Annotated in this window: 52 protein-coding genes and 1 pseudogene (2 of these 53 cut by a window edge); 32 read left to right on the forward strand and 21 right to left on the reverse strand. The window is 39.6% G+C overall.

Annotated elements, in window-relative coordinates; translation table 11 throughout:
* The 15 genes from ACSHZO_RS02965 to argH all read left to right on the forward strand — a co-directional run.
* A protein-coding gene (locus ACSHZO_RS02965; RefSeq protein ID WP_295180317.1) for a bifunctional GNAT family N-acetyltransferase/carbon-nitrogen hydrolase family protein crosses the window boundary here: on the forward strand, window positions 1-1,522 show its 3' portion. 2 nt of this gene lie to the left of the window's left edge; 1,522 of the gene's 1,524 nt are visible here — the last part of the coding sequence; its start codon straddles the left edge of the window (only 1 of its three bases is visible, at window position 1); its stop codon occupies window positions 1,520-1,522.
* A 357-nt stretch (window positions 1,523-1,879) separates the two neighbouring features.
* The gene (ilvD, locus tag ACSHZO_RS02970) at window positions 1,880-3,553 is read left to right on the forward strand and encodes a dihydroxy-acid dehydratase (protein WP_298246577.1); all 1,674 of its coding nucleotides are present in this window, start codon (window positions 1,880-1,882) and stop codon (window positions 3,551-3,553) included.
* Window positions 3,554-3,564: 11 nt separating this feature from the next.
* Complete coding sequence (ilvB, locus tag ACSHZO_RS02975; RefSeq protein ID WP_298246578.1) at window positions 3,565-5,298, forward strand: biosynthetic-type acetolactate synthase large subunit; 1,734 nt, start codon at window positions 3,565-3,567, stop codon at window positions 5,296-5,298.
* A complete protein-coding gene (ilvN, locus tag ACSHZO_RS02980; RefSeq protein ID WP_295180320.1) occupies window positions 5,298-5,837 on the forward strand; it encodes an acetolactate synthase small subunit in 540 nt (179 codons plus the stop codon). The genes ilvB and ilvN overlap by 1 nt, the downstream gene beginning before the upstream one ends.
* Window positions 5,834-7,309 carry a ketol-acid reductoisomerase gene (gene ilvC / locus ACSHZO_RS02985; RefSeq protein WP_298246579.1) on the forward strand — a complete coding sequence of 492 codons (1,476 nt, stop codon included), beginning with the start codon at window positions 5,834-5,836 and terminating at the stop codon, window positions 7,307-7,309. The genes ilvN and ilvC overlap by 4 nt, the downstream gene beginning before the upstream one ends.
* Window positions 7,309-8,583 (forward strand): threonine ammonia-lyase IlvA, encoded by a 1,275-nt coding sequence (gene ilvA, locus ACSHZO_RS02990; RefSeq protein WP_298246580.1) that lies wholly within the window; start codon window positions 7,309-7,311, stop codon window positions 8,581-8,583. Before ilvC ends, ilvA begins: the two co-directional genes overlap by 1 nt.
* A gap of 335 nt (window positions 8,584-8,918) precedes the next feature.
* Window positions 8,919-9,551, forward strand: a complete 633-nt coding sequence (locus tag ACSHZO_RS02995) for a GNAT family N-acetyltransferase (RefSeq protein ID WP_298246581.1) — start codon at window positions 8,919-8,921, stop codon at window positions 9,549-9,551.
* A 63-nt stretch (window positions 9,552-9,614) separates the two neighbouring features.
* Window positions 9,615-10,802, forward strand: coding sequence for an argininosuccinate synthase (gene argG, locus ACSHZO_RS03000; protein ID WP_298246582.1), 1,188 nt, complete (start codon window positions 9,615-9,617; stop codon window positions 10,800-10,802).
* Window positions 10,799-11,764: an N-acetyl-gamma-glutamyl-phosphate reductase gene (gene argC / locus ACSHZO_RS03005; protein ID WP_298246583.1), complete on the forward strand. Its 966-nt coding sequence runs from the start codon at window positions 10,799-10,801 to the stop codon at window positions 11,762-11,764. The genes argG and argC overlap by 4 nt, the downstream gene beginning before the upstream one ends.
* A gap of 58 nt (window positions 11,765-11,822) precedes the next feature.
* Window positions 11,823-12,617, forward strand: a complete 795-nt coding sequence (proC, locus tag ACSHZO_RS03010; protein ID WP_298246584.1) for a pyrroline-5-carboxylate reductase — start codon at window positions 11,823-11,825, stop codon at window positions 12,615-12,617.
* Between the two features lie 2 nt (window positions 12,618-12,619).
* The gene (locus tag ACSHZO_RS03015; RefSeq protein ID WP_298246585.1) at window positions 12,620-13,774 is read left to right on the forward strand and encodes an aspartate aminotransferase family protein; all 1,155 of its coding nucleotides are present in this window, start codon (window positions 12,620-12,622) and stop codon (window positions 13,772-13,774) included.
* A 62-nt stretch (window positions 13,775-13,836) separates the two neighbouring features.
* Window positions 13,837-14,784 carry an N-acetylornithine carbamoyltransferase gene (locus ACSHZO_RS03020; RefSeq protein ID WP_298246586.1) on the forward strand — a complete coding sequence of 316 codons (948 nt, stop codon included), beginning with the start codon at window positions 13,837-13,839 and terminating at the stop codon, window positions 14,782-14,784.
* Window positions 14,772-15,572: an acetylglutamate kinase gene (argB, locus tag ACSHZO_RS03025; RefSeq protein ID WP_298246587.1), complete on the forward strand. Its 801-nt coding sequence runs from the start codon at window positions 14,772-14,774 to the stop codon at window positions 15,570-15,572. Before ACSHZO_RS03020 ends, argB begins: the two co-directional genes overlap by 13 nt.
* Entirely contained in the window at window positions 15,572-16,642 is a 1,071-nt protein-coding gene (locus ACSHZO_RS03030) for a M20 family metallo-hydrolase (RefSeq protein WP_298246588.1), read from the forward strand. The genes argB and ACSHZO_RS03030 overlap by 1 nt, the downstream gene beginning before the upstream one ends.
* Before the next feature lie 162 nt (window positions 16,643-16,804).
* On the forward strand, window positions 16,805-18,082 hold the full coding sequence (gene argH / locus ACSHZO_RS03035; protein ID WP_298246589.1) for an argininosuccinate lyase: 1,278 nt from the start codon (window positions 16,805-16,807) through the stop codon (window positions 18,080-18,082).
* A gap of 64 nt (window positions 18,083-18,146) precedes the next feature.
* Here the strand turns inward: argH and leuB are convergent, their stop codons facing one another.
* From leuB to ACSHZO_RS03055, 4 genes are read right to left on the reverse strand one after another with little or no spacing between them, the layout of a single operon-like run.
* Window positions 18,147-19,262, reverse strand: coding sequence for a 3-isopropylmalate dehydrogenase (gene leuB, locus ACSHZO_RS03040; RefSeq protein WP_298246590.1), 1,116 nt, complete (start codon window positions 19,260-19,262; stop codon window positions 18,147-18,149).
* Window positions 19,263-19,271: 9 nt separating this feature from the next.
* On the reverse strand, window positions 19,272-19,889 hold the full coding sequence (leuD, locus tag ACSHZO_RS03045) for a 3-isopropylmalate dehydratase small subunit (protein ID WP_298246591.1): 618 nt from the start codon (window positions 19,887-19,889) through the stop codon (window positions 19,272-19,274).
* Window positions 19,889-21,271 (reverse strand): 3-isopropylmalate dehydratase large subunit, encoded by a 1,383-nt coding sequence (leuC, locus tag ACSHZO_RS03050; RefSeq protein ID WP_298246592.1) that lies wholly within the window; start codon window positions 21,269-21,271, stop codon window positions 19,889-19,891. The genes leuD and leuC overlap by 1 nt, the downstream gene beginning before the upstream one ends.
* A 6-nt stretch (window positions 21,272-21,277) precedes the next feature.
* Window positions 21,278-22,450 carry a 2-isopropylmalate synthase gene (locus ACSHZO_RS03055; protein ID WP_298246593.1) on the reverse strand — a complete coding sequence of 391 codons (1,173 nt, stop codon included), beginning with the start codon at window positions 22,448-22,450 and terminating at the stop codon, window positions 21,278-21,280.
* Window positions 22,451-22,598: 148 nt separating this feature from the next.
* On the opposite strand from ACSHZO_RS03055, the gene ACSHZO_RS03060 reads away from it, so the two are divergent.
* Both ACSHZO_RS03060 and ACSHZO_RS03065 read left to right on the forward strand, forming a co-directional pair.
* Window positions 22,599-24,143: a hypothetical protein gene (locus tag ACSHZO_RS03060; protein ID WP_295180338.1), complete on the forward strand. Its 1,545-nt coding sequence runs from the start codon at window positions 22,599-22,601 to the stop codon at window positions 24,141-24,143.
* Window positions 24,144-24,151: 8 nt separating this feature from the next.
* Window positions 24,152-25,027 (forward strand): DMT family transporter, encoded by an 876-nt coding sequence (locus ACSHZO_RS03065; RefSeq protein WP_298246594.1) that lies wholly within the window; start codon window positions 24,152-24,154, stop codon window positions 25,025-25,027.
* 59 nt (window positions 25,028-25,086) lie between these two features.
* Here the strand turns inward: ACSHZO_RS03065 and ypfJ are convergent, their stop codons facing one another.
* From ypfJ to panB, 3 genes are all read right to left on the reverse strand, one after another.
* Entirely contained in the window at window positions 25,087-25,932 is an 846-nt protein-coding gene (ypfJ, locus tag ACSHZO_RS03070; RefSeq protein WP_298246595.1) for a KPN_02809 family neutral zinc metallopeptidase, read from the reverse strand.
* A gap of 50 nt (window positions 25,933-25,982) precedes the next feature.
* Window positions 25,983-26,687 carry an RluA family pseudouridine synthase gene (locus tag ACSHZO_RS03075; protein ID WP_298246596.1) on the reverse strand — a complete coding sequence of 235 codons (705 nt, stop codon included), beginning with the start codon at window positions 26,685-26,687 and terminating at the stop codon, window positions 25,983-25,985.
* 61 nt (window positions 26,688-26,748) lie between these two features.
* Window positions 26,749-27,567 (reverse strand): 3-methyl-2-oxobutanoate hydroxymethyltransferase, encoded by an 819-nt coding sequence (gene panB / locus ACSHZO_RS03080; protein WP_141877328.1) that lies wholly within the window; start codon window positions 27,565-27,567, stop codon window positions 26,749-26,751.
* A 65-nt stretch (window positions 27,568-27,632) separates the two neighbouring features.
* Here panB and ACSHZO_RS03085 point away from each other — a divergent pair, with 65 nt between their 5' ends.
* Entirely contained in the window at window positions 27,633-28,079 is a 447-nt protein-coding gene (locus tag ACSHZO_RS03085; protein WP_298246597.1) for a nuclear transport factor 2 family protein, read from the forward strand.
* Here ACSHZO_RS03085 and ACSHZO_RS03090 read toward each other — a convergent pair.
* Together ACSHZO_RS03090 and ACSHZO_RS03095 are read right to left on the reverse strand one after the other, a co-directional pair.
* A complete protein-coding gene (locus ACSHZO_RS03090) occupies window positions 28,076-29,101 on the reverse strand; it encodes a formylglycine-generating enzyme family protein (RefSeq protein WP_298246598.1) in 1,026 nt (341 codons plus the stop codon). The genes ACSHZO_RS03085 and ACSHZO_RS03090 overlap by 4 nt on opposite strands.
* A gap of 248 nt (window positions 29,102-29,349) precedes the next feature.
* A complete protein-coding gene (locus tag ACSHZO_RS03095; RefSeq protein WP_298246599.1) occupies window positions 29,350-30,036 on the reverse strand; it encodes a CPBP family glutamic-type intramembrane protease in 687 nt (228 codons plus the stop codon).
* A 168-nt stretch (window positions 30,037-30,204) separates the two neighbouring features.
* Here ACSHZO_RS03095 and ACSHZO_RS03100 point away from each other — a divergent pair, with 168 nt between their 5' ends.
* Window positions 30,205-31,827 carry a dihydroxyacetone kinase subunit DhaK gene (locus tag ACSHZO_RS03100; RefSeq protein ID WP_298246600.1) on the forward strand — a complete coding sequence of 541 codons (1,623 nt, stop codon included), beginning with the start codon at window positions 30,205-30,207 and terminating at the stop codon, window positions 31,825-31,827.
* 64 nt (window positions 31,828-31,891) lie between these two features.
* Here ACSHZO_RS03100 and ACSHZO_RS03105 read toward each other — a convergent pair whose 3' ends face one another.
* Complete coding sequence (locus ACSHZO_RS03105; RefSeq protein WP_298246601.1) at window positions 31,892-33,325, reverse strand: L-serine ammonia-lyase; 1,434 nt, start codon at window positions 33,323-33,325, stop codon at window positions 31,892-31,894.
* A gap of 217 nt (window positions 33,326-33,542) precedes the next feature.
* On the opposite strand from ACSHZO_RS03105, the gene dnaK reads away from it, so the two are divergent.
* The 3 genes from dnaK (at window position 33,543) to ACSHZO_RS03120 (ending at window position 39,243) form a co-directional block, all read left to right on the forward strand.
* Entirely contained in the window at window positions 33,543-35,474 is a 1,932-nt protein-coding gene (gene dnaK / locus ACSHZO_RS03110; protein ID WP_298246602.1) for a molecular chaperone DnaK, read from the forward strand.
* Window positions 35,475-35,789: 315 nt separating this feature from the next.
* Entirely contained in the window at window positions 35,790-37,349 is a 1,560-nt protein-coding gene (locus ACSHZO_RS03115; RefSeq protein WP_298246603.1) for an alkaline phosphatase PhoX, read from the forward strand.
* A 61-nt stretch (window positions 37,350-37,410) separates the two neighbouring features.
* A complete protein-coding gene (locus tag ACSHZO_RS03120) occupies window positions 37,411-39,243 on the forward strand; it encodes a cytochrome c peroxidase (RefSeq protein WP_298246604.1) in 1,833 nt (610 codons plus the stop codon).
* Here ACSHZO_RS03120 and ACSHZO_RS03125 read toward each other — a convergent pair.
* Both ACSHZO_RS03125 and ACSHZO_RS03130 read right to left on the reverse strand, forming a co-directional pair.
* Window positions 39,235-40,482, reverse strand: a complete 1,248-nt coding sequence (locus ACSHZO_RS03125) for an Nramp family divalent metal transporter (protein ID WP_298246605.1) — start codon at window positions 40,480-40,482, stop codon at window positions 39,235-39,237. The two genes, ACSHZO_RS03120 and ACSHZO_RS03125, sit on opposite strands and share 9 nt — an antisense overlap.
* Entirely contained in the window at window positions 40,482-41,123 is a 642-nt protein-coding gene (locus tag ACSHZO_RS03130; protein ID WP_298246606.1) for an alpha/beta hydrolase, read from the reverse strand. Before ACSHZO_RS03130 ends, ACSHZO_RS03125 begins: the two co-directional genes overlap by 1 nt.
* Window positions 41,124-41,171: 48 nt before the next feature.
* Here ACSHZO_RS03130 and ACSHZO_RS03135 point away from each other — a divergent pair, with 48 nt between their 5' ends.
* The 5 genes from ACSHZO_RS03135 (at window position 41,172) to ACSHZO_RS03155 (ending at window position 45,883) form a co-directional block, all read left to right on the forward strand.
* Window positions 41,172-41,594: a PaaI family thioesterase gene (locus ACSHZO_RS03135; protein ID WP_141877339.1), complete on the forward strand. Its 423-nt coding sequence runs from the start codon at window positions 41,172-41,174 to the stop codon at window positions 41,592-41,594.
* Window positions 41,591-42,736 (forward strand): chorismate-binding protein, encoded by a 1,146-nt coding sequence (locus tag ACSHZO_RS03140; protein WP_298246607.1) that lies wholly within the window; start codon window positions 41,591-41,593, stop codon window positions 42,734-42,736. The genes ACSHZO_RS03135 and ACSHZO_RS03140 overlap by 4 nt, the downstream gene beginning before the upstream one ends.
* A gap of 50 nt (window positions 42,737-42,786) precedes the next feature.
* On the forward strand, window positions 42,787-44,520 hold the full coding sequence (gene menD, locus ACSHZO_RS03145; protein ID WP_298246608.1) for a 2-succinyl-5-enolpyruvyl-6-hydroxy-3-cyclohexene-1-carboxylic-acid synthase: 1,734 nt from the start codon (window positions 42,787-42,789) through the stop codon (window positions 44,518-44,520).
* 68 nt (window positions 44,521-44,588) lie between these two features.
* Window positions 44,589-44,933: a DUF2853 family protein gene (locus ACSHZO_RS03150; RefSeq protein WP_295181677.1), complete on the forward strand. Its 345-nt coding sequence runs from the start codon at window positions 44,589-44,591 to the stop codon at window positions 44,931-44,933.
* A gap of 101 nt (window positions 44,934-45,034) precedes the next feature.
* A complete protein-coding gene (locus ACSHZO_RS03155) occupies window positions 45,035-45,883 on the forward strand; it encodes a CvfB family protein (protein ID WP_298246609.1) in 849 nt (282 codons plus the stop codon).
* On the opposite strand, the gene ACSHZO_RS03160 is transcribed toward ACSHZO_RS03155, so the two are convergent.
* Window positions 45,877-46,332, reverse strand: coding sequence for a hypothetical protein (locus ACSHZO_RS03160; protein ID WP_298246610.1), 456 nt, complete (start codon window positions 46,330-46,332; stop codon window positions 45,877-45,879). The genes ACSHZO_RS03155 and ACSHZO_RS03160 overlap by 7 nt on opposite strands.
* Before the next feature lie 132 nt (window positions 46,333-46,464).
* Between ACSHZO_RS03160 and ACSHZO_RS03165 the strand changes: the two genes are divergently transcribed.
* From ACSHZO_RS03165 to ACSHZO_RS03185, 5 genes are all read left to right on the forward strand, one after another.
* Complete coding sequence (locus tag ACSHZO_RS03165) at window positions 46,465-46,872, forward strand: DUF2059 domain-containing protein (RefSeq protein WP_298246611.1); 408 nt, start codon at window positions 46,465-46,467, stop codon at window positions 46,870-46,872.
* Window positions 46,873-46,972: 100 nt separating this feature from the next.
* Window positions 46,973-47,812, forward strand: coding sequence for a 1,4-dihydroxy-2-naphthoyl-CoA synthase (locus ACSHZO_RS03170; RefSeq protein ID WP_298246612.1), 840 nt, complete (start codon window positions 46,973-46,975; stop codon window positions 47,810-47,812).
* 63 nt (window positions 47,813-47,875) lie between these two features.
* On the forward strand, window positions 47,876-48,436 hold the full coding sequence (locus ACSHZO_RS03175) for a hypothetical protein (RefSeq protein ID WP_298246613.1): 561 nt from the start codon (window positions 47,876-47,878) through the stop codon (window positions 48,434-48,436).
* 53 nt (window positions 48,437-48,489) lie between these two features.
* Complete coding sequence (locus tag ACSHZO_RS03180) at window positions 48,490-48,615, forward strand: hypothetical protein (RefSeq protein WP_298246614.1); 126 nt, start codon at window positions 48,490-48,492, stop codon at window positions 48,613-48,615.
* Window positions 48,616-48,723: 108 nt separating this feature from the next.
* Window positions 48,724-49,068, forward strand: a complete 345-nt coding sequence (locus tag ACSHZO_RS03185) for a hypothetical protein (RefSeq protein ID WP_298246615.1) — start codon at window positions 48,724-48,726, stop codon at window positions 49,066-49,068.
* 145 nt (window positions 49,069-49,213) lie between these two features.
* On the opposite strand, the gene ACSHZO_RS03190 is transcribed toward ACSHZO_RS03185, so the two are convergent.
* From ACSHZO_RS03190 to uvrA, 8 genes and pseudogenes are all read right to left on the reverse strand, one after another.
* Window positions 49,214-49,393: a hypothetical protein gene (locus tag ACSHZO_RS03190; RefSeq protein WP_298246616.1), complete on the reverse strand. Its 180-nt coding sequence runs from the start codon at window positions 49,391-49,393 to the stop codon at window positions 49,214-49,216.
* A gap of 30 nt (window positions 49,394-49,423) precedes the next feature.
* Complete coding sequence (locus ACSHZO_RS03195) at window positions 49,424-49,612, reverse strand: hypothetical protein (RefSeq protein WP_298246617.1); 189 nt, start codon at window positions 49,610-49,612, stop codon at window positions 49,424-49,426.
* Window positions 49,613-49,645: 33 nt separating this feature from the next.
* Window positions 49,646-49,717 (reverse strand): annotated as a pseudogene (locus tag ACSHZO_RS03200) (hypothetical protein); the annotation flags it as partial.
* Between the two features lie 82 nt (window positions 49,718-49,799).
* Window positions 49,800-49,994, reverse strand: coding sequence for a hypothetical protein (locus ACSHZO_RS03205; RefSeq protein WP_298246618.1), 195 nt, complete (start codon window positions 49,992-49,994; stop codon window positions 49,800-49,802).
* A 153-nt stretch (window positions 49,995-50,147) separates the two neighbouring features.
* A complete protein-coding gene (locus ACSHZO_RS03210; RefSeq protein ID WP_298246619.1) occupies window positions 50,148-52,547 on the reverse strand; it encodes an alpha-ketoacid dehydrogenase subunit alpha/beta in 2,400 nt (799 codons plus the stop codon).
* 189 nt (window positions 52,548-52,736) lie between these two features.
* Window positions 52,737-55,550, reverse strand: a complete 2,814-nt coding sequence (locus tag ACSHZO_RS03215; RefSeq protein WP_298246620.1) for a metalloprotease — start codon at window positions 55,548-55,550, stop codon at window positions 52,737-52,739.
* Between the two features lie 76 nt (window positions 55,551-55,626).
* On the reverse strand, window positions 55,627-56,316 hold the full coding sequence (locus ACSHZO_RS03220; protein WP_026915679.1) for a TIGR00730 family Rossman fold protein: 690 nt from the start codon (window positions 56,314-56,316) through the stop codon (window positions 55,627-55,629).
* 9 nt (window positions 56,317-56,325) lie between these two features.
* Window positions 56,326-57,671, reverse strand: partial view of an excinuclease ABC subunit UvrA gene (gene uvrA, locus ACSHZO_RS03225; RefSeq protein WP_298246621.1) — the 3' end only. Its footprint extends 1,486 nt past the window's final position; 1,346 of the gene's 2,832 nt are visible here — the last part of the coding sequence; its start codon lies off the right edge, out of view — the gene reads right to left on this strand; the stop codon is at window positions 56,326-56,328.

Genomic DNA, 57,671 nt, shown 5'->3' on the forward strand with positions numbered 1-57,671 from the left:
GATAGATTCAGCAAAAATAGAACTTCGGAACTTACAGGTTAAGGATTACGAGGAATTGAAGATTTCCATGGTTAAAAGTTACCAGGCTATGCCCGATGAATACTGGAGCAAGGCTGAAATTAAAACCTTGATCACTAAGTTTCCGGAAGGCCAGTTGTGTATCATTATAGATAATCGAATTGCGGGTTGTGCGCTTTCAATTACCGTAAATTATGACAAGTTTGATGATAATCACACTTATGAGGAGATCATTGGGGGAGAAAACTTTTCCACGCATACCAAAAACGGGAATGTTCTCTACGGAATCGATGTATTTATTCACCCCGAATTCCGCGGAATGCGATTGGGTCGAAGACTTTATGAAGCTCGAAAAGAATTATGTGAACATTTGAATCTGAAAGCAATCGTTTTTGGAGGAAGAATTCCGAATTACGCAAAATATGCAGATGAGTTAACTCCAAAGCGTTATATCGAGAAAGTAAAATTGCAGGAAATTCACGATCCTGTACTATCCTTTCAGTTAAGTAATGACTTTCACGTAAAGAAAGTGATCAAGGGATATCTATCCGGAGATCATGAATCCAAGGAATTTGCGACTTTAATGGAATGGAATAATATCTATTATTCGAAACCTCAAAAACTGGTAAATACTACTAAAACGGTGGTTCGACTTGGGCTTGTGCAATGGCAGATGCGTTTGTTCAAAGATTATGAAGCGCTAGTTTCCCAAATCGAATTCTTTGTGGATGCAGTAAGTAATTATCAGAGTGATTTTATACTTTTTCCGGAGCTTTTTAATGCACCATTAATGGCCCAGTTCAATCATCTTTCTGAGCCGGAAGCTATTCGTGCGTTATCAGATTATACCGAAAAATTGCTGGAAACCTTCCGGGAGTTCGCGATCAACTACAACATTAATATCATTACCGGAAGTATGCCAATGCCAGAAGGTGAGCATATGTACAACGTAGGATATCTTTGCAGAAGGGATGGAAGCTACGAACGCTATGAAAAACTGCATATCACGCCAGCAGAGGAATCTGCCTGGGGAATGAAAGGCGGTAATAAACTGGAAACATTTGATACCGATTGTGGGAAAATTGGAGTCCTAATTTGTTATGATGTTGAATTTCCTGAAGTTTCAAGATTACTTGCCGAGGAAGGAATGAATATTTTATTTGTACCATTCATGACCGATACGCAGAATGGATATTCTCGCGTAAAGATCTGCGCTCAGGCACGCGCAGTGGAAAATGAATGTTATGTTGCCATCGCCGGGTCTGTTGGAAATTTGCCCAAGGTAGATAATATGGATATTCAGTACGCTCAAAGTGCTGTATTAACCCCTTCAGATTTTGCTTTTCCTGTAAACGGAATCAAAGCGGAAGCTACTCCAAATACTGAAAGTACTTTACTGGTAGATGTCGATCTGGATCTACTAAAAGAGTTACATAATTTCGGAAGTGTTCGAAATATGAAAGACAGAAGAAAGGATCTATATTCTTTACGAAGAAAAAAATAGAATATTCAGCTGAAATTGAGGAGGTTTTAGAACTTTTTATTAGTTTTAAACCATGATTAGTATTGTTGAAAAATTCGTTGTGGCGGTGTTGGAAATTTTGTTCTAAAAAATTCCGACATTCCATTTTATCATAAGCTCACGAAGCCACCATAACTGGTGGCTTTTTTTATTCTGGTAATATTAATTTCTACACAGGAATAGTTCTAGGGATCGTAAACAAATGCTATTTAAACAACTGTAATTCAACTATATAGGTGATTAGTTCTTCAATTAGCGTTCATTCAGTCATTTAATATCACGACCTAAGGTGTTCGATTCCCAGTATTTTTAATTCTTACAGAACAGAATTGAAATTTAATGAACACCAAATATAGCAGTACCATAACGCAAAGTGATTCTCAACCAGCTTCCCAGGCCATGCTTCACGCCATTGGATTGAGTAGGGAAGATCTTAAAAAACCATTCGTAGGGATAGGAAGTACCGGGTATGAAGGTAATCCTTGTAACATGCATCTTAATGACCTTGCAAAAGAGGTTAAAAAAGGAACGCAACAAGCAGGTATAAACGGACTAATTTTTAATACGATTGGTGTAAGTGATGGAATTTCAATGGGAACTCCAGGAATGCGTTTTTCTCTTCCTTCACGGGATCTAATTGCAGATTCCATGGAAACGGTGGTTAGCGGAATGTCTTATGACGGACTTGTAACTGTAGTTGGCTGCGACAAGAATATGCCGGGTGCACTCATGGCAATGCTAAGATTAAATCGACCTTCAGTATTAGTGTATGGAGGAACGATCTCTTCTGGATGTCATAATGGGAAGAAGCTGGACGTGGTTTCGGCTTTTGAAGCCTGGGGTTCCAAGGTTTCCGGAGAAATGCAGGAAGAGGAGTATCAACAGGTTATCGAAAAAGCCTGTCCTGGTGCCGGCGCTTGTGGTGGTATGTATACAGCAAATACGATGGCTTCAGCAATTGAAGCTCTGGGAATGAGTCTGCCATTTAATAGCTCTAATCCCGCAACCGGTCCTGAAAAGATTCAGGAAAGTGTAAAAGCTGGTGAAGCTATGCAACTGTTGCTCGAAAAAGATCTTAAACCTAAAGATATCGTATCTGCTAAATCTCTGGAAAATGCCATAAGATTATTGACCGTACTTGGTGGTTCTACCAATGCGGTACTTCACTTCCTAGCGATCGCTAAAGCTGCGGAAATCAATTTCGGATTAAAGGATTTTGAAAGAATTTGTGAAGAAACACCGTTTCTGGCTGATCTCAAGCCTAGTGGTAAATATCTTATGGAAGATATCCACAGGATTGGTGGAATCCCAGCCGTCATGAAATACATGCTGGAGAAAGGATTACTTCATGGGGATTGTATGACCGTAACCGGCAAAACTATAGCAGAAAATCTTGAAGAGGTAGAACCTATGCCTTTTGATCAGGATGTAATACACCCGGTGGAGAAACCTATCAAAGCAACCGGGCATATTAGAATACTTTACGGGAATCTCGCTCAGGAAGGTTCCGTAGCAAAAATAACAGGAAAAGAAGGTTTGAAATTCCACGGTAAAGCGAAAGTTTTCAATGGTGAATACGATGCCAATGAAGGTATTTCATCTGGAAAGGTGAAGAAAGGTGATGTAGTCGTTATTAGATATGAAGGTCCTAAAGGTGGTCCTGGAATGCCAGAAATGCTAAAGCCTACTTCAGCAATTATGGGAGCTGGTCTGGGTAAGGACGTGGCTTTGATCACCGATGGTAGATTTTCAGGAGGAACTCATGGATTCGTAGTGGGGCATATCACTCCGGAAGCACAACAGGGCGGACTAATTGGATTGCTGAAGGATGGCGATGAAATAAGTATCAATGCCGAAACAAATAAGATCGAAGCTCATTTGAGTGATGAAGAAATAAGTAAGAGAAGAACATTATGGAAAGCACCCGCTTTTAAAGCAAAAGGAGGTGTGCTTTATAAATACGCAAAAACAGTAGCATCAGCATCAGAAGGATGCGTGACAGATGAATTTTAATTAGGTGAAATATGGAGGTTAAAACAGCAAGTTTCGAAAAGCAAAGCAAGCAAAAAAGCCTGACCGTTTCAGGAGCAGAGGCGGTGATCAAATGTTTGCTCGAAGAAGGTGTGGATACTATTTACGGGTATCCTGGTGGGGCGATCATGCCTGTATATGATGAACTGTATAAATATCAGAAAGAAATTCACCATGTACTCACCAGGCACGAACAGGGAGCAACGCATGCTGCCCAGGGTTATGCCAGAGTTTCAGGAAAAGTAGGGGTCGCTGTGGCAACTTCCGGTCCGGGAGCTACCAATCTTGTAACCGGTATTGCAGATGCGCAAATCGATTCCACTCCAATGGTTTGTATCACTGGCCAGGTTGGGTCCCATCTTCTGGGTTCAGATGCTTTTCAGGAAACCGATATTGTAGGTATTTCTACACCGGTAACCAAATGGAACTACCAGATCACCAATGCTGAAGAAATTCCCGAAGTAATGGCGAAAGCTTTTTATATCGCAAGGTCGGGAAGACCAGGGCCGGTACTAATCGATATTACCAAGGATGCCCAGTTTGCCTCGTTGGAATTCAGTTATAAAAAATGTTCCGGAATAAGAAGTTACCAGCCGATCCCGGAATTAAATCTTCTGGAAGTACAACGCGCTGCAGAAGTGATCAATAATGCTAAAAAACCATTGATCGTTTGGGGACAGGGAGTGATCCTGGGAGGAGCTGAAGATCTATTCAAACAGGTTGTAGAAAAATCTGGAATTCCTGCTGCATGGACGATTCTCGGACTTTCGGCATTACCAACAGATCATCCATTGAACGTGGGAATGGTGGGAATGCATGGAAATTACGCACCAAATATGCTAACTAATGAATGCGATGTTTTAATTGCTATTGGGATGAGGTTTGATGACCGGGTTACCGGTAACCTGGAAAAATACGCGAAACAGGCAAAAATCATTCATTTCGAGATAGACCCGGCTGAAATTAGAAAAAATGTTCAAGCAGATTACCCGGTTCTGGGGGATGTAAAAGAAAGTCTGAAGGCATTGCTTGAATTACTGGAGCCATATTCTCACAAGGAATGGCACCAGAAGTTTAAGGATATGTACAAAACTGAATATGAGAAAGTGATTCAGGGAAATCTAGATGTAAACAAGAAAGATCTGGGAATGGCTGAGGTCATTCAGGAAGTAAATATTCAATCTAAAGGAGATGCGATCATTGTTTCAGATGTTGGTCAGCACCAGATGGCAGCCTGCCGTTATGCCAAATTCAATCAGTCAAGAAGTAATGTGACTTCCGGGGGATTGGGAACCATGGGATTTGCGTTACCAGCAGCCATAGGAGCGAAAATGGCAAAACCAGAAAGAGATGTTGTGGCGGTTATAGGTGATGGCGGTTACCAGATGACCATACAGGAATTAGGAACCATTTTCCAGACCAAAGTTCCAGTCAAGATCGTGCTTTTAAATAACGGATTCCTGGGAATGGTAAGACAATGGCAGCAAATGTTTTTTGATAGGCGTTATGCCTCCACAACCATGGTAAATCCAGATTTTATAACGATCGCCAAAGGTTATCACATTAAAGCAAACCAGGTGACCGAAAGAAGTCAGCTTGAGTCGGCAGTAAAAGAAATGATGCAAAGCGATGAAGCCTATTTCCTTGAAGTAAAAGTTGAACAGGAAGAAAATGTGTTCCCAATGATTCCAACCGGAGCATCAGTTTCAGAAATATTATTAGAGTAATGGAAAAACAGAACTATACAGTTTCGATTTATACCGAAAATAATCTTGGTTTACTTTCCAGGATTGCCGCAATCTTTTTGAAAAGGCATATCAACATTGAAAGTATAACGGCTTCCCCAAGCGAGGTGAACGAAGTGATGCGCTTTATTATTATCGTGAAGGTTTCCGAAGAACAGATCAAGAAGATCGTAGGACAGATTGAAAAGCAGATCGAAGTGATCAAAGCTTTTTATCATACCGATGCGGAAACGATCTACCAGGAAACAGCTTTGTATAAGATCAAATCTGAAGATTTTCTGGATGATCATAATATTCAGGATTTTATTAAAGAGACCAATGCGCGTATTGTGACCGTAACCAGGCAGTTTTTTGTAATAGAAAAGACCGGAAAACGTATAGAGGTCGATCAGCTTTATGAAAAACTAAAACCCTACGGACTCATGCAATTCGTAAGATCTGGTACCATCGCGGTCACCAAGAACGAAATGCCGATATCAGGAATACTAGAAAAATTTAATACCACAAACTCATTATCATGACCAACTATTTTAACAGCCTGTCCAAAGCTGAAAAACTCGATCAATTAGGTACCTGTAGATTCATGGAGCTGGATGAATTCAGTAACGAAGCAGATGCTTTAAAAGATAAGAAAATAGTCATTGTGGGCTGCGGTGCGCAGGGTCTCAACCAGGGACTTAATATGCGCGACAGCGGTCTGGATATTTCATATGCACTTAGAGAAAGCGCAATCAAGGAAAAACGTCAATCCTGGAAAAATGCTTCAGAAAATGATTTCACAGTTGGAACTTACGAAGAATTGATCCCGGATGCAGATCTTGTGATAAACCTTACCCCGGATAAGCAACATACAAACGTGATCAAAGCTATTCAACCTTATTTGAAAAAAGGAGCCGTACTTTCCTATTCTCACGGCTTTAATATCGTGGAAGAAGGAATGAAGATTCGGGAGGATATTACCGTGATCATGGTCGCTCCAAAATGTCCCGGGTCTGAAGTTAGAGAGGAATACAAACGTGGTTTTGGAGTACCTACATTGATCGCAGTTCATCCTGAAAATGATCCTAAAGGCGTGGGACTGGAATGGGCGAAAGCTTATGCTTATGCTACAGGAGGTCATCGCGCGGGAGTACTGGAATCTTCTTTTGTTGCGGAAGTAAAATCTGATCTTATGGGTGAACAAACCATCCTGTGTGGTGTTTTACAAACCGGATCCATTCTAACTTTTGACAAAATGGTTTCTGAAGGTCTGGATAAGAACTACGCAGCAAAACTAATTCAGTATGGTTGGGAAACGATTACGGAAGCTTTGAAGCACGGCGGAATCACCCAGATGATGGACAGACTTTCTGATCCTGCAAAGATAAGAGCTTATGAAATTTCAGAAGAACTAAAGGAAAAAATGCGTCCGTTGTTTCAGAAGCATATGGATGATATCATTTCAGGTGAGTTCAGTAGCCGAATGATGAAAGACTGGGCCAATGACGATACCGAGTTACATACCTGGAGAGCTGAAACTGAAAATACCGCTTTTGAGAAAACTGAAGCAACTTCAGAAGAGATCACAGAACAGGAGTATTTTGATAAGGGAGTTCTACTGGTTGCCTTTGTGAAATCTGGGGTGGAACTAGCCTTTGAAACTATGGTAGATGCTGGGATTATCGAGGAGTCTGCCTATTATGAATCCTTGCATGAAACTCCCCTTATCGCTAATACCATCGCCAGGAAAAAACTTTACGAGATGAACCGCGTAATTTCAGATACCGCGGAATATGGATGTTATTTATTCGATCACGCAGCCAAACCTTTGATTAAGGACTATGTGAATTCTCTGGGACCTGAAGTTGCTGGAAGAAAATTTTCTTCAGGAGACATTGGTGTGGATAATGAGAAAATATCAAAAGTGAATGAGCAGATCAAGGAACATCCCGTAGAGAAAGTAGGCGCAACTTTACGATCTGCGATGACTGCAATGAAGAAAATATACGCTTAATGGAAACTCTGCTGGAAAAAGATACGATTTACAAACCTAGTCTCGAAGCGGTTAAAGAGGCTTCGGAAAGAATCTCAAAGGTGGTGCTGAAAACTCCTTTAGCTGAATCTTTTACCTATAGCAAGCGCTTTGATGCGAAGGTGATGCTGAAGCGTGAGGATCTGCAACAAGTTAGATCTTACAAAATTCGAGGAGCCTATAATAAGATCTCTAGTTTACCACAGGAACAGCTCGAAAAAGGTGTGATCTGTGCCAGTGCGGGGAATCATGCTCAGGGTGTTGCCTTTGCCTGCAATAAGCTCAAAGTTAAAGGAGTGATCTATATGCCCGGCACCACGCCACAGCAAAAAGTGGAGCAAACTGAGATGTTTGGTGGTGAGTGGGTGGAAGTGATACTCAAGGGTGATACCTATGATGATTCCTATAAGAGTGCAATGGCACATATGGCGGAAAAAGGACTTATTTTCATTCATCCTTTCGACGATGAAAAAGTAATTGAAGGTCAGGCTACCATTGCCCTGGAGATCCTTGAGCAATCCAATGACCCTATAGATTATATTTTTGCCCCACTTGGAGGTGGCGGACTCCTGGCGGGAATTTCTTCCATGTTCAAGGAACTATCACCCAATACTATAATCATTGGCATCGAACCCGAAGGCGCTCCTTCTATGAAGACCTCTTTAAAAGAAGGTAAAGTAGTCGAGCTGGAAAATATAGAGCGATTTGTAGATGGCGCCTCTGTCCAGAAAGTTGGAACGCGAAATTTTGCTATTTGTAAGGAAAACCTGGATGAAATGATTACTGTGCCAGAAGGAAAGATCTGCCAGACCATCCTTGATCTTTATAACCAGGATGCCATGGTAGTGGAACCGGCCGGAGCCATGGCGATTTCAGCCCTGGATCTCTATGCTGAAAAGATCAAGGGGAAGAACGTTGTTTGTATCGTTAGTGGCAGTAACAACGATATCATCAGGATGGCCGAAATCAAGGAACGTGCATTGTTATATTCCGGATTAAAGCATTATTTCGTAATCGTTTTCCCTCAAAGGGCAGGGGCCTTAAAGGAATTTGTAGCAAAAGTCCTGGGACCAAATGATGATATTACTCATTTTGAATATTCTAAAAAGCATAACAGGTCGAACGGGCCAGCGGTTGTAGGTATTGAGCTGAAGGATCCAGCTGACTTTGAACCTCTTGTAGAAAGAATGAAAAAGAAGAATTTCTACGGGGAATATTTAAATAATAATCCAAATTTATTTCAATTTTTGATCTAGAACTGCCTGTACCTTAAAAATTTATATACATTTGTAATATGATTTCGATCAATAAGATAATATTAGTCCGTTTCCATTTCAGGCCCCGCCGCCGCTTCTAGGCAGCACCCCGAAACGACTTTTTATTAATATTATCTTACATCCCAATTTTGAACTACATAAACGGCATAGAATACAAATTAACTATCAGATCATTCTCTGATATTTCCGCTATGCGCCGCCGTTTTCCCCGTCGCACGTAAGTGCGTCTATATATCTATGGAACTTAGGTGAGTCCGGTTCCGCTCTCGAAAACCCAGATCAAAATATAATTTCCAACATAAATCTTTTAGCAGATGAAAATTCTCATTGCTAATAAATCTCACGCTTCCTATGCTGAGATCATTTGTAATACTATCGAAGAATCGGCAAAGGTTCGGGGTACCGGTATTGCGCGCAGAACTCCTGAATATATCATCAATAAGATGGAGAAGGGAAATGCTGTGATCGCTCTGGAAGAGGAAAAATTTGCCGGTTTCTGTTATATAGAAACCTGGAGCCACGACAAGTATGTGGCCAATTCCGGACTCATTGTCCATCCCGATTTTAGAAACCAGGGACTGGCGAAAGAGATTAAAAATGTCATCTTTGATCATTCCCGAAAGAAATATCCGGATGCTAAAATATTCGGGATCACCACAGGTTTAGCAGTCATGAAGATCAATTATGATCTAGGCTATCAACCGGTCACTTTTTCTGAGCTTACCGATGATGAGACATTCTGGAAAGGATGCCAGACCTGTAAGAATTACGATGTACTTACCCGAACCGACCATAAGATGTGTTTGTGTACAGGAATGATGTATGATCCCGAGAAAAAGAAAAGTCCTAAGAAGATCGAGAAGCCTAAAAGTAAATTCAACGAGAAGGCATTTCAGCGATTAAAACATATCAAGCAAACGCTATTCTATAAGAAAGAGAAGAAATAATATCAATAATGAATATACATCCTTCGGTTTTTACTTCTGAAGGACATTTGAATACCAGTAATTATGAAGAAAGTAGTTATAGCATATAGTGGAGGATTGGATACCTCATATTGTGCAAAATATTTATCTGAAGAAGAAGGTTTTGAAGTTCATGCCGTGAGTGTGAATACCGGAGGATTTTCAGAAGAAGAAATAATAAATATCGGTGAAAATGCTAAAAAAATAGGAGCGAGTAGCTACAAAAATATCGATGCGGTCAACTCCTTTTATGAAAAAGTGGTGAAGTATCTCATTTTTGGAAATGTACTTAAGAATGATACCTATCCTTTATCTGTAAGTGCTGAAAGGATCATCCAGGCTATCGAGATCGTTGAATATGCGAAAAAAGTTGGAGCTGAATATATTGCCCATGGTAGCACCGGTGCAGGTAACGACCAGGTTCGATTTGATATGATCTTCCAGATCATTGCTCCAGATATACAGATTATAACTCCTATAAGAGATAAACAACTAAGCAGAAAGGAAGAAATCGAATACCTTAAAAGTAAAGGGGTTGAGATGAACTGGGATAAAGCAAAATATTCAGTTAATAAAGGCCTTTGGGGAACCAGTGTTGGAGGAGCAGAAACTCTGACTTCAGAAAAAGCATTGCCGGAAGAAGCATTCCCTTCTCAATTAAAAGAAAAGGAACCAAAGCAAATTAAGTTATCATATACACATGGTGAGCTCACTGCTATTAATGGAACTGAAAATGAACCTGTGCAGAATATAGAAATCCTCGAAGGGATCGCCTCAAAATATGCAATTGGGAGAGATATTCATGTAGGTGATACGATCATAGGAATTAAAGGTAGAGTAGGTTTTGAAGCTGCTGCTGCCTTGATCACCATTAAAGCTCATCATTTACTGGAAAAACATACGCTAAGCAAATGGCAATTACAACATAAAGATTATACCTCCAACTGGTATGGGATGCATCTGCATGAAGGATTATACCTGGATCCCGTAATGCGTGATTTCGAAGCCCAGTTGCAGAGTTCTCAATCCAAGGTCACCGGCGACGTTTTTGTAAGCCTGAAACCTTACCATTTTACACTGGATGGGATAAATTCTCCAAACGATCTTATGAATAGCAGTTTCGGTAATTACGGAGAAGAAAACAAAGCCTGGACAGCCGAAGATGCCAAAGGATTTATTAAGATCCTTTCTAATTCAGGAAAGATCTACCAACACGTGAATCAGGGTTCATGATGGATGCAGGAATTATTGGAGGAGCGGGTTATACTGCGGGAGAATTGATCAGGATCTTATTATACCATCCTGAAGTAAACCTGAATTTTGTCTACAGTACTTCTCAACCCGGAAAACCTGTTCACAGTGTTCACCAGGATCTTATTGGAGATACTGAACTTAAGTTCACTAACCTGATCCATAAGGAAGCAGACGTGGTTTTTCTTTGTCTTGGACATGGAAATTCCAAAAAGTTTCTTTCAGAGAATGAGTTTTCAGAAAGAACGAAGATCGTAGATCTAAGTACAGATTTCAGAATGAAATCGATTGATCATGCTTTTGTTTATGGTCTGCCGGAAATAAATAAGGATAAAATACAGTCTGCCAGTTTCATTGCGAACCCGGGATGTTTTGCTACAGCGATTAGCCTGGCGATTCTTCCATTGGCACAGGCAGGTTTATTGCTGGAAGACGTCCATGTGAATGCCGTAACTGGTGCAACCGGTGCTGGTACTTCGCTTTCTAAAACAACACATTTTACCTGGAGAGACAATAATTTTTCAGCTTATAAAAGTTTTGAGCATCAGCATTTGCAGGAAATCGGGCAGAGTCTAAAGCAGCTGCAGGAAAATCATAGTGCCGCCATCAATTTTATTCCGAATAGAGGAAATTTTTCAAGAGGTATTCATGCAACGGCATACACAAAATTTGAAGGTAACCTGGAAGAGGCAAAATTGATGTATTCCGAATTCTATAAAAATGCCGCGTTTACTTTCATTACTGAAGAGGAATTGCACTTAAAACAAGTGGTGAATTCTAATAAGTGCCTGTTGAGGTTGCAAAAATTTGATGATAAATTATTGATCACAAGTGTGATCGATAATTTACTGAAAGGTGCTTCAGGACAGGCTGTTCAAAACATGAATCTAATGTTTGGTTTTGAAGAGAAAACAGGTTTAAATCTAAAGGCAAGTTATTTCTAAAAGTAAAGAGTTGGAGGATGTTATTTATTACACAAGAATGATTGATAATTAAAGCAATATGAAAATAGCAATTATAGGTGCAGGGAATCTGGGTGTTTCCATTGCAAAAGGCCTCATATTTAGTAATGCGTTTACCACGCTATATCTAAGTAAAAGAAAGATTGAAGATATCCAGGATTTTGAAGAATATGCAAAAGTTCATGTAACTTCAGATAATCTTGAAGCAGTAAGAAATTCTGACATTCTGATCTTTGCCGTTCAGCCTACGCAATTTGAACGCATTCTTGAGGAGATCAAAGATGAACTTACAGATAAGCATGTTTTGATCTCAACAGTTACCGGCTTTAAGATTCCCAGGATCGAAGAAATCATTGGTCAGGATCATTATATTATCAGGTCAATGCCTAATACCGCTATCGCTGTTGGTAAATCCATGACCTGTTTGTGTAGTAATGAAGCAGGTGAAAAAAGGATTAAGATCGCAGAAGCTATTTTTAACAGACTGGGAACAAGTATTATCATTCCTGAGAACAAAATGCAGGCAGCAACGGTAATTTGTGCCAGTGGTGTTGCTTTCTGGATGCGTTTAATACGTGCGACCACTCAGGGAGCTGTACAACTTGGTTTTGATGCGAAAGATGCGCAGGAGCTTTCTATGCAAACCTGCCTGGGAGCTGCCAGTCTTTTGATAGAATCCGGTAAACATCCGGAAGAAGAGATCGACAAGGTTACCACTCCAAGAGGCTGCACCATAGAAGGGCTTAACGAGATGGAGCATAACGGCCTGAGCTCTTCGCTCATTAAAGGAATACAAGCCTCTTTTAAAAAGATTAATACAATATCAGACCAGTAATTATGGAGTTATTTGATGTTTACCCGTTATACGATATCACCCCGGAAAAGGGTGATGGTTGCTATGTTTATGATGAAAATGGCAGGAAATACCTGGATCTTTATGGAGGTCACGCGGTCATCTCGATTGGTCATGCGCATCCAAACTATTTACAAGCCATACAAACTCAGGTGGCGAAACTTGGGTTTTATTCCAATTCCATCAAAAATCCCCTGCAAAATGAACTTGCTGGTAAACTGGAAGAAATTTCTGGAATCAGGGATTATGCGCTGTTCTTATGTAGCTCTGGAGCTGAAGCTAATGAAAATGCACTAAAAGTCGCTTCTTTCCATACGGGCAAGGACAGGATCATATACTTCGAGAATGCTTTTCACGGTAGAACTTCCGGCGTAGTGGCGATTACCGATAATGAAACCATCAAAGCACCATTTAATAAAGGTCATAAGGCTACCCGATTAGTATTTAATAATATAGCTGCATTAGAGACTGAATTCAAGAAAGGGGATGTTGCAGCGGTTATTTTTGAAGTGATCCAGGGTGTTGGCGGACTTAATGAAGCAGACTCCGGTTTCTATAAGGCCGCAGCCGATATTTGTAAGGAGTACAATGTCATGCTAATCGCAGATGAGGTACAGTCTGGTTACGGCAGAACCGGTGATTTCTTTGCTTATCAGAAGCATGGCATCAGGCCAGATATTATTAGCATGGCCAAAGGAATGGGGAATGGTTTTCCTGTTGGCGCAATTTTGATCGATAATAAAATTACTCCTCGCTACGGAATGCTGGGTACGACTTTCGGCGGAAATCATCTCGCCTGTGCTGCGGCGATTTCAGTTTTGGATACTATTAAAGAAGAAAACCTGATGCAGAATGCTGCTGAAGTTTCAGAATATATCCGGGAGGAAGCAGCTAAGATTTCAGAAATAAAAAAGATAAAAGGTCGTGGTTTGATGATAGGACTGGAGTTTGACTTTGAGATCGCTGCACTTCGGAAGGAGCTTCTATTTGACTTCCAGATTTTTACAGGGGCTTCATCTAACAAAAAACTACTGCGAATCCTACCACCATTAACTATTCAGAAAGAACATTTTCAGGTCTTTTTTGAAGCTTTACGGCAAGCATTGATAAATCAAAAAATAAGCTCTGAAACTTCCTAAGGAGCACTTCAGAAAAATAATTATATCGTCCATAAACTTCGGTTTTCAGAAAAAATATAAGAATGAAAAACTACATAAACCTATCAGATATTGAGGATCTTAAAGCTTTGATTCGCGACGCACGAGCCATGAAATCGAATCCTTCAGAAGACAAACCTGGAAAAGGTAAGACTCTGGGGATGTTATTCTTCAATCCAAGTCTTCGTACCCGTCTAAGCACTGAAAAAGCTGCCAGATTATTGGGTATGGATGTGATGGTCATGAATGCTGACAAAGATGGTTGGGCCTTGGAATTTGAGGATGGTGCGATTATGAATTCAAACAAGGCAGAACATATAAAAGAAGCAGCTGCGGTACTTTCACAATATTGCGATATCATCGCGGTAAGAGCATTTCCAGGCCTTAAAGACAGGGAAAAGGATGAAACTGAAGTGGTGATGAATAGTTTTAAACAGTACGCTTCAGTTCCCATAGTGAATCTGGAAAGCGCTACTGGCCACCCGTTGCAGGCTTTAACAGATGCGATCACCATTCAGGAATTAAGTGGGAAATCTCGACCAAAGGTGGTATTGACCTGGGCTCCACATCCAAAGGCCTTACCACAATCTGTAGCGAATTCTTTTACTGAAGTTATGCAGAAAATGGAAGTTGATCTTGTGATCGCTAATCCTGAAGGATATGATCTAGATCCAAAAATTCGAAAAGACGTTCGTGTTGAACATGACCAGCAAAAAGCATTTGAGGACGCCGACTTTGTGTATGTCAAAAACTGGAGTAGTTACGAAAAATACGGTCAGGTACTCGAGTTGGAAGAAAACTGGACCGTAGATCAGGCTAAATTAAAAAATACCAATAATGCAAAAGTGATGCATTGTCTTCCTGTTAGAAGAAACGTCGTGATCGCTGACGATATCCTGGATAGTGATAATTCCATTGTGATCCAGCAGGCGAATAACAGAACCTATGCAGCCCAGGCGGTGTTAAAAAAATTATTGGAATGCTCGAAATAGTTCACAATCCGGCGACAGATGTTCTTAATGTCATTAAGATAGGAGGGAAGCTCATCGAAAACCAAGAGCTGCTCGATTCTTTCCTGAAAGATTTTGTTCAGCTGAAAGGTCCTAAAATTCTTGTACACGGAGGTGGAAATAAAGCTACTGAAGTTGCTGGAAAACTAGGTTATAAAACTCAGATGGTAGATGGCAGAAGAATTACAGATAAGGATTCTATGGAAGTGATCACGATGGTTTATGGCGGACTTTTAAATAAAAATATCGTTGCAAAATTGCAGGGAAATAAACAAAACGCGATCGGACTTTGCGGAGCAGACGTTAACGTATTAATTTCCAGAAAACGTGAAGTTAAAGATATCGATTACGGCCTGGTTGGAGATGTGGTAAAAGTGAATACTGCATTTATCAAATCACTTTTAAAGCAGGAGATCGTGCCCGTATTTTCAGCGATCTCTTCTACGGAAGATGGAGTTTTGCTGAATACCAACGGAGATTCTGTAGCTTCAGAAATAGCGATTGCCATGAGCAATATCTATACAACCCAGCTTTTTTACTGTTTAGAAAAGAAAGGAGTTCTTAAGAATATGGATGATGATACTTCAGTAATTGCTGAATTGAATTCAGATAAGTATCAGCAATTGAAAGCTTCGAAAGTGATCACAGATGGGATGTTACCAAAACTTCATAATTGCTTTGAAGCCATCAATAGAGGAGTTGCAACCGTCTATTTAGGAGATGCTGAACTTTTGAAAAAGGGTGCAAAACATACAAAAATTGTAAACTAATGCAGGTCAAAGAACTTCAGAAGGAAGCATTGCAACTATTGCAGAACCTCATCAGGACCCAGTCTTTTTCAGGGGAAGAAGATAAAACTGCAGACTGCCTTGAACGATGGTTTACAGACCACAATATTCCGTATCAGCGAAGCCTCAATAATGTCTGGGCGACCAGTAAGCATTTCGACGATACAAAACCAAACCTGTTGCTCAATTCACATCATGACACGGTAAAACCAAATTCAGCTTACACCAGAGATCCTTTCGAGGCAAAGATTGAGAATGGTAAATTGTATGGTCTTGGAAGCAATGATGCGGGTGGATGCCTTGTTTCTCTACTGGCTACATTCACTTATTTATATTCCGAACTGAATTTAAATTATAATATCATTTTCGCCGGAACTGCGGAAGAGGAGACTAACGGAAAGAATGGTATTGCAGCACTATTATCAAAATTACCGAAGATAGATGTTGCGATTGTCGGGGAACCAACCTTGATGAATCTTGCAGTAGCTGAAAAAGGTCTTATCGTTTTCGATGCTGTAGTAAAAGGAACTCCTTCCCATGCGGCTCATCCAAATCCTGATAACTCGATCTATAAAACTGCGCGAGTTCTCAACTGGTTCGAAAATTTTAAATTAGAGAGAGTTTCTGAAAGTCTGGGAGAAGTGAAAGTAACAGTCACGCAAATTAAGGCTGGAAGTCAGCATAATGTAGTGCCCGCTAAGACGCATTTTGTGATCGATGTTCGGGTAAACGATAAATATAGCAATGCAGAGATCGAGCAGATTTTAAAAGAAAAAGCGCCAGTAGATGAGATTACTGCGAGAAGTTTAAGATTGAATTCGTCTTCGATCCCAATAGATCATGACCTAGTTAAGGCAGGAATTGAAATTGGGATGGAAACTTATGGCTCGCCAACACTTTCAGACCAGGCGATGTTAAGCTGTCCTTCCCTTAAATTAGGACCGGGAGATTCTACAAGATCACATTCGGCTGATGAATTTATTTATGTAAATGAGATCGAAGAAGGTATTGAAAAGTATATAGAATTGCTTGAAAAAGCACTTAGGAAATAATATCACTGAAATTGTTGCGCTGAGCCTGTCAAAGTGCGGCAAGCTCAGTGCAGCAATGGTAATAATGTTAGGCTGAAATTGTTCAACTTCTCATAAGATTTTGAATTCAGAAATTCAGCGAAGTCAAACAAGTTCAGGATAACGGATAATAAAATAAAAACTATGAAACTCTGGGATAAAGGCATTTCAATAGATAAGCAGATCGAGAAATTTACCGTGGGAAACGATCGTGAACTCGATATGCATCTAGCTAAATATGATATACAGGCGTCCACAGCACACGCTAAAATGCTTGGGAAAGTAGGGATTCTGGAAGTACAGGAAGTAGATTTATTAGTTTCAGAATTGGAGCTATTGAACCAGCAACTCGAAAACGGTGAATTTAAGATCGAGGAAGATTTTGAGGATGTGCATTCCAAAATCGAATACGAACTTACTTCCAAACTGGGAGATACTGGAAAAAAGATTCATACGGCCCGATCAAGGAACGACCAGGTTTTAGTGGCTCAGCAATTATATTTTAAAGAAAACCTGCTGGAGATTTCTGCAAAGACCAGGAATTTGATCGATGTTCTTTTAAACCTTGCAGAGGAACATAAAGAAAAACTACTTCCCGGGTATACCCATCTACAGGTGGCGATGCCTTCCTCGTTTGGTTTATGGTTTTCAGCATACGCAGAATTATTAATTGATGATCTATACTTACTCGATGCCGGGTTAAAGATCGTGGATCAAAATCCGCTGGGTTCTGCTGCCGGATATGGCTCTTCATTTCCTATAGACAGGGAATTTACCACCAGGGAACTCGGCTTTGCAACCCAGAAGTATAATGTCGTAGCGGCCCAGATGAGTAGGGGGAAATGTGAGCGAACGGTTACTTCCAATATCTCATCTCTTGCAAACACACTTTCCAGGTTCGCCATGGATATTTGCTTGTATATGAGTCAGAACTTTGATTTCATCACTTTTCCAGATGAATTGACAACCGGTTCCAGTATCATGCCGCACAAGAAAAATCCTGATGTTTTTGAACTGGTTAGAGGAAAATGCAATAAGCTGCAGGCCATCGCAAATGAAATGATCCTGATCACTAATAATCTCCCAAGTGGATATCACAGGGATTTTCAGCTTATTAAAGAGAATAGTATTTATGCGGTAGAAAATATCAAAGAAATTCTGGACGTTTTCACTTATTCTATCAGCAAGATCATTGTAAAAAATATCGATATCAAGGACGAGAAATATAAATATCTGTTTACCGTAGATAGTATCAACGAACTCGTGATAGGAGGTAAGTCATTTCGGGATGCATACCAGATCATTGGAGAACAGGTCCAAAATGACACTTATGAAGCTACCGAAGGCATGCAGCATACTCATTCCGGTAGTAAGGATAATCTTTCATTAAATATGATCAGGACAAAATTGCAACAGTTATAAAACGACACGCCTCCGGAAAAACTAAATTTCCAGGAGGCTATTGTCTACAAACATGAACTAAAATTTAAATAATGGTCGTTTGCCCTAAACTCAGATTTTCCTTATTTACAATATGATTTTCAGTGTCACTAATAACGCTTTCCAGAAAATCTCCAACCCTTTCGGTCGAATAATGGTTATCTTTATTAATATCTATAGTACAAACATTTAGTTTCAGGCTGAGATCTACCGCCATCCTCACCGTTTCAGCTTCGGTTTTAAGTCCTAAATGATCCAGTAGCATCGCAGCAGAAAGTACAGAAGCTACAGGATTTGCTATTCCCTGCCCGGCCGCCTGAGGATAAGATCCATGTATGGGTTCAAAAAGTGCATTTTCATTTCCTACGGAAGCAGATTCCAACAGGCCAATACTACCACCAATAACACTCGCTTCGTCTGAAATAATATCACCAAACATATTTTCGGTTAGGATTACATCGAATTGTCTGGGATTCAGGATCATTTGCATGGCCGCATTATCCACGAATAAGTAATCCACCTCCACTTCAGGGTACTCCTTCGCAATTTTAGTAACCGTTTTTCTCCATAAACGAGATGTTTCCAGCACATTAGCTTTATCTATGAGTGTTAATTTGTTCCTCCTTGTTTCCGCAGCTTTAAAAGCGAGATGAGCTACACGTTCAATTTCTTCTACTGAATAAGTGCAAAGATCTGAAGCGCTTTGACCATCTTCTGATGTGCTTTTCTCACCAAAATATATTCCGCCTGTAAGTTCTCTGAAAATGATCATATCTGCTCCTTCAATATTTTCTCTTTTAAGCGGAGATTGGTGTAAAAGGCTTTCGTGAGCTTTTACGGGTCTAATGTTAGCGAAAAGACCTAGTTCTTTTCTTAGTCGCAACAGGCCCTGTTCCGGCCTCACTTTCGCCGAAGGATCATTGTCATATTTAGGGTCACCAATCGCCCCAAAAAGCACAGCGTCAGATTTTTCACAAAGTTCCAGTGTTGTCTCAGGCAAAGGATCCCCCAACTTATCAATTGCTACCGCGCCAACTTCAGCTTCTTCAAAATTGAACTCATGATCAAATCTATCTGCAACAGCCTTCAGCACTTTCATTGACTGCTGTGTTATTTCAGGACCAATCCCGTCTCCGGGAAGTACAGCTATATTAAATTTCATACATTATTTTTATAGGGTTTCCTGTGGTACAGGTTTTATGTCTTTACGTTTCTGCTCAAATTTCTTAATAGCTTCCAGCTTACTCGTTAGATAATCTATATCATCATATCCATTGATCAGGCAGGTTTTTTTGTAGGGATCTATGTCAAAATGTTCCTTTTCAGTAGAACTTTCAATATTTATAAATTGATTCTCAAGATCTATGCTGAATTTTTCTTCCGGATCTTTCTCTATTGAAATAAACAGCTTATGAAGAAAATCGGGACTTACCTGAACGGGCAGAAGTCCGTTATTTAAAGCATTACCTTTAAAAATATCTGCAAAGTAACTGGACACAACAGCTTTAAAACCGTAAGCTTTTATGGCCCAGGCGGCATGTTCACGACTTGATCCACATCCAAAATTATTTCCTGCGATCAATATAGAACCAGAATATTTATCTTGATTCAATACAAAATATTTATTTGGATTTCCATTTTTATCAAAACGCCAGTCCTTAAAAAGATTTTCACCAAAACCGGCTTTGTCTGTCGCTTTTAGAAAACGGGCTGGAATGATCTGGTCTGTATCCACATTTTCATCATCCAGAGGAACGGCGGTATCTGTAAGTTTTATAAATTTCTCCATTAGTTCAATGTTATCGTATAATCTGAAATTTTTCCTGAAATAGCAGTCGCTGCGGCGGTCAATGGACTTGCCAGAATTGTTCTGGAACCGGGTCCCTGCCTTCCTTCAAAATTTCTATTACTGGTAGATACACAATATTCTCCTTCAGGGATCTTGTCATCGTTCATTGCCAGACATGCTGAGCATCCTGGTTGTCTTAAAGTAAAACCGGCTTCTTCAAAAACCTTGTCCAGTCCTTCTTCTTTGATCTGTATGGCTACCTGTTGACTTCCGGGAACGATCAATGCATTTACATTTTCTGCTTTCTTTTTTCCTTTGATATAAGAGGCCGCAACTCTAAAATCTTCAATTCTGGAGTTCGTACAACTACCAATAAAAATATAATTGATAGGTTTATCCAGTAAAATTTCGCCCGGTTTGAAATTCATATAGGCTAAAGCCTTGGCATCGCTTTTATTTCCTTCCACAGGAATGCTGCCGGTGAGTTTAATTCCCATTCCCGGGTTTGTTCCATAGGTAATCATGGGTTCAATGTCTTCAGCTTCAAACGAATATTCCTGGTCAAACTCTGCTTCCGGATCAGTTTTCAATGTTTCCCAGTAAGCGGTCATTTTATCAAATTCAGCGCCTTTAGGAGCAAATTCTCTGCCTTCCACGTAATCTATCGTGGTTTGATCTGGAGCAATAAGGCCACCACGCGCTCCCATTTCTATACTCATATTACAAACCGTCATCCGGCCTTCCATAGACATTTCTTCAAACACTTCTCCCGCGTACTCACAAAAGTAACCGGTACCTGAATTTGTTCCCAGTTTACTGATTATGTACAGGATTACATCCTTAGGTAAAACTCCCTTCTTCAGTTTACCATTCACATTAACCCGAAGCTTTTTTGGTTTTTCTACCAGTAGACACTGGCTCGCAAAAACCTGAGTTACCTGGCTGGTTCCTATTCCGAAGGCAATAGTTCCAAAAGCGCCATGAGTAGAGGTATGGCTATCACCGCAAACTATGGTCATGCCAGGTTGAGTGAGTCCCAGCTCCGGAGCCATTACATGAACGATCCCATTATAAGGATGTCCCAGGCCATAAAGCGTAATATTGTTCTCTTCACAGTTCTGACTCAGCTCTTTTAGTTGCTTCCGGGATAAAAGATCCCTGACCGGTAAATGCTGATCCTGGGTTGGCGTATTATGATCTGCCGTAGCCACGATCTGTTCCGGCCGAAATACGGGGATGTTTCTTTCCTTCAACTCGTTAAATGCCTGAGGACTGGTCACTTCATGTATCAAATGTTTATCGATATACAAGATGTCCGGCCCATTAGGAATGCTTTCCACAACATGCGAATCCCAAATTTTATCAAATATTGTTTTCTTCATAACAAATCAGGCAATTGCTCGTGAACTCTTTTTGAAGATATCCATGATTGTATGAATATCAGTGTCTGCCACTTGTTTCTTAGCATCTGCAAAGCTTAAGAACTCTAAGTAAACATGATCCAGCTCTATTTTTGTTAGATCATAACCCATTTTCTTGGCTTTGTAAGCAAGCGCCGCTCTGCCACTACGGGCAGTTAAAACAATAGCCGACTCGGTGACCCCGACATCGGCTGGATTAATGATTTCGTATGTTTCTCTATTCTTGATGACGCCATCCTGGTGTATTCCAGAACTATGCGCAAACGCATTGGCACCTACGATAGCCTTGTTAGGTTGTACGAACATACCCATCTCTCTAGAGACCATATTACTGGTGTCGTATAGCAATTGCGGATTAATATCTGTATTCAAATCAAGATATGGATGTTGTCTTAAGATCATGACGACCTCCTCCAAAGCTGTATTCCCAGCACGTTCTCCAATCCCATTGATGGTACATTCTATCTGCCTGGCTCCATTGGTAATACCGGCAATTGCATTGGCAGTAGCCAGTCCAAGATCATTATGACAATGGCAGGAGATGATCACATTTTCAATCCCAACCACATTTTCTTTTAAGTATTTTATCTTTCTGCCATATTCTTCCGGTAGGCAATAACCTGTAGTATCTGGAATATTTATTACGGTAGCACCGCTTTTAACGGCTTCGGTACAAACTTTTGCCAGGAATTTGTTTTCAGTCCTTCCAGCATCTTCCGCATAGAATTCAACATCGTCTACGAAGCTTTTAGCATAAGCTACGGCTTCACCAGCTCTTTCAATGATCTCTGGACGACTGGACTTGAACTTATATTTTATATGAGAATCTGAAGTTCCAATCCCTGTATGGATTCTGGGCTTTCGGGCATATTTAAGCGCATCTGCAGCAACTTTGATGTCGTTTTTTACGGCGCGGGTAAGTCCGCAAACCGTAGCATTTTTTACGAGTTTTGAGATTTCGGTAACAGATTGAAAGTCACCAGGACTTGATACCGGGAAGCCTGCTTCAATAACATCAACACCAAGTTCATCGAGTCGTGCAGCGATCTTCTTCTTCTGTTCCGTATTCAATTTGCAGCCGGGGACTTGTTCTCCGTCCCTCAATGTAGTGTCAAAAATTTCTACCTTTTCAGTACGCATGTGAGATTTATTTTGCTTTATCTTTAACTAATGTATCAGTCTCACTACAAGTTTTCTGGTCATAGTCCCAACATGTTACAGTAATTAAAACTAAGTAAAAAGTATATAACTAACTGAATTACAACTAACTAGTAAACCTGCTTTTACAATGACCAATGATTTAACCGAAAACCTGTTTTCTTTAATCAAATCCTTATCTGCTTCAGAAAAAAGACAGTTTTCGCTCTATGTTGGAAGAATTGGGGTGAATTCAGATTCAAAATTTCTGAATTTATATAAAGTAATTTCAAAACAGAAAAAATATAATGAAGCTGAAATTCTTGAAAATACCAGTATTACGAAGCTTCAGCTTTCCAACGTCAAAACGCATCTTTACAAGCAGCTTTTAATTTCTTTAAGACTGAATCCAGCACACCAGAGTATTCCCGTTCAAATTCGGGAACAATTGGATTTCGCCTATATTTTGTATCACAAAGGTTTATATAAGCAGAGCTTAAAGTTGCTGGAAAAAGTGAAATTACTGGCACTAAATTTTGAAGAGAAGAACCTTGCTTACGAAGTTTTGGAACTGGAAAAGATCATCGAGTCGCAATATATCACCCGGAGTATGAATAACAGGGCAGATATTCTTATTCGTCAAACACGGGAGATCAGCGCGCTAAATTCACTATGGGGAGACCTATCAAATCTTTCTCTGGAACTATATGCAATATTTTTGAAACAGGGATACTGTCGTACAGAAGAAGAAGCCATTTCCATTAAGCAATATTTTAAAAAGCAACTTCCCAATTATACATTTTCTGAGCTTGGTTTCAGAGAGAAATTATGGGTTTACAAATCCCATATGTGGTATAGTTTTCTAATTCAGGATTTTCTGGGCTGTTACCGCTATTCGATGAAATGGAAAGAACTTTTCGTAGAATATGATCATATGATCCCCGTACATCCTGTTTCTTATCTAAAAGGAAATCATTACCTGTTGGAATCTTTGTTTTATTTGAATCATACAGAACTTTTTGAAAAGACTTTGATCCAATTAGAAAGTTCCTTACGAGATGCACAGATCCCACATAATGATAATATTGCGGCACTTTCTTTTCTCTACATCTATTCCAATAAATTGAATTTAAAGTTTATGAAAGGTGAGTTTGGAGATAACCAGGAGCTCGTCAAAAAGATTACGGATAAGATCACAAAATTCAAGGGCAGGCTGGATGAGCACCACATCATGGTATTCTACTACAAGATCGCCTGTTTGTACTTTGGGGATGGGGATAATAAGAAATGTATCGCTTTTCTAAAAAAGATCATCACTAATAAATCATTAGGAATGAGGGAAGATCTTATGTGTTTCTCTCGAATTCTTAATCTTGTAGCACATTATGAGGCCGGGCTCGATTATCATCTGGATCATCTTGTGAAATCCACCTACAAGTTTCTTATTAGAATGAACGATCTGCATGAGGTTCAGAAGGAAATGATCAAATTTCTAAGAAAACTGCCAGATGTTTCGCCACTGGATATCAGGGACGAATTCAAAAAACTACATGCTGTTCTCAAAGTTTTTGAGCAACATCCTTATGAGAGAAGAGCTTTTTTATATCTGGATATCATTAGCTGGCTGGAAAGTAATATTGAAAATGTTCCGGTAAAAACTATCATTCAGCAAAAAACTGCCGCATCTTCGCGTTAAATTCAGATATGACCGCACCAAAGTCTACCAATATTTCGAATATTCTAATGCTCAACCTGGCGGTGTTGCTTATAAGCACATCTGGAGCCTTAGGTCGTTATATCACATTAGATCCCATAATCACCATTTTCTATCGCTGTGTTTTGGCAGCTGTTATATTTTATATGTACTGCCAATGGCAAAGAATAAGCCTAAAGATTGCTACGAAAAAGGATGTTCTAAAAGTTATTTCTGGAGGACTGCTTATGGGAGCGCACTGGGTAACCTATTTCTATTCCCTGAAATATTCCAGCGTTGCCATCGCCTTGTTATCTTTATTTACATATCCGGTCATCACTGCTTTTCTGGAACCACTATTATTCAAAACCCGATTCAATAAAATCCATGTCGCACTGGGATTTTTAGTGCTGTTCGGTGTGTATTTTCTAAGTCCCGATTTCGATCTGGAGAATAACTCCTTTATCGCCGTACTCTTCGGAATTGCATCTGCAGTATTTTATTCTCTTCGGAATTTACTAATGAAAAAAGAGATCGAACGTTATAATGGTTCCACATTAATGTTTTACCAGATACTGGTGGTCGCTTTAGTACTGTCTCCTGCTTTCTTTTATTCTGAAGTTGATAAAGTTCTGGAACAATGGAAACCACTGCTTACGCTTGCTTTGCTCACAACCTGTATTGGGCATACCTTATTTCTGAAGAGCTTTAAGAATTTTAGCATAACTGCAGCGAGTATCATGAGTAGTATACAACCTGTTTATGGAATCGCGCTTGGCGCTATCTTTCTAAATGAGATCCCTTCAGCAAAAACCATGATTGGTGGTTCACTCATTATAAGCGCCGTTATTATAGAAAGTCTTAGTTCACTTAGAAGTAAAAATTAATATTTCAGGATTAAAAAAAGCCACTGGGATAAGTGGCTTTCGATTTTATTGAATTTGAGTTAATTTAAAACTTCTTTAAAAGTATCTCCCTGTCTAATATCTCCAGTTCTGTATCCGCGCATAAACCAGGCTTTACGTTGCTCTGAAGTTCCATGAGTAAACGAATCTGGATTTACTCTTCCACTGGTTCGTTTCTGTATTGCGTCATCACCAACAGCATTCGCGGCACTCAGCGCTTCTTCGATATCTCCTTCACTCAAATACTGCTGATTCTCCTTCGTCCATACTCCTGCATAAAAATCGGCTTGGAGCTCAAGCGCTACAGATAGTTCGTTAGCTTCAGTCTGACTCGATTGCCGCTGAAGATTACGAACTCTTCCGGCAGTTCCCATCAAATGCTGAACATGGTGACCTACTTCATGAGCCATCACATACGCAACTGCGTAGTCACCGCCTCTGGCACCAAATCTTTGTCTTAATTGATCGAAAAAAGTAAGGTCCATGTAGATTTTCTGGTCAGCAGGGCAGTAAAAAGGTCCGCTTGCAGAAGATGCACCACCACAAGCTGTTTGTACGGCATCGCTAAAAAGAACAAGACCAGGTTCCTGGTAATTCATATTATTTTCAGCAAATATATCGTTCCAAACATCTTCAGTATCGGCAAGTACAGTAGCGACAAATTCTCCCATCTCCTTTTCTTCCGCAGTAAGTTCACGGGACTCAGTCTGGGAACCGCCAGATCCTTCCAGTTGTTGTAAAACTGAAACATCACCATCGCTAAGAATAAACTGCGCAATAACGAAAATTACACCTATAATTCCACCACCGGCAATTAATTTACCTTTACCAGAGGAACCTCTGCGATCCTCTACATTCCCGCTTTGTCTACGACCTTGCCATTTCATATTTAGATATTTTGGTTAAAAATAGTAAAAAGGCAGAATGTAAATTCTAATTATTTCATAATTGCATCCCAGATAGGATCTTTTGGGGGAGGAGCTGTGATATGAATCTCCTCTTTTTTCACGGGATGTATAAACCTGAGTTCTCTGGAATGAAGATGGATACTGGCATCGCGGTTGCTACGATCAAAACCATATTTAAGATCTCCTTTTATAGGGCTTCCAATTGCAGATAACTGACTCCTGATCTGGTGATGTCTACCCGTGTGAAGGGCTATCTCCAGTACATAATAACGATCGAGTTCTTTAATCAATTTGTAGTCAAGGACTGCTTTTTTAGAATCTGGAACTTCATTTTTATGAGCATAGGATTTATTCTGTTTGGAATTCCTTTTCATAAAATGAATAAGCTCATCACTTTCTCTTGGCGGTTTTTCTTTGACCACGGCCCAATATGTCTTCTTCGCATCCTTATCCTGAAATAATTTATTGAGTCTTGGAAGTGCTTTGGAAGTTTTTGAAAATAGTACGATGCCGCTGGTAGGTCTATCAAGCCTGTGAACAACCCCTAAATAAACATTTCCTGGCTTGTTATATTTTTCTTTGATATAGCTTTTGACCACTTCAGAAAGTGGTTTGTCACCTGTTTTATCTCCCTGGACAATATCACCCGGTCTTTTGTTGACGATAATAATATGATTATCCTCGTGAAGCACCTGCAAATTATCCTTTGTTGAAATTATTTTATCTGAACTCAATAGTTAAGTTTTGTAAAGAATTAGAACGATCCAGTCAATCGATCAATACTATATTTTAAGTCTAATATTGTTCATCATCTGAAGGAAATGCGCTGCTTTTCACATCATCTCTGTAATTCTGAAAAGCTTTGGTCATTTCTCCATGAAGATCTGCATATCTTCTAAGAAATCTTGGATTAAACTCGTGGGTCATACCAAGCATATCGTGAACAACCAGTACCTGACCATCCACACCATTACCGGCTCCAATCCCAATCACCGGGATGGTTAGACTTGCAGCAACTTCTTTGGCTAGTTTGGCAGGCACTTTTTCAAGAACAATAGCAAAACATCCAATTTTTTCAAGCATCAGGGCATCAGCCTTCAGTTTTTCTGCTTCCTGTTCTTCTTTTGCACGAACCGTATAAGTTCCAAATTTATAGATGGATTGTGGTGTTAGTCCGAGATGTCCCATTACTGGTATTCCCGCATGCATGATCCTTTTGATACTTTCTTTAACTTCTTTTCCACCTTCAAGCTTTACTGCATGTCCACCACTTTCTTTCATGATCCTTATTGCAGAGCGCAAAGCCTCCTTAGGATCACTCTGGTAACTTCCAAACGGAAGATCCACAACCACCAGGGCACGATTGATTGCTCTTACAACGCTGGTTGCATGATAGATCATCTGGTCCAGGGTAATAGGAAGGGTGGTCTCATGACCCGCCATTACATTACTTGCAGAATCACCTACCAAAATCACATCGATACCGGCGCCATCCACGATCTGAGCCATGGTGAAATCGTATGCTGTAAGCATGCTGATCTTCTCACCGTTCGACTTCATATCTACCAGTGATTTTGTAGTTATTCTCTTGTACTGTTTTTTGGCAACCGACATTCGCGTAAATTTTAATTTCAGTAAAAGTAGTAAATTCGTGGAGCACTGTCAATAATCCACGACTTATGAAAAACTTAATGTTTCTGGCGTTTATTTTTATTTGCGTCAATAGCCATGCACAATCGAACAATCCAAAGCAATTGGTGTTCGATTTTTTCGAGGCTTTTCATGAGCAGGATACCGTAAAGCTTAAAACTTTTGCTACGGAATCACTTCAGCTGAAATCTGTAAGTATGAATTCTGAAGGTAAAACAACTATCAGTACTTCAGCTTATTCAGAATTTTTAAAAAGTATTGCCTCCATTCCGAAGAATGTGAAATTTGAAGAAAAAATACATGAGTATAGAATAGAAGAAAACGGACTGCTGGCGACAGTCACAACGCCTTATACCTTTTTTTTTAATGGTGAGATATCACACTGCGGCATCAACGTTTTCAACATGGTGAATATGGAAGGTGACTGGAAGATCTTATTTCTAATGGATTCCCGGACCAAGCAGCATTGCAACTAAATATCCTTTACGCATCGAAAACCAGTATGCTCCAAGCCAGTATCTGGAACCGAACTCATTCTCGCCGCAACACGATAGCCGCTGCAATAACTTTCAGCACATAAAAAGGAACCACCGCGTATCACTTTTTCCTGCTCCATGTTGTAGTAGTGTTTAAAATATCCATCCTTCATTTCAGAAGTTCTGGAGTAAGCATCGGGATGATAGGTGTCCAGACACCATTCCCACACGTTTCCTGTAGTTTCATACAAGCCAAAATCATTTGCAGGAAAGCTTTTTACAGGTGCCATCTTATCAAAATTATCCTCTACAGTATTCTTTTTTGGAAATTCGCCCTGGTAAAAATTCGCATGTTGTGCGGCAATATCAAAATCATTTCCCCAATGGTAAGTAAGAGAATCTCGACCTGCGCTATTAAAATACTCGAATTCAGCTTCTGTTGGTAGCCTTTTACCGGCCCATTTAGCATATGCCATTGCATCATACCAGGAAACCTGCACCACAGGATAGTTCTCCTTACCTTCAATAGAAGAATCGGGACCCTGGGGATGTTGCCAGTTCGCACCTTTTACAAATTTCCACCACCATTCGGGGTTATAGGGATCAAAAACCAACGCTCCTGGTTCGTAGGTATTTCCTTTGAGCTCAAAACTTCTCTCTGCAGTTGTAACATAACCGGTAGCTTCAACGAATTGAGCAAATTCGGCATTGGTAACTTCAGTTTTATCTACATAAATAGGTTTGATCTCCACTTTATGAACTGGTAATTCATTTTGTTTAGCCTCTTCAGATTTTCCACCCATCAAATATTCTCCACCATCAAGTTTGATCATGTTTTCGGTAGAGGAGGAGTCGGCTCTGCTTTTGATATAGGAAATCTCCTTAAGATATTGTTTATGATAATCTGAAACCTTACGGGTTTCAGGAGGTTCTACTGCCTGGATGGGGCCATTTGATTCTTCTTCTTTACACGATGTAAATAGAAGACTTGATATTAAGAATAAGAAGATGAATTTTTTCACGCTTGTCCTGATGAATGAGTTTCAAATATAAACATAAAAAAACCGGAAAATAAATGCTTTTAGTATACGGTTTTACACCAACATGCACATTCAAAGCAATAGACTTTTACCAGCCACTTGCGAGACGTCGTCCCTGTTTGCAGTTGGAAATATTTTTCCAGGCTTCTTTTATAATTCATAAGACCTCAAGAATTTTATTTCTTTAATTTCAGAAGTAAGGAAAATTAAGAGTAGAGACTTTAGGTTTACTAATTGGAGAGACTCAGAGGGAGTATAAAAAGCAGTACCATAGAATTATTCATACTGTGCATTAACATTGGCCAGATTAGGCCGCGATTCTCCAATTTTATTTTTCCGAAGAAAAAGCCTGCGATGATACGAGGAAAGATCATAATGAATAATATCAGGTCAATTTGAAAAGTGTCTACATAATTAAAAATGTGAACAAAACCGAAAATGATAGCACCTAGGATCCAGTTGATCAAATAATATCGATGTAGCCAGTAACAGGTCTTTCTAAATATATGTTCCGGGATTAACTCCCCCAGGGCATAAAAGGCAAGCAGTAAGGTCCCGCCGAGGACACCGTATTTGAGACTCCAATGCGCTTCTTCCGGGATTAGTGCGATACCAATCATAAATAGAACACAGCATAAAAAGAATTTGAGGCTAAATTCTGTAGGTTTCAGTAAACTTCGGAATATACCTTCTTCGATGACCGGAGCGAAAATGGCCGCCATAAAAGCAAATTTCCATGGCTGTGTTTTTAATAATTCGAAGATCTCGGTTTGCTGATATTTATCGTAATCAAAAGATGGAAATGTAGATTGAAAAGCAGCCAGTAATATGAAAAAAAGGAAATAGCAACCCAGCATCTTTCCGAAATTAGTGAGCAGGTTGAAAATTTTAAACCTCAGGCTGGCTTCTGGCGGCATTTATAGTAACATTTGAGTCTGCAATATAAGAAGAGCAACTACGGAAATAAATTTTATAAAGTAAAATAAGCTCAATGTTCATTGCTACTCTGAAAACTTTATGAATAGATTAAGGCTCATCAAAAAGCTTAGATTTTTGTGTTTTTTATCTTTAAGAAAAATAGGATTATGAAGTTTTTTATAAATGAAGCAGATCAGGTTGTAAATGAGGGAATAGAAGGATTGCTCACCAATCCTAAGCTTACCAGACTGGATAATTTCCCTGAGGTTCGTGTAGTTCTGCGGAAGGATTGGGATAAATCGAAAGTAGCAATTGTTTCTGGCGGTGGATCTGGTCATGAACCAACTCATGCTGGATTTGTTGGGAAGGGAATGCTTACGGCAGCGGTATGTGGTGATATTTTTGCTTCTCCCTCGGTAGATGCAGTGCTTTCAGCAATTATAGCGACGGCAGGAGATAAAGGCTGTCTTCTGGTAATCAAGAACTATACAGGAGACCGACTTAATTTTGGTCTTGCGGCAGAGCAGGCCAGGGAAATGGGTTATAAAGTTGAAACCATCATCGTAGGAGACGATATAGCTTTGGGAGAAGAAACAGAACAAAGAGGATTAGCCGGAACGCTTTTCGTACATAAATCGGCTGGATATTTATCTGAAGAAGGAAAGTCTCTTGAAGAGATTTTAGAGCTAGTGAGAAGAGTTGCGCAAAATTCTTATTCCATTGGTCTTTCGTTAGAGGAAGGACAGAAGTTTCAGGGAAAAGAAGATTCTCGTTTAGATGAATCTGAAGCTGAACTGGGTCTTGGAATTCACGGGGAACCAGGAGTTGATAAAATAGATGTGGCAAAAGCTGATGAGCTTATGAATACCGCTGTGAACAAGCTTCAGGAATATACAAGCGGAGCTGAGTATGCGCTTATTTTAAATAATCTTGGAAGTGTAACTCCGGTTGAAATGAATGTATTACTGAATTCTTTCAGCAAAACTTCAATGGCGAAGAATGTAAAACTGCTGGTAGGCCCCGGAAGTTTTATGACATCATTGAACATGAAAGGTTTTTCCATTTCTGTCGTGAAACTGAATGAAGAGATTAGTGAAGCTTTACTGGCAACCTGTGATCCAGCATCCTGGTTTATTAGCGAATTTGGAAAAGCCAGCTCCATTAAAAGTCCGGAACTTCCGGAAACGCTTCCTTTTGAATCTTCGGAAAATGCCAGCACTAAGAAGTTGCTTAAGGAAATTGCTGAAGAATTGATCGACATGAAAGATGAGATCAATGCTCTGGATGAAAAAGTAGGAGATGGTGATGCTGGTTCTACCTTTGCCAGTGCTGGTAATAATGTACTGGAAGTTATTGACAGGTTGCCATATGCTAAAAACTGGGAACTATTTATAAGTATAGGAAGAATATTTTCCAGAGAAATAGGAGGATCTAGCGGTGTACTTTTTTCACTCTTATTTACCAGAGCTGGAAACGCATTGAAAGAAAATGATGACCTGGGAAAAGCTCTATTAAGCGGACTGGATAAAATGATAGATTACGGTGGCGCGAAACAAGGAGAGCGTACGATGATTGATGCCCTGCAACCAGCTTTTGAAGCGATCGCAAATGGTGAGAGTATGGAGGAGATAAAGTCGGCTGCACGAAAAGGTGCAGATGCCACTAAAGAAATCACCAATACTAAATTTGGTAGATCTTCTTATCTATCAGAAGATAGTTTGAAAAATGTTCCAGATCCGGGAGCAGAAGTTGTTGCCAGGGTTTTCGAAAAACTGGCAGCTATTAAATAATTGAAGTTAAAGTGATAACCCACCTTGAAATATAATATAATCAGGGTGGGTTTTATATTAAATATTAGCAATCACTAAGGCTTACTTTTACTGCAAGACCACCTTCAGAAGTTTCTTTATACTTTTTATTCATATCCTTTGCGGTTTCCCACATCGTCTCGATCACTTTATCCAGTGGAACCTTGGCGCGACTTGCATCACTTTCCATAGCAATTTCAGCAGCATTGATTGCTTTGATCGCACCCATGGCATTTCTTTCGATACATGGAACCTGTACTAAACCAGCGATTGGGTCACAGGTTAAACCCAGATGATGTTCCATGGCAATCTCACTGGCCATTAAAACCTGTTCCGGGGTTCCTCCCATCAATTCGGTAAGGCCACCAGCTGCCATTGCTGAGGAAACTCCAATCTCAGCCTGGCAACCGCCCATTGCTGCAGAAATGGTAGCTCCTTTTTTGAAAAGGCTTCCTACTTCGCCGGCAACCAACATAAATCTTTTGATATCCTCGTAGGTAGCATCGTGATTTTCGATACAGAGGTAATACATTAAAACAGCTGGCACAGTTCCCGCACTACCGTTAGTGGGTGCAGTTACGACTCTTCCCAGGGATGCATTAACTTCATTTACACTTAAAGCAAAGCAGGTAACCCATTTAAGGATCTGGCGGAATTTTACTTCGGTTTGTCGAATGGCGGGAATCCAGTCCTCTACATTAGTATAGGAAGTATCACCAATTAAACGTTGATGCATTTCAAAAGCGCGTCGTTTCACGTTCAGACCACCGGGAAGTGTTCCTTCAGTATGACATCCAATATACATGGACTCCAGCATTACATTCCAGATCTGTTTGAAGTTTGCATCGATCTCTTCGTCTGTACGCAGAGAACGTTCATTTTCAAGTACAATTTCTGATATGGTTTTATTTTCCTGTTTACAAAATGCCAATAATTCAGTTGCCTTTTCAATGGAGAAAGGGAAATTCTGAAAATTCTTCATTTTCTTGCTGGCGTTCTTACGTTCTTTTTTAACCACGAATCCGCCTCCAATGGAATAGAACGAAGAAGAAGTTTTCTTGCCATTGAATAGACATGCTCGAAATGTCATTCCGTTAGGGTGAAATTCGAGAAACTTTCTATTGAATTTTATATTTTCTGTGATAGAGAATTCTATTTCTCGTTCTCCATTTAATAATAATCTGCCGGTTTCACGAACATTGCTAATTTCGGAATCAATGATCTCAATATCCATAGTTACAGGATCATGTCCCAGCAATCCCAGAACCGTAGCAATATCTGTGGCGTGACCTTTCCCGGTAAGACTTAAAGATCCATAGAGATCTACATGAATCTTCTCCACCTGGTCGAACCTTTCTTTAGACTTTAATTCAGCGATCCAGCGTTGTGCTGCGCGCCATGGTCCAAGAGTATGAGAACTGGATGGACCAACGCCCACCTTCAGCATATCAAAAACACTAATGCATTCGATTTTTCGCATTCAGATAATATTATTTGAGCACAAAAGTAAGGAATTGATAATGCTGCCCATATATAATTGCGAAAATTATATTCCGAAGAAATCAAGAGAGAATAAGTCATTAATGACAGGGTTAAATTTTAAAAATGACAGTCTGTCATAAGAAAAGCGCTGGCATAATGATTGACTTCAAGTGAGTGTAAAATTGATAAACTAACATAAAACAAGTTATATAGTTATGAGTAAAATAATTGGAATTGACTTGGGTACCACTAACTCCTGCGTTGCCGTAATGGAAGGTAGTGAGCCAACAGTGATACCTAATGCCGAAGGAAAAAGAACAACACCATCTGTAATTGCATTTGTAGAAGGTGGAGAAATAAAGGTAGGTGACCCTGCAAAGCGTCAGGCGGTGACTAACCCTACTAAAACAGTTGCTTCTATTAAAAGATTTATGGGGAACAAATTCTCTGAATCTGAAAGAGAAGCGGGTAGAGTACCTTATAAGGTAACTAAAGGTGATAATGATACTCCACGTGTGGATATTGATGGTCGTCTTTATACTCCCCAGGAACTTTCAGCAATGGTGCTTCAGAAAATGAAGAAAACTGCTGAGGATTATCTTGGACATGATGTAACGGAAGCTGTAATTACGGTGCCTGCATACTTTAATGATTCTCAACGTCACGCAACGAAAGAAGCTGGTGAGATCGCAGGTCTTAAAGTAAGAAGAATTATAAACGAACCAACCGCTGCAGCACTTGCCTACGGATTGGATAAAAAATCTCAGGATCAGAAGATCGCTGTGTATGACCTTGGTGGTGGTACATTTGATATCTCTATTCTTGAACTAGGTGATGGAGTATTTGAAGTACTATCTACTAACGGTGATACTCACCTTGGAGGAGATGACTTTGACGAAGTATTGATCGACTACCTGGCTGATAGCTTCCAGAAAGCAGAAGATATTGACCTTAGAAAAGATCCAATGGCACTTCAACGTTTGAAGGAAGCTGCTGAGAAAGCGAAGATCGAATTATCATCTTCTACTCAAACAGAAATCAACCTTCCATACGTAACTGCAACTTCTAGTGGACCAAAACACCTTGTAGAAACTATTACAAGATCTAAGTTCGAGCAATTAGCTTCTGAACTTGTTACAAGATCTATGGAGCCGGTGAAAAAGGCACTTAGCGATGCAGGTCTTTCCAAGAGCGATATTGATGAGGTAATTCTTGTTGGTGGATCAACTCGTATTCCTAAGATTCAGGAAGAAGTTGAAGCTTTCTTCGGAAAAAAACCTTCTAAAGGTGTAAATCCAGATGAGGTTGTGGCAATTGGTGCTGCTATCCAGGGTGGTGTACTTACAGGAGATGTAAAAGATGTATTGCTACTGGATGTAACTCCACTTTCTCTAGGTATCGAAACCATGGGAGGAGTGAACACGAAACTTATCGAATCGAATACTACGATCCCGACTAAGAAGTCACAAACTTTCTCTACGGCGGCAGATAATCAGCCTTCAGTGGAGATCCACGTACTTCAGGGAGAGCGTCCAATGGCGGCAGATAACAAGACGATTGGAAGATTCCACTTAGATGGTATTCCACCAGCGCAAAGAGGAACTCCGCAGATTGAAGTAACTTTCGATATTGATGCTAATGGTATCATTAAAGTAAGTGCTACAGATAAAGCTACTGGAAAATCTCAGGATATTCGTATCGAGGCTTCTTCAGGATTGACTGAAGAAGAAATTGAGAAAATGAAGAAAGAAGCTGAAGCAAACGCTGAAAGCGATAAGCAGGCTAAAGAAAAAGTTGATAAGCTTAACGAAGCAGACAGCATGATCTTCCAGACTGAAAAGCAACTAAAGGAATTTGGAGATAAGATCTCTGAAGACAAGAAGAAGCCAGTGGAAGAAGCTTTAGAAGAATTGAAAAAGGCTTACGAAACCAAGGAGATTGAGCAAATTTCTCCAGCTTTAGACAAATTGAATGAGGCATGGAAGACTGCATCAGAAGAAATGTACAAAGCTCAGGCAGAAGCTCAGGGCGGTCAGCCAGGCGGACCACAGCAAGGTGCTACAGGCGCTGAAGGTGGATCAGCAGATGGTGGAGCCTCTCAGGGTGCAGATGATGTTGAAGATGTAGATTTTGAAGAAGTGAAGTAATTCGCAACTATATATTATAGAAAAACCTCGCAGAAATGCGGGGTTTTTTTGTTAGGGCTTGGTCTGGCCCCAGGTACTATACATTTACAAACAGGACCGCATCAATAATGTTTTTAGTACAATTTGCACTAATCTCTTAATGGTTTTTAACATTAAATAGGTTTCCGCAATATCAATTTTTCTCGAATTAAAACAAACTTAACTCCTTAACCTAAACGTGATTTTAAGATAATTTAAGTACCACAGTGGCTTAACATGTTGGCTGAGTTCAAACTGTATTTTTATCACAACTAAACAACTTAAATTATTTTTCAAATGAACACAATTACAAATTTTATGGGTCGGCTATTTTTACTAGCCGCTTTATCATCGGCAATCAGCGGTTGTGAAGCTGAAGACGGTGTAAATGGTACAGATGGAACCGATGGCCAGGATGGTGTTGATGGACTAAATGGAGAAGATGGCCAGGATGGAGAGGATTTCACACCAGCTCCCGAAATATTCGAAAATAAAAGTGCGGTAGATCCACTAGTTACCATGTCGTCTCAATTCAGCTTCGTTCAGGCTTATTCTTTACTGAGTACACCAGATGTGGTAGGAGATGATTTTCAACTGGCAGGTTCTGCTGATGGAGCAGGATTTCTCAAAGACGGTGACGGTTATATGTACGTGGTGAACTGTGAAGATAGCTATGCAGTTGCGAGAATTAGGTTTGACCAATACATGAACCCAGTAAGCGGAGACTATCTATTAAACTCAGGTGTTTCAGATTATGCGCGTCAATGTTCTGCTACTATGTGGGAAGCCAGTATTCATGGTGGATCCAAAGATCTTTTCCTTTCAGCTTCAGAAAGTATCAATTATGATGTAAAAGGGATAGACCCATGGGTTGAGAATCCAACTCCACAAGAAGATTTTGGTCTTGATGCCCTTGGTGAATTTTCTTGGGAGAACGCTGTGCCACTTCCTAAGGATGCCTACTCTGGAAAGACTGTGATCATTGGAGGCGATGATGATTCATCTGGTTCTGAAGGACAGGTGGTGCTTTATTATTCTGAAAATGCCGATGATGATTTGGAAAACGGGAAGATCTATGTGCTTCGTGCGAAAGAAGTTTCAGATGGAATGGATGGAAAAAAAGCTGTAGAATCTGATGTTGTATATAATGAGTCAAGTTTTGATCTTCAATCAACCTACGAAGTAGAATTTGTGGAGATCGAGAATGGTAAGGACCTTACCAAGGATGAAATGGAAACTGCCAGTTCCAATGTGCTTGCTACTCAATTTATGAGAGTTGAAGACGTGGATTATCAGAAAGGGGCCGATTTTAATGCTAGAAATGTTTATTTCGCGGTGACCGGTAGAGGTCCAGGCAGAGGTACTTATAATGACTGGGGAACGGTGTATAAACTTGAGCTGGATGAAAACTCTCCACTTTCAGGGAAACTAACTCAAATAGTTAGTGGAAATACAGATACCAACAACATGGATGGGAATTTAGGAGCCTTGCAAAGTCCTGATAATATCTGTGTAACTGAAAATTTCGTCTATATACAGGAAGATCCAAACAGCTTTAGTAGAGGACATTCCGCGTATATCTATCAGTCAGATCTAAATGGACAGAATATTCAACATGTGCTTGAACTTATTGTAAGACAGGACCTGGATCCAGACAACTCTACAGGTTTTAGTGGGGAATTTGGTTCATTGATAGATGTTTCAGACAAAATTGGAGAACCGGGAACTTTTCTTCTCGCTGTACAACCGCACTATTGGGAAAGCAGTGATTTTAAGAATCTAGACGGTCATACCAATGCCGATTGTGAAGATGACCAGGCATCACAAATAGTTTTACTAAGAGGATTACCTAGATAATTCCAATTTTAGTTTCTACAGGTCTTCGTTCTTACGAAGACCTGTTTTTATTTATAGAAATATGTTTAAAAAAATACTTCTGGCAATCATTCTAATTGCCCAGTTTTCCTGTAAGCAAGAATCGGAATATCTTGCTCTTAATTCTGAAAATAATCAGAGCTGGGATCAGGTTCACAGATTCTACCAGAATTCGTTAAATAACAGTATTCAGCATCTATCTGAAATTAAAAGTAATGGTCTGGATGATCCTTCTAATAAAGAGCTTTTTAAGAAAGCAAGACAGGAATGGAAAAAAGCCGAACCCTTTGCGGCGTATTTAAATCCTGCAGTGGGACATCGTGTAAATGGACCTGCACTTCCAGTCTTTCTCGAGGATAATTCCCGATTTATGCCGGCGGTTGGATTGCAAAAGATAGAGGAAAGTATTTATGAAGGGGAAATCACCGAACAGGAATTTCAGGAAGAACTAAAAGTAACCCTGGGATCAATGGGAAACCTTCAGAAGAATATAGCCAAGCGAGAGCTCACTACAGAACGCTTTTTTATTGCAACGCAGCAACAATTGCTCAGGATCCTTAGTCATTCAATCACTGGATTTGATACTCCTGTAAGTCATCTGGGGATAGAGGAGGCGGCGGTCTCGTTAGAAGCCTTGAATGAGGTGTATGCTCTAACACTTCAAAAAATCATCCAGCAGAAGGATATAGATTTAGATAAAAGATTTCAGCAAAAGCTTATACGTTCAGTTAACTACCTGGAAGAAAATACAGATTTTGAGAGGTTTGATCGATACGAGTTTACCAGAGAATATTTAAACGATATCACCAGTTTATGGCTGCAAATAAGAAATACTTCAGGACTTTGGGAAGGTACAGCCAATCAGCCTTTCAATTTCAATGCACCAACATTTTTTGAAGAGGATAGTTTTAAGCCTGAATTTTTCATGCAGAATGTAAACAGAAAGAATTATGGAATGAAAGTAGCGCTTGGTGAGAAATTATTTTTCGAGAAAAAGCTTTCTAAAAATGGACGTATGGCCTGCGCAACCTGTCATCTTCCTGAAAAGGCCTATGCAGATGGGTTAACTTTCAGTAAAGATTATCAGGGAATGGAGCTTAGTAGAAATACACCTACTCTTATTAATTCTGTCTATCAACGAGGATTTTTCTGGGATGGTAGATCTGAAGGTTTGATGGAACAAATCTCTTCAGTATTTACTAATAAAAAAGAATTTGATACCGGAGTGCATGAATTTTCCGAAGAGATTTTACAGGATTCCACCTATCAGGAAATCATCCAGCAGACTTTTGGTGGTATTCCGCGGGGTAATAGAGAACTTATCAAAGCATTGTCTGCATATATTTCCACGCTTAATGGAATGAATAGTAAATTTGACCGTAATATTTCTGGCAAGGAAAGCACCTTTACAGAGCAGGAAAAACGCGGATTTAATTTATTTGCCGGCAAGGCTCTGTGTGCGACCTGTCATTTTTTACCTCTCACCAATGGAACCGTCCCGCCATTCTATACTGAAACCGAAAAGGAGATCATAGGTGTTCCAGAAACAGCTGCGAATAATAAGCTGGACGATGATACCGGTTTTTATTGGAGCTACAGAGTTGAAGAGCATAAAGGAATGTTCAAAACTCCAGGAGTACGAAATATAGCTTTAACTGCTCCATACATGCACAATGGGGTTTATACGAATCTTGAGCAGGTAATTGACTTCTATAATAAAGGAGGTGGAGCTGGATTAGGATTTGATCTGCCACATCAAACTTTGCCCTTTGATAACCTGGAACTCAATGAAGACGAACAGGCTGCTCTGGTAGCATACTTAAAAACTCTAACGGATACCAAGGTAACTAGTAACAAAAAGAATCTTTCAATTTAGCAAAGTATAGATATAAACGAAATTAAATAGAACCAGCACCACAAGGCAGCATAAACTGAAAACTCGGTACTTCTTACCAGGCTGGTCTTCCATTTTCATAATATTACTGGTTACGAGTTTATAATTGAACCATGCGAGCAAAGGAGCTGATAGAAATGATAAGGCTGTAGCGAAATCTATCAGAACCGTAAAAGTCATGCTAAAATAGGAGAGGATTATCAGGGCAACAGCTGGAATGATAAAAATTGTTAGTCGGTAGCAATTCCATTTTTCTGAAGTTGTTGCAGTAGGTTTTTCAATCATATAAACTTCAGAAAGCACTCGGGGGAAGGCATCTGTAACCGCAAGGGTAGTGGAGAACATAGCGATGAGGGCAGCGATGGCCACCAGTGTTTCGCTCCAGGGTCCCAAAGTGGCTCCGTAAAGCGCTACCAACTGTCCCGAAAACTCCACACCGTTCCCTGAAAATTCTGTATTTGAACCAAACATAATAAGTGCTCCCATTAGAAAAAATAACAGTCCAATAATTGCCGCGGCCAGGTAACCAACGTTAAAATCTGCAAATGCTTCCCTGATACTTATTTTCCCTGTCGATACCGATTTTTCCCTGGTCCAGATCGAATGCCATACAGCGGCATCTAATGGAATTGGCATCCAGCCCATAAATGCAATGATAAAAGCTATACTTGCGGTATTCCAGATATCTGGTGATGCAATGGATAGCGAACAATCAAGCCTCCCGTCACCAAACGCCAGCACGACTGCGATCAAAGTAGCTAACCCAAGTAAACTAACGATGAATTTCATGGATTTGTCCAGCGCCGGGTATCTTCCAATAAGTAGTAAAGCGATACAAATAGCAGAAATGATAAGACTCCAGCTAAAAGTTCCCCAGGCCATTCCAAAAAGTTGTTCGGCAAGACCGGCGGTTACGATCGTAACTGCAGCCTGAATAATGAACATACTGCCTACCGTAATAAAGATAAATAGCGCATAAGGCAATTTACCGAGACGCCTGTAACCCTGAATGAGATGTTCACCTGTGGATGCAGCGTACCTGGGACCAAATTCGAGAAATGGATATTTAGTAATGCAGGCGAGCAATAAGATCCAGATGAGTAGGAATCCGTAATCTGCACCGGCTCTGGTCGCCTGTACTAAATGCGAAACTCCAATTGCGGCTCCGGCAAGCAGAAAGCCCGGACCTAAAGATCTCAAAATTGATCTACTTTTCGGCATTAGCTGGTTTTAGCAATTTTAGTGATAATTTCCTGGTTTAGTTCGTGTCCACCTTCAAAAGCATGAATATTGAGCTTCTCTCCGAATATTTCCTTCAATCTGGATTCTTCAACTTCTATGATCCCTTTTTTGAGGTATTCATCCTGTGTTCCATATATAAAATGAAAATTGGTTTCTTTCAGAAAAGCGAAATCTGCCTCGTTAAGTTCCTGTGGTACTTTTCCGGAGTGCATGATAAGATTTGCGCATTTGATTTTGCGTCTGGCTACGAACCTGGTAGCAACAGATACACCTTGTGAATAACCGAGAATATTCAGTTTATGAACATTAGATAGATCTTCAGCGTCAAAAACAGCATCTAGATATTTCAGCACGTTTTCGATCTCAGCATCAAGATTCTCCCGGGTAAGCCAGGAGGCACCCATATGCTTATATTCTCCATTGAGATAATATTTTGATTGAGCCTGTGGAGAAATGATATAATTTTGAGTATCCAGATGATTAAAATGCCTTATAAAATATCTGCTTAAATAACCAATTCCGTGGATGACCAACCATACAGTTCTGGTTTTTTCAGAATGTTCATTCAAGGTGGAATAGGTGTTGTGAATGGTATAAGAAAGACTTTTCTCCTTACTCATGGTTATCGCAGGTTTTGTATTTTTACAAATAAACCAATCTTTTAAAAGATGACGAAGGAAGAAGTACTGCAACTTTCAAAAAAGGTCTGTAAGAACACACTTATGGAAACCCTTGAAATAGAGTTTTCTGAAATTGGAGAAGATTACCTGATCGCCAAAATGCCGGTGAATTCAAGAGTTCATCAACCTGATGGAGTTTTACATGGAGGTGCGACGGTAGCCCTGGCAGAAAGTGTTGGAAGTATGGCTAGTTATGTTTTTCTAGATACCGATAACTTTTTTATTCGGGGTATTGAGATCGCTGCGAACCATCTTAGAAGTGTAAAAGAAGGTTGGGTATATGCCAAAGCGACCTTTATTCATAAGGGTCGAACCACGCAATTATTTGAAATAAAGATCACAGATGAGGAGGATCGCCTGATCTCCCTGGTGAAGTTAACAACCATTGCTCTTCCAAAAGAAACTAAATGATCACAGAAGAAGAATTATTTACCAATATAAGAACTCAAACCGATAAAGCATTTCCATTTGTCGCCTATCGGAAACCTGGGGAAAATAGTGTGAAACTGATCTGTCAAACCTCTGCGGAAAGCTATAATGGCGAAGATCTGGACACGCCGGGATTTGTATTTGCCGCTTTTGATTCTCTGAATCGATCCCTGCTCATTCCTATTGCTAAAGCTGAAGTTTTTAATTGTAATTACGAAAACCGACCTGTAAGTCAGCCAGTTCCGCCACAGCCGGAACAACCCATGCCAGCAAGGAATTCTCAGGACCAGATAAAGCATGAGAAATTAGTGCAGTCTGGTATCGACCAGATCAAAACTAGCAGTATTGATAAGATCGTACTGGCAAGGGCTGAAAAAGTAAAAGTCCATGATCCCGATCCTATTCCAATTTTTAGAAGATTACTCGACAGGTATGAGGATGCGTTCGTCTATTTCTGGTATCATCCGGAAACCGGCACCTGGATGGGCGCTACTCCGGAAACTCTATTACATTCTGAACGTAACAGATTTAAAACGATGGCTCTTGCCGGAACTCAGGTTTACGAAGAAGGTTCGGAAATTACCTGGCGTCAAAAAGAAATAGAGGAGCAGGCAATCGTAACCAGTTATATCAATAAAGAATTGCAAAAGATTTCAGAAGTAAAAGAACTGAAGATCGGGGAGCCTTATAATTTAAGAGCAGGGAACCTGTTGCATATAAGAACCGACATTCAAGGATCTTTTGATTCCAGTTCTGCACTTTCCAGAATCGTGACGGCACTTCATCCTACGCCGGCGATCTGTGGCATCCCGAAAGCTGAGGCACTTCAGTTTATACTTCAGAATGAAGAAATGGACAGAGAATATTATAGTGGATATCTGGGCGAAGTTCAACTCAGCAAGGAGGTGAAGAGAAATTCGAATCGGCGCAATCAGGAAAATCAGCAATTTGCTTCGATTTCCAAAGTTTCTAACTTGTATGTAAATCTTCGCTGCATGAAACTGGAACAGGATATCGCAAAAATTTTTGTGGGTGGTGGCATCACCAAAGATTCCAATGCCGGAGAAGAATGGTTTGAGACGGTAAATAAATCTGTCACCATGCGTAGGGTTCTTGTTAAATAAGCTTCAAAAACTCTTTCCAGCTTAGACGTAAATACTAATTTTGGGAGTCTATGAAATATTCAAAAATTCCGGTAGCGAGATCTGTGGTAGCTCTTTGTGTTGCCAAGAATATAAAGCATGTGGTAATTTCACCAGGTTCGAGAAATGCGCCCTTAACAATAGGCTTTACGCATCATGATGATATTACAGCTTATAGTATTGTAGATGAACGCTGTGCAGCTTTTTTTGCGCTGGGAATTGCTCAACAAAAAAGGACTCCTGTGGCGCTGGTATGTACTTCAGGTTCAGCACTGTTAAATTATTATCCGGCGATCGCCGAAGCATTTTATAGTGATATTCCATTGGTGGTAATTTCCGCAGATCGTCCCATAGAACGTATTGATATTGGCGATGGACAAACCATCAGGCAGAAGAACGTTTTCGAAAATCATATCCTGTACTCTGCCAATCTCTATTCTGAACTGGTACTGGAACATCAATCTGAAGACGCCAAGCTTAAGCAGAAACAATTTGAAGCACGTAAACATAACGAGCGGGAAATCAACCTCGCTTTGAATAAGGCGATAGAAGAAAAGGGGCCTGTACATATTAATGTGCCTTTCTACGAGCCACTTTATGATACGGTAGAACATATAGAAGTAGATCCATTGCAGATCCTTCCCGAGGTGAATGAGAAACACTATACAGAAGCACAATTGAACAGCTATGTGCAGGAGTGGAATAGCGCCAAACGTAAGATGGTGATCGTCGGGGTGGCCCAGCCAAACCTGATAGAACAACAATTCTTAGATATGCTGGCGAAAGATCCCAGCGTGATCGTTTTTACTGAAACCACATCGAATATTCATCATCCAGATTTCTTTACCAGGATCGATACGCTGGTAGGACCTATCGAAAAGGAAGAAAATAACGAAGAATTATTTAAAAAATTGCAACCGGATATTCTGCTCACTTTCGGCGGAATGATCGTATCGAAAAAGATCAAAAACTTTCTGAGAAATTACAATCCTAAACATCACTGGCATGTAGATTCTAAAAAGGCCTATAACACCTTCTTTTGTTTGAACAAACATTTCGAAACAGATGTAAACGGTTTTTTTCACTCATTCATGCCACTCACTAAGACAATAGCCAGCGATTATGGAAATTTCTGGAAGGATGTAAAGTCGAACAGGCAGCACCGTCATGAAGAGTATATGTCTGAGATCCCATATTCAGATCTTAAAGCGATGCAATTGATCGTACCAGAGGTACCAGATCACAGTATCGTGCATTTCGCGAATAGTTCTACCATCAGGTATGCACAATTGTTTGAATGGGATCGAAGTCTGAACACTTTTTGTAATCGAGGAACCAGTGGGATCGATGGTAGTACTTCAACTTCAGTTGGATCAGCGGTAGCTTCAGATAAACCTGTTTTATTCATTACAGGTGATTTAAGCTTCTTCTATGACAGCAATGCATTATGGAATGATCATATACCTTCCAATTACCGCATAATTTTACTGAATAATAATGGTGGAGGTATTTTCAGAATATTACCGGGAAATAAAGATTCAGAGAATTTTGATACCTATTTCGAAACTACTCATGATTTGCAGGCGAAACCTATTTGTGAGTTGTATGGATTTAACTATTCAAAAGCTGCCAATGAACAGGAAATAGAGCATGAACTGAATACATTTTTTGATGCTTCTGAAAAACCTAAATTACTGGAAATTTTTACTCCGCGTAAAATGAACGACAAGGTATTGCTGGAATATTTTAGTTTTATGAAATCTTAGTCGGCTTTCATAGGCTTCTTTTTTACTTTTTTATTAACTTACCTGAGCTAAAACTTAAAATTTAGATCATGAGTAAACTTGATGAAAAAGTAGGTCAGTATATCGATGACCTTAAAACCAAAGTAGGAGAGGATAATCCTGATGTGGATCTTCTGCGGAAACTGGCTCAATCCATGGGTCCAAGTATTTATAATGCCGACGCTGAAACTGTTGCGGCTTCCAGTAAATCTGAAGTTGAAACAGTAAAGAACAATTTCGTCATGAAAAAACTTGGAGTGACTGATGAAGAGAAGGCTGACGAAGCTATCAATCAGGTAATGGAAAAGTATGGAAAATCAAACCGTAATAAATACAGAGTGGTGATCTACTACCTTCTAACCAAGCATTTTGGTAAAGAAAGTATGTATAAGTAAACTACTTCAAGCATATATAAAGATCCGTTTGTGGGATATTCTCATAAACGGATTTTTTTATTGCTGATTAACAGTATCTTTGTATGCTAAATTTTTAGACTATGATCAGGTTAGGAGAATACCATGAATTAAGTATTATTAGAGAAAGCGATCACGGTGTGTATCTTGAGAACGATGCCGGTGATGAAGTGCTTTTGCCTAATAAATACGTTCCTGAAACCTGGATGGTCTATGATAAGATCACTGTTTTTGTGTACCTGGATCATTCAGAAAGACCGGTAGCAACAACTTTGAAGCCTAAGATCAAGTTGGATCAATTCGAAAATCTTACCTGTGTTGAGGTTAGTAAATTCGGAGCATTTTTGGATTGGGGATTGGAGAAACATCTTTTTGTTCCTTTTAAGGAACAGGTGATTCCTATGCAAAAAGGAGAGCGCTATCTTGTATTCTGTTACCTGGATCTCGAAACAGAAAGACTTACTGCATCTTCCAAAGTTCATGCATTTCTTGATAATTCTGAGCTCACCGTAGAACCGTTTGAAGAAGTGGATCTAATCGTAAGTAACGAAACCGATCTTGGTTTTAATGTGATCATCAATCAGTTGCATTTAGGTTTGATCTATCATGACGAAGTCTTTAAAAAATTGCGAATTGGTGATTCTCTAAGAGGTTTTATCAAGAAAATAAGAACAGATAATAAGATCGATATCATGTTGCAAAGGCCGGGATATCGAAGTATCGAGCCAAATGCTCAGAAAATTCTTGATAAACTCGAGTCTTCCGGTGGTTTTATTGATCTAACAGATAAGTCTGATCCTGCAGATATCAAATCCAGATTGCAAATGAGCAAGAAGAGCTTTAAAAAAGCAATTGGAAGCCTTTACAAGAACAGGCAAATCGATTTGAATGAAGACGGAATTACTTTAAAAGAGCAAGACCAGGATCAATAGATATATCGATATGGAGAATTATATCTTCTCACTCCATAACTACGCTGATTGTAATTGTTCAGGAATGGATTGTAGAAAGGGTTGCTAAAAGAATCATTTCTATCTCTAGCTTGGATATTCCCTGTTACTTCAAAAATTTTCTTATCTCTGGTTCTCTGCGGAAGTGGAGATCCAAGGTCAATTTCGCGCGTAATTTTATTTCTATTTGATTTGTCTATGATTGCCAGCATATCGATCTGGTCTTTCTGAATATCATTCCGAAGATGCATAAAAGAACCATCAGATATATTAAATTCGGAAGGTTGCTGCCAGTTAAAACTGAAGTCTTTCCAGTCATTTTGAATACCACGATTGCCAATTTCGAAATCCTCACGATCCCAATACCCGAATTCCTGAGCAGAAGTACTAAAACCTGCCAGCAAAAAAAGTAGGATGTAAAGAATTCTCATGATCAGTTTTTTCTGAAGAATATCAAAAATGGTGCAAAAACATTAAATATGTTCCAATTCTTTTAGAAATTATTGAAACAGTTTTGTAAAAACGATTATTTTCACTTCCAAATTATAAAATCGAACACAAATATGAAAAAATTAATATTAAGTATCGGAGTTGCGTTTATAGGATTTTCCTCTATGGCGCAGGAGCAAATCACTTCAGAAGAAACAAAAGCGATTAAATTAATAGAGCTTACTTCAGGTCAGCAATTTGATATCATGACCGAGCCGATCGTGAAAATGGTTGCTGAAGATAAAAGAGAAGAATTTAAGAAAGAACTTTCTGCCAGCACTAAGGAATTGTATAAGAAAATGGCGGTGATCTATACTGAAAAGTTTACAGAAGAAGAACTTGATGAGATTCTTGCATTCTATGCTACACCGGTAGGAGAAAAGATGGTTGAACTTACTCCAGACATTACGAAAAAAGCCATGGAGATAGGCCAGGCCTGGGGAATGGAATTACAACCTATGATGGCAAAATATATGCAATAATCATTACTTAAGTATGATCTAAACCTGTTCCCTGGAACAGGTTTTTTTATCTACTTTCTGAAGTGAACTTAAAACTTTATTTTTACTGAAAACTATTTGTATGGCTACGATAAACTGGAAAACAGTACGTGAATATGACGATATAACCTATAAGAAGGCAGATGGGGTTGCGAGAATTGCGTTCAACCGACCTGATGTTAGAAATGCCTTCAGACCAAAAACAACTTCAGAGCTTCTCCATGCTTTTCAGGATGCACATGAAGATACTTCAATTGGTGTTGTGCTACTTTCTGCTGAAGGACCTTCTACAAAAGATGGAAAATGGGCTTTTTGCAGTGGAGGCGACCAGAAAGCGAGAGGTCACCAGGGGTATGTTGGTGAAGATGGATATCACAGACTCAATATTCTTGAAGTACAACGGCTAATTAGATTTATGCCGAAAGCAGTGATCTGTGTGGTTCCCGGTTGGGCAGTAGGTGGAGGTCACAGTTTACATGTGGTCTGCGATCTTACGCTGGCTTCTAAGGAACATGCGATCTTTAAACAGACAGATGCAGATGTCACCAGTTTTGATGCCGGATATGGCTCTGCATACCTTGCAAAAATGGTAGGGCAGAAGAAAGCCAGAGAGATCTTCTTTTTAGGAAGAAACTATTCTGCTCAGGAAGCTTATGAGATGGGTATGGTTAACGCCGTGATTCCGCACGAAGAATTGGAAACTGCTGCCTTTGAATGGGCTCAGGAAATTTTAGAAAAATCACCAACTTCCATAAAAATGCTGAAGTTTGCCATGAATCTTACCGATGATGGGATGGTAGGGCAGCAGGTATTTGCCGGTGAGGTCACCAGGCTGGCTTATATGACGGATGAGGCTAAGGAAGGTAGGGATGCATTCCTAGAGAAAAGAAAACCAAATTTCGAAAAGAAATGGATTCCATAGAGTATTCACGCAACCATTTCAGGAAAAGAACGTCTTTGTAGTAGAACTAAATTATAGATGATTATGGGATGCCTAAAAATAGTATACAGATATTTTGTCCTGTTTCTAACAGTTGTAAGCTTTAGCTCATGTAGTAGCGATGACAATTCTGATAATGAAAACGAATTCGTTGGTGAAAGTGGTATTAATTCTTCGGAAAGCAAAGAGTTATGGCTTTCCTTGAAAAGCACTAACAATGATAGCTATGAGTATACAATAGAAACAGTATCCTGGACAGGCTTTGCTACTTCAACTACAATTAAGGTTGAAGATGGGGAGGTTGTAAGTAGAGATTTTATGTCTACCCAGACCCAGGAAGAGAATCCAGCCGAAACTGAAATTGTAGAGGAATACCTGGAGAATGGTTCTGATCTTGGAACTCATGAGAGTGGAGCAGATATTCTGACCATAGATGAATTGTACAGCCTTTGTTTTGCAGAATATCTGACTGTAGATACTGATTCCAACCTTATATATTTTGACACTACTTCCGAAGGGGTTGTTAATACCTGTGGTTATGTAAATAAAGATTGTGCAGATGATTGTTTTGTTGGTTTTAAGCTGACTGACTTTACCTGGTTATAGCTTCACGGTTTCCAATAAAATTATATTTTTCGAAACAGACTTAAAACATCAATATGAAAAAGCTGCTTATTCTGATGTCAGTCTTCCTGATTTATGCGTGTTCCGAAGATTCGGATCAAGGAATTCTTGATCAGGAAGTTCTAAAGGAGAAACCGGAAGTAGTCGAGGAAGATATTTAAGAAGTTTCTGAAACCGAAACCGAAAGTGACGCTGATAGCGGAGATAATGAAGAAGACTCAGGTACCGAAATTGAAGTAGAACTTCCTCAAGTTTGGAAATTATTTAAAATGAGCTGCAGTAATACCGGAGAGTGTATAAAGGAAGGAGATGAAATGGATTTCCAGGATACTTATACTTTCAGGGAAGATAATACAGTTGAAAAGATCAGGATTAGGCAGAATGATACGATAAAGGTAGAAGGAACTTTTAATGTAACTAAATCGTACTATGATACCCCGGCTTATACACTGCAGTATGAGGGAGAGCCGAAACCAGAGGATATTGAGATTTATTCAAGTTGTTTAAGTAGGGAAGAATATCTTTATGTGATTCAGGATGACGAAAATATTCTTAAAAATACTGTGGAAGATTGTGATGGTCCTAGAATGTACTATAGCAGGGAAGATCAATAGAATAAATAAACGAAGCACATAGAAAAGCCATGTAGAAATACATGGCTTTTTTTATTTTTGATATACCTGAAATTCAATACGTTCTTTTAATTAAGCTATCAATTTTTGCTGCAATTTCCTCATGAACCTCTTCCTGCAGAAAATGTTATGATGAGAGCAAATGAGTTTCCTGGGTATCGGTTAATTCCTCCAGTTCTTTACTAAAATGATCGTAGGTTAGAGCCGGATCATCCTCGCCCCATACTGCCTGAATTGGATAGCCTACATTTTTTAAAGCGGTCTGTACTAAATTTTGAAATTCTTCAGTTTGGTTGAAATTTCTCATGAGCTGCAGAAAAGCTTTACCCTCATCTTCTCACTTTAGTAGATCAACGTAGGCTTTAATTTCCGCAGAAGAAGAGCAGGAAGAATCGTTTACTCCCATGTGAGAAAACATAATTGGCCAGGTAGCATGAGTAATGGAAATTAACTCAGCTTCACCCAGGACTTTTTTCTCGAAGGGTCGCATCGCCAACGGTTTCTTGAAATTCTGAATATCTATCATGGTATTCAGTATAGTAATTGATTGAACTTTTCCAAGATTTTTAGCAGCTAGCACAAACCCAACCGGACCACCAATATCATGGACAACTAAATGAAATTTTTCAATCTTTAATTCCTTTAGGCAGCTGTAAGGAAGTCGGCGAAATTATTGAATTCGTAATTAAAATCCTCCTGTCTGTCGGTTAAACCTAGTCCGGGAAGATCAACAGAGACAACACGACGACCTTTTTCCCTGGTGAATCTATAACTTTCCTATATAAAAAAGAGAAAGTAGGCACTCCATGAACACAAAATACCACTTCACCACTTCCTTTGTCCAGAGCAAATGTGTGGATACCGTTAATATCAAAATATTTCCCTGCTCGTTCGTGATATTTGATCACCTCTTCAATTTCCTTACTTATAACCGTTTTGTTTGAATAGCCATATAGCTACGATCTTAAAATTAAGTCTCTCGAAATCAAGCCTTTAAGCATGGTTAATAAACAAAAAAGCCGCGAATAAATCGCGGCTTATATATGAACAGATAGATTTTACTATCGTAGTTTCGGATATTTATTAGGATTGGTTTCGTGCATGATCGTATACACTTTTTCAAAGATATCTTCCGCAGATGGTTTGGAAAAGTAATCACCGTCTGTACCGTAAGCAGGCCTGTGTTCTTTAGCTGTTAAGGTTTGCGGTTTACTGTCCAGGTATCTATATGCATTTTGTTCATCAAGAACTTTCTGCAGTATATAGGCTGAAGCTCCTCCAGGAACATCTTCGTCAATTACCAATAGTCGGCTTGTCTTTTGAACACTTTTTACGATGTCATGGTTAATATCAAAAGGTAATAAAGACTGAACATCTATCACTTCGGCATCAATGTCAACCTGAGCCAGTTCCTTGGCTACTTCTTCTACAATTCGCAATGTAGAACCGTAAGAAACAAGAGTGATATCTGTACCTTCTTTCAAAGTTTCAGTTACCCCAATAGGCGTTTTGATATCCTTTAGGTTCGTAGGTAACTTTTCTTTAAGCCTATATCCATTAAGACACTCGATAACTAATGCTGGAGTATCTAATTCCAAAAGATGATTGTAGAAACCAGCAGCTTTCGTCATGTTTCTAGGAACAAGAACGTACATTCCTCTTACAAGGTTAAGAATACCGGCCATTTGCGAACCACTATGCCAGATACCTTCGAGACGATGCCCTCTGGTTCTAACAATTAAAGGCGCCTTTTGCATTCCTTTGGTTCTATAGTGCAGCGTTGCAAGGTCATCACTCATCCCTTGAAGACAGTACATTACATAATCAAGATACTGGATCTCAGCGATTGGGCGTAGTCCTCTCATTGCCATTCCAATTCCCTGTCCAAGAATAGTTGCTTCTCTAATCCCGGCATCAGCAACTCTGAATTTTCCGTATTTATTTTGAAGTCCTTCAAGGCCCTGGTTTACATCTCCAATTTCACCAGCATCTTCACCAAAGATTAAAGCATTTGCATGATTTTCAAAGATCTGATCGAAATTGTCTCTCAGTATAATCCGAGCATCAACTTCCTCTGCTTCTTCATTATATTCAGGCAATACTTCTGTTAATGTATCTTCTTCGATATATAAATGCGAACTGTATTCACCCTTATTTTCTTCTCCAAATTCATTCAACCAGTTAAGTAATTCATCTTTTTCAGCAGAAGACTCACCGATCGTATATCTCAAGGTTTGTCTTGCAGCAGAAATTAGATCTTTCTTTAAAGGCTCTCTGTCATTGGCAATATTCTCTTTAAGAGAGTTAATAAAATTCCCGTTAGAACTATTACCAGCAACCTTACCAAGAAGTTCTACAACTTGCTTCTTTCTAGCTAAAGTTGGTTTTAAATAATTGTTCCAGGCGTTGCTTTTAGCAGCTCTTACCTGTTTTTTGATCTCTTTCTCCATAACCTCAAGATCTTCAGCATTGGAGAAATTATTTTCTATGATCCATTCCCGGAATTTCACATTACAATCATGCTCTTTCTCCCAGTTCAACCGGTCTTCAGATTTATATCTTTCATGAGATCCTGAAGTTGAGTGACCCTGAGGTTGTGTTAATTGCTGAACATGAATTAGAACCGGGCAATGCTCTGCACGTGCAATGGAAGATGCTTTTTCGTAGGCATCTACTAAAGCCGGGTAATTCCAGCCTTCTACCACAATAATCTCATAACCATCATGTTCCTCATCACGCTGAAAGCCTTTAAGAATTTCAGATATATTTTCTTTAGTTGTTTGATGCCTGGCGTGTACAGAAATTCCATACTCATCATCCCAGACACTCATCACCATTGGTACCTGTAAAACACCGGCTGCGTTAATGGTTTCCCAGAAATGACCTTCACTTGTACTGGCATTCCCAATGGTTCCCCATGCTATTTCGTTTCCATTATCTGTAAACTTCTCTGCAGAAATTCCATCAACATTTCTGTAGATCTTGGAGGCCTGAGCTAGACCAAGTAGTCTCGGCATTTGCCCGGCTGTAGGAGAAATATCTGAACTGGAATTTTTTTGTTCCATCAAATTTTTCCATTCTCCATTCGCATCGAGGCTATGCGTCATAAAATGTCCACCCATCTGTCTACCGGCAGACATTGGTTCATTTTCCAGATTCGTATCTGCATACAAACCAGCAAATAACTGTTCAGGAGTAAGAGCGCCTATTGCCATCATAAAAGTTTGATCGCGATAATAACCCGATCTAAAATCTCCATTTTTGAAAGCTTTAGCCATCGCCAGTTGTGGTACTTCCTTTCCATCTCCAAATATTCCGAACTTCGCCTTCCCGGTAAGTACTTCCCGTCTACCTAAAAGACTACACTCTCTGCTGGTGACAGCAATTTTGTAATCTTCAAGTACCTGAGACTTGAATTCATCAAATGAAATAGAATTTTCAGTTTGTGTTTCGCTTTGCATGAACATTATTTTGAATAGTAGCAAATGTAGCGAAAATCAAAATTATACACAATTCAAATTTTCGCGTCAAAACTGATAATAATTCAATTTTAACCTTTATTTATTATTTATTTCAGAAATAAAAGGCTTGAGATCTAGAATTCGTTGACAAATACGAAATTTATCTGAGTATAACGTAAGGGAATATATTTAATACCAGCGTCTTGTAAACAGTTTTATAATTGTGCCAATATCAAGAGAGACGATGAACCTGATCTTTTCATCATAATTTTCCTGAGCCACTTCCCAGCCCAGGTTGGAATAGATCGGAAGAAACAGTTCAAAATAATCCTGAACCAGACTCATACGAATACCGGAATCGTAAAGTAATTTCCCATTTTCGTGCCGATTCTTTACAATCCCTACATCACCATAAGCGTAGATCCATTTCCAGATATTGGTACTTGCATTCATGGTGGTGATCCACTCATTGGCGTATTCCGGTTGCAGTTGAGATTTAAAGCCTCCTTCAGCAACAATGATCTGTTGGCTGAATAATCCGCTTCCCTGGCTTCTTCCGTAGTAATTATAGTCAAAAAGATAATCTGTAGGACGATCCAGCGCAAAACTGAAGTAATCATTATTGCGGGCATCATTATACAAAAATGTACCTCCAAAGAACCTTAAATTGATTTGCCTGTTATTGGTGAACAGTTTTCTATATTCTGCTGTTACCGCTATTTTGCTGAACTTATCTGATAGCTGATAATCGAAAGATGCGGTTAAATGCTTTAGAAAGTTAGGGTTGCTATAGTTGTATTTCACATTCAGAACATTATAGTCTGGCTGAAGTAGTGGATCCTCAGGATTTTGATCTCGATGAACATTAATATTTCTAATTAATAAACGCTGACTTTCATTACTCCTTAAATATGAATTTCGGAAGGCAAAAACGAGAAACGGACTGTATTTCTGGTAGAATAGATCATAACCATAGGAATATCGTGAACCTCCAATCCCATAATAAATAAGGTACAGATCATTATTGTCGAACTGATGGGCGTTATAGAATGATGCCGATCCAACAAGAGTTTCACTACCAAAACCATATTTTGGAGAAAGTGAAAAATTGAAAGTTTTGCTCAGAACTGTTTTGTTATAAAGTTTAGGCCCAATAGAAATACCATCGTAAAGGTTGAAATCAAATTCTGGCATAAAAAAGATCTGATTATACCTTGGATCTTCGATATCCTGAAGCAGCCTGAATTGTACGGGCTTATTAAGCAGTGTGGTTACACGCTTGTAATTATTTCTTTGATTGAATTCGGGGATCTCGGCTTCATAATTTAAAGCAAGTCTTTCGATATCCATTCGGGGGATAGTAACCGTTTTAGTATCCCGAACCTTTTCGACCCAGGTCTTGTAGATGAATTTTCCGTCCTTAAGTCCGTAGAGACTGACAGGCATTTCGTTCTGCCTTAAATTCCTGATTTGAACATCCAGAGAATCATCCTCTCTTTTTGTTACCTTCTGAATCTTAAAATCAATTTTAGTATTGCTTCCCACGTAATCTTCAAAAAACCAAGAAATATCTTTCCCTGCATTCTTCTGAAGGATCTCTGCGAATTGATCATCGCTCGTAGGTTTTAGTTTATAGTTCTTATAAAATTCACCAATAGATTTCGATACCGTTGAGTCGCCAAGAAACTCTTCAAGATATTTAATCCCAACACCAGCTTTGTAGGCGTTTGCAATATTCTTGTTGAATTTGACCAGCGAATCCTGGCTGGTGTTTAGTGGCTGATCAATATTCATCCTGGCTACGTTCATGTAAAGGAACTGGTATTGATCGTTGAATTCAAGATCTGCAGCATGGAACCAGCGAATTCCAATTATGTCACTCAAATTCCCAATAAGTTTCATTTTGGGATAATAGGTGTCCACGTAATCGATCATTAATGAAACCAGAATAGCATCGGTCACCCATTTCTCGGTTCTGGGATTGATGAAAACTGAGTTCTGGAGATAGTAATTGGTTACGGTTTTGAATAGTTTGAGATCATATTGAAATCCGTCTGGAAATGGACGTATAAAACCTGGTAATTGATTAAGTCCATAAATAGGACTGTTCTGATAATCCTCCTGGGTAATAAAGATATTTTCATTGGGATAGCTTCCCAGCCTATTTTCAAGAAAACTAAAGGTTCGGGAGAGCAACTTTGTTTTGTTTTCCAGCTCAATATCTTCATCACGGATATTGGTTATTACTTTGTTAGAGTTGGCAGGTAGAGATTCAAAAATGTAAGTATTGGTAAGGTACATTTTACTATCCACACGTTGGTCTCCGCTAAAATGAATGGTCTTAAAACCTTTTTTGGTTTGGGTGCGCGTAAGGTCTAATGCTGAAGCTGCATAATATTCAGTAGGAATATCGATATCGATCTCAATATTGTACGGGCTTACATATTGGGTGCCGAGATCCTTGTGACTGTAAAGTTTCCAACCGTTATCCAGTGGGGCAGGAGTCATGTACCAGTAACGTAATTTGTAATTCCCATCACCATCCCGCCCAAATCGGGTGAATTTGTCATCAGGAATTTTTAAGTCGTATTGAAGATTTATCGTGATGGAATCTCCGGAGGCCAGTGGTTCGGGGAGAAATACTCGTACGAGGTCTTCAATATTGCCGGGACGGTCCCATTCCAGAGAGGATCCTTCAGCAGAATTAATGGACTTAATAGAGGTATGACCACGTTCTTCCTGCCTGGCAAAATGAAAGCGGCGGGCAAAATCTTCAGCAAACCTTTTCGCCAGCGGAGAAGTCTTGGAACTAAATGCATTGTTCCAGTCATTCAGGTAAATACTTACCAGTTCTCTTTCTTCAGTATTAACAAAAGTAATTTGCTGGTCGACTTCAATAGTATGAAGACTGTCAACCAGACGAGCGTTCACCTTCATGGCATTTTGTGCAGAGAGCCATAACGGGAATAGTAAGACTAGAAAGAAACACTGAAGGTATTTCAACGAAATTTAAGTTTAGTGCTGATAAAAATCAGATCTAAATATAAACAAAGTTTGATACCTTCAGCAGTTGAAAATATTAGAAATTCGGGCTTAAGTTATATTCATCATAGAATTTATCCAGGATGTCTATTACTTCGTCTTCAGTATCTACGACCTGTACCAGATCAATATCTGCAGGACTAATATTTTGAAAACTATCAAGAAGGGTAGTTTTGATCCATTCAACAAGACCTCCCCAGAATTCTGTACCAACAAGAATGATTGGAAACTTATCGATCTTATGTGTTTGAATTAGAGTAATCGCTTCGAACAATTCATCGAGCGTACCAAAACCACCAGGCATTACTACAAACCCCTGTGAATACTTTACGAACATTACCTTTCTAACGAAGAAATAATCAAAATCAAGACTTTTATCGTTATCTATATACGGATTGTCATGCTGCTCAAAAGGAAGATCGATATTAAGTCCAACAGATGTACCGCCGGCAAGGTGAGCTCCTTTGTTACCAGCCTCCATGATCCCGGGACCACCACCAGTGATGACGCCATAGCCATGATCAACGATCTTTTTCGCCACTTTTTCGGCCAGTCCGTAATACTTCATATCTGGTTTAGTTCGTGCAGATCCAAAAATAGAAACACAAGGTCCAATCTGGCTTAGTTTCTCGTATCCATTCACGAATTCCCCCATTATCTTAAAAATCGCCCAGGAATCATTCGTTCTTATCTCGTTCCAGGCTTTATTGCTATTTGCTGCTTTCATATGATTGGTTTAACTCATTTCCTTCTTCAGGAAGCGAGCAGTGTAACTTTTAGTGTTTTTAATTATTTGTTCAGGAGTGCCGGTTGCGACAACTTCACCGCCACCTTTACCACCTTCATATCCTATATCAATGATATGATCTGCCATTTTGATCACATCCATATTGTGTTCTATAATAAGGACAGTATTTCCTTTATCGGTTAGCGAATTTAAGACATCCATTAAAACTCTGATATCTTCAAAATGTAAACCGGTAGTTGGCTCGTCCAGGATATAAAAAGTATTTCCGGTATCTCTTTTAGAAAGTTCAGTCGCCAGTTTTATCCTCTGGGCTTCTCCTCCAGAAAGTGTTGTGGATTGTTGTCCTAAACTAATATATCCCAGACCAACATCCTGGATCGTCTTTAGTTTTCTATAAATCTTCGGAATGTTCTCAAAGAAAGGTGTAGCCTCATTGATGGTCATTTCCAGCACATCAGCGATAGATTTTCCCTTATATCGAATCTCCAGAGTCTCACGATTAAAGCGTTTTCCCTGGCAGGTTTCACATTCTACGTAAACATCTGGCAAAAAATTCATTTCGATCACACGAAGTCCGCCACCTTTACAGGTTTCACATCTTCCGCCTTTCACATTAAAGCTAAATCTTCCCGGTTTATATCCCCGAATAAGAGACTCAGGAGTTTTAGCAAAAAGATTCCGCACTTCAGAAAATACGCCGGTATAAGTTGCGGGATTCGAACGCGGGGTTCGCCCAATCGGACTTTGATTGATGTCGATCACTTTGTCTATATGATCCAGTCCTTTAATGGTTTTATAAGGTTTAGGAATCTTAACACCGTTAAAATAATGAGCATTCATGATAGGGTAGAGGGTCTCATTGATCAAAGTGGATTTCCCACTTCCCGAAACACCGGTTACCGCGATCATTTTTCCTAATGGAATTTTTATGCTTACATTCTTCAGGTTATTTCCTGTCGCACCCTTTAATTCTATCGACTTCCCATTACCTTTTCGTCTTTTCTCCGGAATAGCAATGGCCTTTTTACCGCTCAAATAATCTGCGGTTAGCGTAGAATGATTCAGCAGTTCTGAAGGAGGACCTTCGCTAATGATCTCACCACCATATTTCCCGGCACGTGGTCCAATATCGATCACGTGATCTGCCCTTTCGATCATATCCTTATCGTGCTCAACAACGATTACTGTATTCCCGATATCTCTTAAAGATTCCAGAGAATTAATTAGCTTTTCGTTATCACGTTGATGCAGTCCTATACTTGGTTCATCAAGAATGTATAAAACACCTACCAGTTGAGATCCAATTTGTGTAGCAAGTCTTATACGTTGTGCTT

The organism is Christiangramia sp. 3-2217-3z (genome assembly GCF_051195275.1).
Classification (GTDB): Bacteria; Bacteroidota; Bacteroidia; order Flavobacteriales; family Flavobacteriaceae; genus Christiangramia; species Christiangramia marina.

Bases quoted from the DNA above. Each gene is read 5' to 3' on its own strand.
- ACSHZO_RS03085 (WP_298246597.1), top strand. From the start codon at position 27,633: ATGAAAAACTTAATGTTTCTGGCGTTTATTTTTATTTGCGTCAATAGC.
- ACSHZO_RS03165 (WP_298246611.1), top strand. From the start codon at position 46,465: ATGAAAAAATTAATATTAAGTATCGGAGTTGCGTTTATAGGATTTTCC.
- ACSHZO_RS03060 (WP_295180338.1), top strand. From the start codon at position 22,599: ATGACCAATGATTTAACCGAAAACCTGTTTTCTTTAATCAAATCCTTA.
- argG (WP_298246582.1), top strand. From the start codon at position 9,615: ATGAAGAAAGTAGTTATAGCATATAGTGGAGGATTGGATACCTCATAT.
- ACSHZO_RS03125 (WP_298246605.1), bottom strand. From the start codon at position 40,482: ATGCCGAAAAGTAGATCAATTTTGAGATCTTTAGGTCCGGGCTTTCTG.
- ACSHZO_RS03175 (WP_298246613.1), top strand. From the start codon at position 47,876: ATGGGATGCCTAAAAATAGTATACAGATATTTTGTCCTGTTTCTAACA.
- ypfJ (WP_298246595.1), bottom strand. From the start codon at position 25,932: ATGAAATGGCAAGGTCGTAGACAAAGCGGGAATGTAGAGGATCGCAGA.
- argH (WP_298246589.1), top strand. From the start codon at position 16,805: ATGAAACTCTGGGATAAAGGCATTTCAATAGATAAGCAGATCGAGAAA.
- argC (WP_298246583.1), top strand. From the start codon at position 10,799: ATGATGGATGCAGGAATTATTGGAGGAGCGGGTTATACTGCGGGAGAA.
- ACSHZO_RS03220 (WP_026915679.1), bottom strand. From the start codon at position 56,316: ATGAAAGCAGCAAATAGCAATAAAGCCTGGAACGAGATAAGAACGAAT.
- ilvB (WP_298246578.1), top strand. From the start codon at position 3,565: ATGGAGGTTAAAACAGCAAGTTTCGAAAAGCAAAGCAAGCAAAAAAGC.
- ACSHZO_RS03120 (WP_298246604.1), top strand. From the start codon at position 37,411: ATGTTTAAAAAAATACTTCTGGCAATCATTCTAATTGCCCAGTTTTCC.
- ACSHZO_RS03020 (WP_298246586.1), top strand. From the start codon at position 13,837: ATGAAAAACTACATAAACCTATCAGATATTGAGGATCTTAAAGCTTTG.
- ACSHZO_RS03150 (WP_295181677.1), top strand. From the start codon at position 44,589: ATGAGTAAACTTGATGAAAAAGTAGGTCAGTATATCGATGACCTTAAA.
- ACSHZO_RS03195 (WP_298246617.1), bottom strand. From the start codon at position 49,612: ATGATAGATATTCAGAATTTCAAGAAACCGTTGGCGATGCGACCCTTC.
- ACSHZO_RS03140 (WP_298246607.1), top strand. From the start codon at position 41,591: ATGATCACAGAAGAAGAATTATTTACCAATATAAGAACTCAAACCGAT.
- proC (WP_298246584.1), top strand. From the start codon at position 11,823: ATGAAAATAGCAATTATAGGTGCAGGGAATCTGGGTGTTTCCATTGCA.
- ilvN (WP_295180320.1), top strand. From the start codon at position 5,298: ATGGAAAAACAGAACTATACAGTTTCGATTTATACCGAAAATAATCTT.
- ACSHZO_RS03115 (WP_298246603.1), top strand. From the start codon at position 35,790: ATGAACACAATTACAAATTTTATGGGTCGGCTATTTTTACTAGCCGCT.
- argB (WP_298246587.1), top strand. From the start codon at position 14,772: ATGCTCGAAATAGTTCACAATCCGGCGACAGATGTTCTTAATGTCATT.
- ACSHZO_RS03105 (WP_298246601.1), bottom strand. From the start codon at position 33,325: ATGCGAAAAATCGAATGCATTAGTGTTTTTGATATGCTGAAGGTGGGC.
- ACSHZO_RS03170 (WP_298246612.1), top strand. From the start codon at position 46,973: ATGGCTACGATAAACTGGAAAACAGTACGTGAATATGACGATATAACC.
- leuB (WP_298246590.1), bottom strand. From the start codon at position 19,262: ATGAAATTTAATATAGCTGTACTTCCCGGAGACGGGATTGGTCCTGAA.
- panB (WP_141877328.1), bottom strand. From the start codon at position 27,567: ATGTCGGTTGCCAAAAAACAGTACAAGAGAATAACTACAAAATCACTG.
- ilvC (WP_298246579.1), top strand. From the start codon at position 5,834: ATGACCAACTATTTTAACAGCCTGTCCAAAGCTGAAAAACTCGATCAA.
- ACSHZO_RS03135 (WP_141877339.1), top strand. From the start codon at position 41,172: ATGACGAAGGAAGAAGTACTGCAACTTTCAAAAAAGGTCTGTAAGAAC.
- ACSHZO_RS03155 (WP_298246609.1), top strand. From the start codon at position 45,035: ATGATCAGGTTAGGAGAATACCATGAATTAAGTATTATTAGAGAAAGC.
- ACSHZO_RS03100 (WP_298246600.1), top strand. From the start codon at position 30,205: ATGAAGTTTTTTATAAATGAAGCAGATCAGGTTGTAAATGAGGGAATA.
- ilvA (WP_298246580.1), top strand. From the start codon at position 7,309: ATGGAAACTCTGCTGGAAAAAGATACGATTTACAAACCTAGTCTCGAA.
- menD (WP_298246608.1), top strand. From the start codon at position 42,787: ATGAAATATTCAAAAATTCCGGTAGCGAGATCTGTGGTAGCTCTTTGT.
- ACSHZO_RS03095 (WP_298246599.1), bottom strand. From the start codon at position 30,036: ATGCCGCCAGAAGCCAGCCTGAGGTTTAAAATTTTCAACCTGCTCACT.
- ACSHZO_RS03130 (WP_298246606.1), bottom strand. From the start codon at position 41,123: ATGAGTAAGGAGAAAAGTCTTTCTTATACCATTCACAACACCTATTCC.
- ilvD (WP_298246577.1), top strand. From the start codon at position 1,880: ATGAACACCAAATATAGCAGTACCATAACGCAAAGTGATTCTCAACCA.
- leuC (WP_298246592.1), bottom strand. From the start codon at position 21,271: ATGAAGAAAACAATATTTGATAAAATTTGGGATTCGCATGTTGTGGAA.
- ACSHZO_RS03030 (WP_298246588.1), top strand. From the start codon at position 15,572: ATGCAGGTCAAAGAACTTCAGAAGGAAGCATTGCAACTATTGCAGAAC.
- ACSHZO_RS02995 (WP_298246581.1), top strand. From the start codon at position 8,919: ATGAAAATTCTCATTGCTAATAAATCTCACGCTTCCTATGCTGAGATC.
- leuD (WP_298246591.1), bottom strand. From the start codon at position 19,889: ATGGAGAAATTTATAAAACTTACAGATACCGCCGTTCCTCTGGATGAT.
- dnaK (WP_298246602.1), top strand. From the start codon at position 33,543: ATGAGTAAAATAATTGGAATTGACTTGGGTACCACTAACTCCTGCGTT.
- ACSHZO_RS03185 (WP_298246615.1), top strand. From the start codon at position 48,724: ATGAGCTGCAGTAATACCGGAGAGTGTATAAAGGAAGGAGATGAAATG.
- ACSHZO_RS03190 (WP_298246616.1), bottom strand. From the start codon at position 49,393: ATGAGAAATTTCAACCAAACTGAAGAATTTCAAAATTTAGTACAGACC.
- ACSHZO_RS03180 (WP_298246614.1), top strand. From the start codon at position 48,490: ATGAAAAAGCTGCTTATTCTGATGTCAGTCTTCCTGATTTATGCGTGT.
- ACSHZO_RS03065 (WP_298246594.1), top strand. From the start codon at position 24,152: ATGACCGCACCAAAGTCTACCAATATTTCGAATATTCTAATGCTCAAC.
- ACSHZO_RS03160 (WP_298246610.1), bottom strand. From the start codon at position 46,332: ATGAGAATTCTTTACATCCTACTTTTTTTGCTGGCAGGTTTTAGTACT.
- ACSHZO_RS03055 (WP_298246593.1), bottom strand. From the start codon at position 22,450: ATGCGTACTGAAAAGGTAGAAATTTTTGACACTACATTGAGGGACGGA.
- ACSHZO_RS03210 (WP_298246619.1), bottom strand. From the start codon at position 52,547: ATGCAAAGCGAAACACAAACTGAAAATTCTATTTCATTTGATGAATTC.
- ACSHZO_RS03015 (WP_298246585.1), top strand. From the start codon at position 12,620: ATGGAGTTATTTGATGTTTACCCGTTATACGATATCACCCCGGAAAAG.